The organism is Paenibacillus qinlingensis (assembly GCF_013204845.1).
GTDB lineage: Bacteria > Bacillota > Bacilli > Paenibacillales > NBRC-103111 > Paenibacillus_E > Paenibacillus_E qinlingensis.
Genome location: NZ_JABMKY010000025.1, coordinates 57,672 through 115,342 on the forward strand (window position 1 = coordinate 57,672; position 57,671 = coordinate 115,342).

53 protein-coding genes (2 of these 53 cut by a window edge) are annotated in these 57,671 nt (G+C 41.4%); 50 read left to right on the plus strand and 3 right to left on the minus strand.

The window, feature by feature from the left end:
* The 8 genes from rnz to HQN88_RS30470 form a co-directional block, all read left to right on the plus strand.
* A protein-coding gene (rnz, locus tag HQN88_RS30435) for a ribonuclease Z (RefSeq protein ID WP_173119349.1) crosses the window boundary here: on the plus strand, positions 1–591 show its 3' portion. 339 nt of this gene lie to the left of the window's left edge; only the last 591 of its 930 coding nucleotides appear in the window; its start codon lies beyond the left edge, outside the window; the stop codon is at positions 589–591.
* A gap of 306 nt (positions 592–897) precedes the next feature.
* On the plus strand, positions 898–4,146 hold the full coding sequence (locus HQN88_RS30440; protein WP_173119350.1) for a discoidin domain-containing protein: 3,249 nt from the start codon (positions 898–900) through the stop codon (positions 4,144–4,146).
* A gap of 146 nt (positions 4,147–4,292) precedes the next feature.
* Entirely contained in the window at positions 4,293–5,066 is a 774-nt protein-coding gene (locus tag HQN88_RS30445) for a GNAT family N-acetyltransferase (RefSeq protein WP_173119352.1), read from the plus strand.
* A 17-nt stretch (positions 5,067–5,083) separates the two neighbouring features.
* The gene (locus HQN88_RS30450) at positions 5,084–6,004 is read left to right on the plus strand and encodes a lysophospholipid acyltransferase family protein (protein WP_173119354.1); all 921 of its coding nucleotides are present in this window, start codon (positions 5,084–5,086) and stop codon (positions 6,002–6,004) included.
* Positions 6,005–6,021: 17 nt separating this feature from the next.
* Complete coding sequence (locus tag HQN88_RS30455) at positions 6,022–7,017, plus strand: metal-dependent hydrolase (RefSeq protein WP_173119356.1); 996 nt, start codon at positions 6,022–6,024, stop codon at positions 7,015–7,017.
* Positions 7,018–7,204: 187 nt separating this feature from the next.
* A complete protein-coding gene (locus tag HQN88_RS30460) occupies positions 7,205–7,765 on the plus strand; it encodes a type II secretion system protein (RefSeq protein WP_173119358.1) in 561 nt (186 codons plus the stop codon).
* Complete coding sequence (locus HQN88_RS30465) at positions 7,749–8,285, plus strand: PulJ/GspJ family protein (RefSeq protein ID WP_173119360.1); 537 nt, start codon at positions 7,749–7,751, stop codon at positions 8,283–8,285. The genes HQN88_RS30460 and HQN88_RS30465 overlap by 17 nt, the downstream gene beginning before the upstream one ends.
* Before the next feature lie 11 nt (positions 8,286–8,296).
* Positions 8,297–10,114: a hypothetical protein gene (locus HQN88_RS30470; RefSeq protein WP_173119362.1), complete on the plus strand. Its 1,818-nt coding sequence runs from the start codon at positions 8,297–8,299 to the stop codon at positions 10,112–10,114.
* A gap of 73 nt (positions 10,115–10,187) precedes the next feature.
* On the opposite strand, the gene HQN88_RS30475 is transcribed toward HQN88_RS30470, so the two are convergent.
* Positions 10,188–14,753: an Ig-like domain-containing protein gene (locus HQN88_RS30475; protein ID WP_173119364.1), complete on the minus strand. Its 4,566-nt coding sequence runs from the start codon at positions 14,751–14,753 to the stop codon at positions 10,188–10,190.
* A 303-nt stretch (positions 14,754–15,056) separates the two neighbouring features.
* Between HQN88_RS30475 and HQN88_RS30480 the strand changes: the two genes are divergently transcribed.
* The 7 genes from HQN88_RS30480 (at position 15,057) to HQN88_RS30510 (ending at position 22,515) form a co-directional block, all read left to right on the plus strand.
* A complete protein-coding gene (locus HQN88_RS30480; protein ID WP_173119366.1) occupies positions 15,057–16,721 on the plus strand; it encodes a GspE/PulE family protein in 1,665 nt (554 codons plus the stop codon).
* A gap of 20 nt (positions 16,722–16,741) precedes the next feature.
* Entirely contained in the window at positions 16,742–17,794 is a 1,053-nt protein-coding gene (locus HQN88_RS30485) for a type IV pilus twitching motility protein PilT (RefSeq protein ID WP_173119368.1), read from the plus strand.
* On the plus strand, positions 17,794–19,002 hold the full coding sequence (locus HQN88_RS30490; protein ID WP_173119370.1) for a type II secretion system F family protein: 1,209 nt from the start codon (positions 17,794–17,796) through the stop codon (positions 19,000–19,002). The genes HQN88_RS30485 and HQN88_RS30490 overlap by 1 nt, the downstream gene beginning before the upstream one ends.
* Positions 19,003–19,025: 23 nt before the next feature.
* Positions 19,026–19,478, plus strand: a complete 453-nt coding sequence (locus HQN88_RS30495) for a type II secretion system protein (RefSeq protein WP_173119372.1) — start codon at positions 19,026–19,028, stop codon at positions 19,476–19,478.
* A 69-nt stretch (positions 19,479–19,547) separates the two neighbouring features.
* Positions 19,548–20,306 carry a prepilin peptidase gene (locus tag HQN88_RS30500; protein ID WP_173119374.1) on the plus strand — a complete coding sequence of 253 codons (759 nt, stop codon included), beginning with the start codon at positions 19,548–19,550 and terminating at the stop codon, positions 20,304–20,306.
* Positions 20,307–20,321: 15 nt separating this feature from the next.
* Complete coding sequence (gene pilM, locus HQN88_RS30505) at positions 20,322–21,929, plus strand: pilus assembly protein PilM (protein ID WP_173119376.1); 1,608 nt, start codon at positions 20,322–20,324, stop codon at positions 21,927–21,929.
* Positions 21,913–22,515, plus strand: coding sequence for a type 4a pilus biogenesis protein PilO (locus HQN88_RS30510; protein ID WP_173119378.1), 603 nt, complete (start codon positions 21,913–21,915; stop codon positions 22,513–22,515). The genes pilM and HQN88_RS30510 overlap by 17 nt, the downstream gene beginning before the upstream one ends.
* 68 nt (positions 22,516–22,583) lie before the next feature.
* Here the strand turns inward: HQN88_RS30510 and HQN88_RS30515 are convergent, their stop codons facing one another.
* Positions 22,584–23,177 (minus strand): nitroreductase family protein, encoded by a 594-nt coding sequence (locus HQN88_RS30515; RefSeq protein ID WP_173119380.1) that lies wholly within the window; start codon positions 23,175–23,177, stop codon positions 22,584–22,586.
* A 121-nt stretch (positions 23,178–23,298) separates the two neighbouring features.
* On the opposite strand from HQN88_RS30515, the gene HQN88_RS30520 reads away from it, so the two are divergent.
* The 9 genes from HQN88_RS30520 (at position 23,299) to HQN88_RS30560 (ending at position 32,994) form a co-directional block, all read left to right on the plus strand.
* Positions 23,299–23,547: a hypothetical protein gene (locus HQN88_RS30520; RefSeq protein WP_173119382.1), complete on the plus strand. Its 249-nt coding sequence runs from the start codon at positions 23,299–23,301 to the stop codon at positions 23,545–23,547.
* A 59-nt stretch (positions 23,548–23,606) separates the two neighbouring features.
* Positions 23,607–25,895, plus strand: a complete 2,289-nt coding sequence (locus HQN88_RS30525) for a DEAD/DEAH box helicase (RefSeq protein WP_173119384.1) — start codon at positions 23,607–23,609, stop codon at positions 25,893–25,895.
* Positions 25,892–27,280 carry a ribonuclease H-like domain-containing protein gene (locus HQN88_RS30530; protein WP_173119385.1) on the plus strand — a complete coding sequence of 463 codons (1,389 nt, stop codon included), beginning with the start codon at positions 25,892–25,894 and terminating at the stop codon, positions 27,278–27,280. Before HQN88_RS30525 ends, HQN88_RS30530 begins: the two co-directional genes overlap by 4 nt.
* A gap of 87 nt (positions 27,281–27,367) precedes the next feature.
* Positions 27,368–28,171, plus strand: coding sequence for an Fpg/Nei family DNA glycosylase (locus HQN88_RS30535; protein WP_173119387.1), 804 nt, complete (start codon positions 27,368–27,370; stop codon positions 28,169–28,171).
* 15 nt (positions 28,172–28,186) lie between these two features.
* The gene (locus HQN88_RS30540; RefSeq protein ID WP_173119389.1) at positions 28,187–29,047 is read left to right on the plus strand and encodes a deoxyribonuclease IV; all 861 of its coding nucleotides are present in this window, start codon (positions 28,187–28,189) and stop codon (positions 29,045–29,047) included.
* Complete coding sequence (locus HQN88_RS30545; protein ID WP_337995165.1) at positions 29,022–29,378, plus strand: cyclic-phosphate processing receiver domain-containing protein; 357 nt, start codon at positions 29,022–29,024, stop codon at positions 29,376–29,378. The genes HQN88_RS30540 and HQN88_RS30545 overlap by 26 nt, the downstream gene beginning before the upstream one ends.
* Positions 29,379–29,397: 19 nt before the next feature.
* The gene (locus tag HQN88_RS30550; protein WP_173119391.1) at positions 29,398–30,171 is read left to right on the plus strand and encodes an ABC transporter ATP-binding protein; all 774 of its coding nucleotides are present in this window, start codon (positions 29,398–29,400) and stop codon (positions 30,169–30,171) included.
* 53 nt (positions 30,172–30,224) lie between these two features.
* A complete protein-coding gene (locus tag HQN88_RS30555) occupies positions 30,225–31,262 on the plus strand; it encodes an SAM-dependent methyltransferase (RefSeq protein WP_173119393.1) in 1,038 nt (345 codons plus the stop codon).
* A gap of 88 nt (positions 31,263–31,350) precedes the next feature.
* The gene (locus HQN88_RS30560) at positions 31,351–32,994 is read left to right on the plus strand and encodes a serine/threonine protein kinase (protein ID WP_173119395.1); all 1,644 of its coding nucleotides are present in this window, start codon (positions 31,351–31,353) and stop codon (positions 32,992–32,994) included.
* Here the strand turns inward: HQN88_RS30560 and HQN88_RS30565 are convergent.
* On the minus strand, positions 32,978–33,460 hold the full coding sequence (locus tag HQN88_RS30565; protein ID WP_173119397.1) for a TspO/MBR family protein: 483 nt from the start codon (positions 33,458–33,460) through the stop codon (positions 32,978–32,980). The two genes, HQN88_RS30560 and HQN88_RS30565, sit on opposite strands and share 17 nt — an antisense overlap.
* 133 nt (positions 33,461–33,593) lie before the next feature.
* Here HQN88_RS30565 and HQN88_RS30570 point away from each other — a divergent pair, with 133 nt between their 5' ends.
* The 26 genes from HQN88_RS30570 to HQN88_RS30695 all read left to right on the plus strand — a co-directional run.
* The gene (locus HQN88_RS30570; RefSeq protein ID WP_173119399.1) at positions 33,594–34,106 is read left to right on the plus strand and encodes an acyl-CoA thioesterase; all 513 of its coding nucleotides are present in this window, start codon (positions 33,594–33,596) and stop codon (positions 34,104–34,106) included.
* Positions 34,107–34,370: 264 nt separating this feature from the next.
* Entirely contained in the window at positions 34,371–35,501 is a 1,131-nt protein-coding gene (locus HQN88_RS30575) for a P-loop NTPase family protein (RefSeq protein WP_173119401.1), read from the plus strand.
* Positions 35,482–36,741, plus strand: coding sequence for a TadA family conjugal transfer-associated ATPase (locus HQN88_RS30580; RefSeq protein WP_173119403.1), 1,260 nt, complete (start codon positions 35,482–35,484; stop codon positions 36,739–36,741). The genes HQN88_RS30575 and HQN88_RS30580 overlap by 20 nt, the downstream gene beginning before the upstream one ends.
* Positions 36,738–37,616 carry a type II secretion system F family protein gene (locus HQN88_RS30585; protein ID WP_173119405.1) on the plus strand — a complete coding sequence of 293 codons (879 nt, stop codon included), beginning with the start codon at positions 36,738–36,740 and terminating at the stop codon, positions 37,614–37,616. The genes HQN88_RS30580 and HQN88_RS30585 overlap by 4 nt, the downstream gene beginning before the upstream one ends.
* 256 nt (positions 37,617–37,872) lie before the next feature.
* Entirely contained in the window at positions 37,873–38,487 is a 615-nt protein-coding gene (locus tag HQN88_RS30590) for a hypothetical protein (RefSeq protein WP_173119407.1), read from the plus strand.
* A 15-nt stretch (positions 38,488–38,502) separates the two neighbouring features.
* Positions 38,503–38,634, plus strand: a complete 132-nt coding sequence (locus tag HQN88_RS30595; RefSeq protein WP_173119409.1) for a Flp1 family type IVb pilin — start codon at positions 38,503–38,505, stop codon at positions 38,632–38,634.
* Positions 38,635–38,794: 160 nt separating this feature from the next.
* A complete protein-coding gene (locus HQN88_RS30600; RefSeq protein ID WP_173119411.1) occupies positions 38,795–40,507 on the plus strand; it encodes an AAA family ATPase in 1,713 nt (570 codons plus the stop codon).
* Between the two features lie 529 nt (positions 40,508–41,036).
* A complete protein-coding gene (locus HQN88_RS30605) occupies positions 41,037–42,335 on the plus strand; it encodes a hypothetical protein (RefSeq protein ID WP_173119413.1) in 1,299 nt (432 codons plus the stop codon).
* Between the two features lie 49 nt (positions 42,336–42,384).
* On the plus strand, positions 42,385–42,600 hold the full coding sequence (locus HQN88_RS30610) for a hypothetical protein (protein ID WP_173119415.1): 216 nt from the start codon (positions 42,385–42,387) through the stop codon (positions 42,598–42,600).
* 117 nt (positions 42,601–42,717) lie between these two features.
* Entirely contained in the window at positions 42,718–43,008 is a 291-nt protein-coding gene (locus tag HQN88_RS30615; protein ID WP_173119417.1) for a hypothetical protein, read from the plus strand.
* 117 nt (positions 43,009–43,125) lie between these two features.
* Entirely contained in the window at positions 43,126–43,404 is a 279-nt protein-coding gene (locus HQN88_RS30620; RefSeq protein ID WP_173119420.1) for an antitoxin Xre/MbcA/ParS toxin-binding domain-containing protein, read from the plus strand.
* Between the two features lie 38 nt (positions 43,405–43,442).
* The gene (locus HQN88_RS30625) at positions 43,443–43,715 is read left to right on the plus strand and encodes a hypothetical protein (protein WP_173119422.1); all 273 of its coding nucleotides are present in this window, start codon (positions 43,443–43,445) and stop codon (positions 43,713–43,715) included.
* A gap of 39 nt (positions 43,716–43,754) precedes the next feature.
* Positions 43,755–44,138: a hypothetical protein gene (locus tag HQN88_RS30630; RefSeq protein WP_173119424.1), complete on the plus strand. Its 384-nt coding sequence runs from the start codon at positions 43,755–43,757 to the stop codon at positions 44,136–44,138.
* A gap of 58 nt (positions 44,139–44,196) precedes the next feature.
* Positions 44,197–45,039 (plus strand): hypothetical protein, encoded by an 843-nt coding sequence (locus HQN88_RS30635; RefSeq protein ID WP_173119426.1) that lies wholly within the window; start codon positions 44,197–44,199, stop codon positions 45,037–45,039.
* 411 nt (positions 45,040–45,450) lie between these two features.
* Positions 45,451–46,140: a hypothetical protein gene (locus HQN88_RS30640; RefSeq protein ID WP_173119428.1), complete on the plus strand. Its 690-nt coding sequence runs from the start codon at positions 45,451–45,453 to the stop codon at positions 46,138–46,140.
* A 35-nt stretch (positions 46,141–46,175) separates the two neighbouring features.
* A complete protein-coding gene (locus HQN88_RS30645) occupies positions 46,176–46,565 on the plus strand; it encodes a hypothetical protein (protein WP_173119430.1) in 390 nt (129 codons plus the stop codon).
* 55 nt (positions 46,566–46,620) lie between these two features.
* Positions 46,621–47,214 (plus strand): hypothetical protein, encoded by a 594-nt coding sequence (locus HQN88_RS30650; protein ID WP_173119432.1) that lies wholly within the window; start codon positions 46,621–46,623, stop codon positions 47,212–47,214.
* Positions 47,215–47,490: 276 nt separating this feature from the next.
* Complete coding sequence (locus HQN88_RS30655) at positions 47,491–48,519, plus strand: TadE/TadG family type IV pilus assembly protein (protein WP_173119434.1); 1,029 nt, start codon at positions 47,491–47,493, stop codon at positions 48,517–48,519.
* A 14-nt stretch (positions 48,520–48,533) separates the two neighbouring features.
* Positions 48,534–50,792 (plus strand): hypothetical protein, encoded by a 2,259-nt coding sequence (locus HQN88_RS30660; RefSeq protein ID WP_173119436.1) that lies wholly within the window; start codon positions 48,534–48,536, stop codon positions 50,790–50,792.
* Positions 50,793–50,808: 16 nt separating this feature from the next.
* Positions 50,809–51,474, plus strand: a complete 666-nt coding sequence (locus HQN88_RS30665) for a TadE family protein (protein ID WP_173119438.1) — start codon at positions 50,809–50,811, stop codon at positions 51,472–51,474.
* Positions 51,475–51,522: 48 nt separating this feature from the next.
* Positions 51,523–52,011, plus strand: coding sequence for an A24 family peptidase (locus HQN88_RS30670; RefSeq protein WP_337995166.1), 489 nt, complete (start codon positions 51,523–51,525; stop codon positions 52,009–52,011).
* A gap of 13 nt (positions 52,012–52,024) precedes the next feature.
* Entirely contained in the window at positions 52,025–53,527 is a 1,503-nt protein-coding gene (locus HQN88_RS30675) for a DUF6382 domain-containing protein (protein WP_173119442.1), read from the plus strand.
* Between the two features lie 104 nt (positions 53,528–53,631).
* The gene (locus tag HQN88_RS30680) at positions 53,632–55,188 is read left to right on the plus strand and encodes an ABC-F family ATP-binding cassette domain-containing protein (protein ID WP_056621022.1); all 1,557 of its coding nucleotides are present in this window, start codon (positions 53,632–53,634) and stop codon (positions 55,186–55,188) included.
* 25 nt (positions 55,189–55,213) lie between these two features.
* The gene (locus tag HQN88_RS30685; RefSeq protein ID WP_056621024.1) at positions 55,214–55,504 is read left to right on the plus strand and encodes a Dabb family protein; all 291 of its coding nucleotides are present in this window, start codon (positions 55,214–55,216) and stop codon (positions 55,502–55,504) included.
* 153 nt (positions 55,505–55,657) lie between these two features.
* Entirely contained in the window at positions 55,658–56,707 is a 1,050-nt protein-coding gene (locus HQN88_RS30690; RefSeq protein WP_274318766.1) for a M42 family metallopeptidase, read from the plus strand.
* Positions 56,704–57,671, plus strand: the 5' portion of a protein-coding gene (locus HQN88_RS30695) for an ABC-F family ATP-binding cassette domain-containing protein (RefSeq protein ID WP_173119444.1). 988 nt of this gene lie beyond the right edge of the window; only the first 968 of its 1,956 coding nucleotides appear in the window; the start codon lies at positions 56,704–56,706; its stop codon lies beyond the right edge, outside the window. The genes HQN88_RS30690 and HQN88_RS30695 overlap by 4 nt, the downstream gene beginning before the upstream one ends.

The following is a 57,671-nucleotide window of genomic DNA, read 5'->3' on the forward strand; positions in this document are numbered from 1 at the left end:
ACGCTACATCTTGTAGAGCTTGAGGAAGAGGGCATTATTTTCGAAGACGAAAGCTTTCTTGTAGAAACGGCTCGATTAGAGCATCGTATTGAATGTTTTGGATTCCGCATTGTGGAGAAGGATCAACCCGGCAAGCTTCTAAATGAAAAGCTGAAGGAACTCGGAGTTCCTCCAGGTCCGATCTACGGTCAGCTGAAGCTAGGGCATACCGTACAGCTTGAAGATGGCCGGACTATACACGGGCAAGATTTCTTAGGTGCTCCAGTCGCTGGGCGAGTGGTAGTTATTTTAGGAGATACGCGATATTGTGAGGGAGCGAAAAGGTTGGCAAGAGGTGCCGATGTTCTCGTTCATGAAGCGACCTTTGCTATGGATAAGCAAGAGCTGGCCTATGCCTTCGATCATGCGACCTCCACGGACGCGGCACGGACCGCGCAAGAGGCTGGAGCGAATGCGCTCATCATGACGCATCTTAGCTCGCGATATCAAGGAGAAAGTGTAACTGAACTGCTTCACCAAGCACAGCAAATTCACGCGAACAGTCACTTGGCAAGGGATTTCTGGAGCTTTGAGATACCGCGCAAAGTATAAAATAAGTAAGCTTCTCCTGTTAAGTACGACTGGGAGAAGCTTATTTTTGTATCCCTACGTCAATTTCCTGCGTTCACCTCATACACTAAATCAAACCAACGGAAATCGAGGTGAAGGTATGGAAATTACACTCGGTGAAGTGCTGCTTTCTATCTTTATATCCTCGATCTTTTTCATAATGATTAAGGAAATTAGAAAGTCGTACAAAGATTCAGAATAGTTAGAAGATTAGATCGTAAGCCCTATACGGAATGATAGGGCTTCTGATAAAATAGTTGTAAACGCTTCATAAATGGGGGGGTGGACATGACGTATCCGGTTTACAGAACGACTGTATACCATTTTGCCGTACTCATTATTATTTTTTTTATTATTGGAATTTTATGTATGTCAAGAGATGCCTATGCCTCTGAAATACCAGTTTCTCAGGGGAAATCTGCTGTAGCATCCTCTGTTACTGGAGCTACATATAGTGCAAGTCAAGCGGTGGACGGTTTCATTCATACGAAATGGGTGGCAAGTAATTCGCAACTGCCACAATCGCTAACAGTAGATCTTACGCAAAATGTACATGTTTCACGTGTTGAAACTGTGTTTGAGCATGTGAATAGTTCATATGCCTATAAGATTGAATCCTCGATGGATGGTATCAATTGGAGCCTTTTTGCAGATCGTTCTACGAATACAGTCATAAATTTCCCCTATTATTCCGATAGCGGTGATGTTCTGGCGAGATTCGTCAGATTGCAAGTTGTAGGCGTTGGCTCGCCTGGTGATCAAGCTAGCGTGTTTGATTTTCGTGTATATTCAACGAGTGAGGCTCTGACGCTTCTGTCACAAAATAAGACGACGGCTTCGTTATCTAGTTTTTCTGGTTCTTGGGGCTCTGATAAGGCTGTAGATGGTCAATTGTTATCAAGTTGGGCACCTAGTAGTACATCTTTACCTCAATGGCTGGTAGTGGATCTAGGGCAGTTGCGTAATGTACAACGATTTGAGACCACGTATTCAACTATACAAGATATCTATGGTTACAAAATTGATTTTTCCATAGATGGTATTACCTGGTATACCTTTACTGATCGAACAGGGAATATGCAGGCAGGAGATCCGCGTTATGTGGATGAAGGGAATGTCACGGCACGATATTTTCGATTAACGACAACGCGTGTTGCCTCAGGTGGGTATGCGAGCGTTGCAGAATTTCAAATATATGGGCCAGATGGAGGATTGAATAATAATCCCAATGGGCAAACGCTAACACGTCTGTATTTGGATGACGAAGGTTATAGCTTGCAACCAAGTGAAACGATAGCCAGTTACTTAACAGGGGTTTATGCGAATGGCCATACATTTACGATCCAAACTGGAGCCACTTATAGAATTGCTAATACTGCTGTGGCAACTGTTAATGCGAATGGCGTTATCACGGGAGTTGCTGCTGGCTCAACAACCATAACCGTAACGTATAACGGCCAATCAACATCAGCCAACATTACGGTTTCCTCAAATTTGGCAAATTTGAATCGCATAGCCTTCGATGCTTATTCGTATTCACTCCAATCTGGCACAACACGATCTCCTTATGTCATTGGCTATAAAAATGACAGCAGCACACAATCATTGACAACGGGTCTGACTTTTACAAGCTCAAATCCAGCGGTGGCTAGTGTCAATTCAAATGGAATGGTAACCGGTATTACGCCTGGCGTAACGACGATTACAGCATATTATGGCGGCTTCACAGCATCAGCGAGTGTGAGTGTGACAACCAGTGTTAGTCGAATAGAGGCAGATGAGAGTACCATCTACTTGGAAGTAAGTGGAACGCAGTATCTTTCCATACATGCCTATGATTCGCAATATCATGAAACTGAAGTAACCTCGAATACGAGTTTCACAAGTTCGAATTCATCTGTCGTTACTGTAAGTAGTTACGGTTATATCACGGGAGTAAGTGCAGGGAGTGCCATTATTACGGCAACATACAGCGGAATCTCGACAACGATTTATGTCACGGTAGGATTCAAAGACATACTAGCCCCTACATGGAATTATGGTGCGAATGTAACGGTAACGCCAAGTTCGGGTTCATCTGTCACTTTAACCTGGTCGGCAGCAACAGACAATGTTGGCGTCACTTCCTATCGGATATACAAAGATTCGGAGATGCTAACTACGGTGAGCGGAAGCGAGCTTACTACGCAATTATCAGGCTTAACGGCAGGTGCAAACATGAGTTTTAAAGTGGAAGCGGGGGATGTAGTGGATAACTGGTCCTCGACTGGACCCAGCGTTAGTTACATGTTAACAGGAGTTGTGAAGTCAACAGGTTCTCAGGCACTTCTCATTTCGTCTCAGCGTGTCCGTGAAGCAGCACCTGATGGTAGAATGCAATCCAGATTCTATGCCGATGAAGGTGAGTTACGGGAAGCATTCATCGCATTAAACGAGGGTAAGGCTTCATCTTTGCTGTTACAAATTCAAGATGATCACGATACGACAGTCGTCGAATTTGCATCCAGCGTGTGGAATGATTTGCAGAATACGAATGGAAGTATTCAACTAGATATGAATGCCATTCAGTTTACAATTCCATTGTTACTTTTCAAAAATCATGTAAGTGAAGCAGAAAGTTCGAATGGACGATTTGCAGTGATTGTTCGACATGAAGTAGGTCAACTTGCTGAAAAACTAAATGAAAAAGCTACAACGGAACAATCGTCTTTGCTTCTGACCAATCCAATTGAGTTCGAAATTCAAGCTGGCGGCGTTGCGATTCATCATTATGAGAACATGCACGTGGAGAGATCCATCGCTCTTCCTGGCACTTCTTACACTACCAACGTAACTGCGGTACGCTTGAATGTCGAATCAGGAGAGATTGCCTTCGTTCCGTCTATCTTAACCGGTAGCGATGGTGCTTGGAAGATGGTTATTAAAGACCAATACGGCGGATTATACACCATCATTCAGAAGGATAAGCATTTTGAAGATATGAGGGCGCACTGGGCTCGCGAGGACGTGGAAAAACTTGCATCCAAAAGGATCATTACTGGGGTCGATGAACAAAACTTCGCACCGGAGGAGGAAATCTCTCGTGCTGAATTTGCTACATTACTTATTCGAGCCCTTGGTATGGAAGTAAGCGTATCAGATCCTGGAGCTACTGGTTTTCGGGATATCAAGGAAAGAGATTGGTATTCACAAATGGTCAACATAGCGGCTAAAGCAGGTCTTATTGAGGGTTTTGAAGATGGCACTTTTCGTCCACTTCTTCAAGTGACTCGTGAGCAGATGGCAGCCATGATCAACCGAACCATTCAAATCACAGGAAGCCAGCAAGAAAGCTACGAACAAGATACAGTTCTTAATCCATTTGTAGATCAACATGCAATCGACAACTGGGCAAGGCAAGCAATGGCCTTCACCCTGCAAACAGGGTTAATACAAGGCGTCACTAAGACCCAGCTTAACCCTAATGCCTTCGCGACCCGAGCACAAGCGGCCGTCATGTTGAAACGGTTATTAATTTATTTGCAGTATATGAATTGATGAGCTCTACGAAAACAATTCGCCTTTGGCGGATTGTTTTTTTTATATGCTAAATCTTACAAATTCTTCACAACACGCAAATAAATCGAAAATAATGCTCTGTTAATCTAGAGTTATAAAACTCTAGTGAAGGGCGTGAGGACGGAATGAGTGGAGTATCTCTACAAACGGCGCCACAACCTGCGAAACTGATGTTAAAGCTGGCAAGTAACTCACAAGAAATCGAACAAGCAATGCGATTGCGTTATCAGATTTTCGTGGAGGAAGAAAAAAATTTGCGTCTACGGAATGAGAGTAAGTTGGAAATGGATGCCTACGATGAGTATTGTGATCACCTCATTGTCAAAGAACTAGAGTCAGAACAGGTGATAGGTACGTATCGTCTTCTTCCAGGTGATCGAGCATTGGATGCGATCGGCTTTTATTCAGAAACCGAGTTTGATTTGAATAGTTACAGTAATTTGAAAAGGCAGTCCTTAGAACTAGGGCGCAGCTGTATTGCGCCGGAGCATCGCGGCGGTAGAGCGATTGGTATGCTGTGGGAAGGGATTGCAAGTTATATAAACGATAGCCAATTTACGCATTTAATCGGTTGTGCAAGTGTGCACATCCCAACAATAGAGGAACTAAATGAGATTTACACACTGCTTCATCGCAAGCAAGTTTTGACGGACCGCTATGGGATCAAGCCTCTCGAGACGCATCGGATATCTGGGCTAGCTCAGATTGAGCTTGCTGGCAAGGAAAAGGAGATGTTTCGAAAGCTGCCTCCTTTAATGAAAGGCTATCAATGGCTTGGAGCAGAAATCGGTGGGGATCCCGCCTACGATGCGTTATTTGGAACAGTTGACTTTTTCATTGTTTTTCAAAAAGATAAAATAACAAGTCGGTACAAACGACACTTTCTGCCTGCAGACTAATACGAGGAGGACTTACCTTGTACGAATGGATTGCTAAACTTACTTTGGCTAATGGTCGACAAAGCCGTTTGGTGCACGTGTTGGCCATTTTCCCATTGTGGTTAATGTCATGTCTATGTGCTATGTTAGCGGCATTATTATGTGTAGCTTCGCGCAACGGGTTTCTAAAGCGTGTGGAACATAATCTAGCTGATCTCTTATCCCCGATTTCCAAACGGAAGTTAAGGTCTCTTAGAAGGCGCTATGTACGAAATGTTGTTTACTCGCTGTGTGAAATTTTGTTTTTGTCGAATCGCATGCAGGAGAAGGATTTTAAATTACAGGGTGAAGAACATTTGCATGAAGCGCAGCGAATGGCTAATGGAAAAGGTTTTATCATTTATGCGCCGCATGTAGGTAATTTCTTCAGTTATTATTGGTATTTTACGAAGAGATATAATTGTCTTACTGTTGCTTCTGCTGGAAGTCCTGAATTGTTGCCTTTGTACATGAAATTCGCTGAATTAGGATGTAAAGGGTTGGATTACGATCGTGTTCCTCCTCTGGAGTTGTATCGGACCCTGAAGAATCATGTGCAATCTGGTGGCGTCGTTTTCCTATTAGGCGATTTCTGGAGATCATCATTTCCCTTATCGAAATTATTCGGCAGAGTTACTCGAACACCTGAAGGTGCGGCGATGTTAGCACTTGAACAGAAAGTGCCAATTGTTCCTTTTTACGGATACAGAAAGCGAAATTTTAAGCATCAACTTATCGTAGGCCCTCCTTTAAACCTGCATGCCCAAACAGCTCGAGCTTCGCGGTCTGCTAGAGCAGATACGAATCTTATTCTAAATAACTTTATCGAACGGGTTATTCGTGAACAGCCGGCTTCTTGGTTTTATTGGTTTAATGCCCATGAGAGATGGGAGAATGTACATCAGCAAGTAAGAGCATAAGGACGGAGGGGTTCAGAATGGATTCAGGAAGCCACTTATTATTTGGCATTAGCCTTGCAGGACTTGCGTGTTTGGCACCTGGCGTTGTTCAAGAGCCAACGCTAGTTCAGGCAATTCTAGCAGGGACTTTAGTGGGGTCGTATGCACCAGATTTTGATACAGTAGCCCGCTTGCGAGGATATGGCAGCTATGTTCGCATTCATCGAGGTGTGACACATTCATTGCCAGCATTATTCATATGGCCGCTATTGATTAGCTTGCCGCTCGCCGCGGTGTTTGGTGTATGGGAGCATTATTTTAGCTTATTTCTGTGGACGTTTCTAGCAGTGGTCTGCCATGTTGGGTTAGACGCGTTGAATGTCTATGGAGTCCAGTGCTTGCGGCCTTTTACGAAAAAGTGGATTCATCTGGATACACTCTGTCTCTATGATCCTTTCCTGTTTGTCCTACACGCGGTAGGTGCCATTTTATGGTTTGTCGTTTGGCGAGGCGAGGCAGGCAGTCACATTGGTGAGATGTATGCGCTGATATTTGCGGCTACGATTTTGTATATTGCCACGCAAGCCTCTCAGCGGAAAGCCTTGGTGAAGCTTGTACAGAACGAGTTAAAGTTAACTACAGGCGTTTGTCGTCTTGTACCCAGTTTAAGTTGGTTTTACTGGCAGTTTATTTATGAAAGTGAGACTAGTTTTTTTCTAGGTGAACTTCGCTCAGGCAAGGTTATCGTCCTCGAGCAGTACAGCCGGAAGAATTACAATTCGCAGGGCTCTCATCCAATCGTGAAAGCAACCATGGGCACAGAAGGTGTACGATCATTTCTGCATTATGCTCAAAATATTTACGTGAGTTGGAAAGTAAAGAATGGCGGTTATGAGGTTCAGTGGCGAGACATTCGTTTCTGGCACAAACGGAAGTTTTCCTTCGGGGTGGACGTACACCTAGATGGTAATATGAATGTGGTGAGTGATCGGATCGGAATGGACAAAAAGGCATGGGACCCACCGTACGTGTAAAATTAGTTTTTACTGTCTCATTCCTCTGTGGAGTGGGGCTTTTTGCTGTAGGTAGTTCATACGAAATATGCCCAAGTTGTCAATTTATAAGAAGGGGAATGGCTGTTGCGATTGAAAATATGGTACAATAGTCCTAGGTATATAGTTGTGGTACATTAATTTTATGAGAAATGGGAGTCCGATAGAGATGAATAAACGAAAAGCGAACGATGAGGGTTTCACGCTTATTGAAGTGTTAGCTGCAACTGTCATTCTGTCGGTGGCTTCACTTGCTATGATGTCCTTTTTCATCAACGCCATGTCGTTTAACAAAGGTAATCAGAATAAGACTGTGATGGTTAATTTGGCGCGTAACGCTTTATTTTATATGGAAAAGCAGCGCTTTACGGATGTGAGGGATTATTTTGCTAATGTAGACGAAGTGGAAGACGAGAATCCAGTTATTACGTTTGCAGGATGCTCATATGACAGTGCTTTACATTGTTCGCAAAGTAAAAAAAGAGACTATCTAATTAACTTCTCTGGTATACAGAACATTTTGTCGCCGAATATTAATGGACGGGATTATGAAATTACCATTACTTATCAAAAAAATATTGATCAGGAAAATTCACAAAAAAGTGAACTAAAGGGGAAAGGGAATCAATATTTGATTCCAATTCGCGTAAATGTTAAATCAGCGTCAGATCCCAATCGGAGAAATGAAGCATTCGTAGAGGGGTATGTCATCAATGAGCAAATTCGCTAATTTTATTAAAAATGATCAGGGAATGACCTTGATAGAGCTTATTGCCACTTTAACGATACTATCTCTTGTTATGGGGTCGATATATGGTGTTATCACCTTTGGGTTTACGGCTTACAACAAAGTGACAGTTGAGAATTCCTTGCGTGATGAAGCAGACATCCTCATGTCGACTATTATGTCCGAGTTATATACTTATGGTCCAACTTCTGTTCAAAGCAATGTGGATGATAATGGTTTAACGTTAGAACGTAAGGGGACATTCGTTACAGAAACAGTACCTAATAAACAAATTCTAATAAAAAATGGGACCCTCTTTATCAAGAATGATACCGATGCAGAGGGGATAGGAGCTATTTCAGATCTGAAGTCACACTTGTTGGCGGGTTCCAAAATCGAATTGGATTGTGGTAGGGCCACCTCGTGTACGGATGGATTAATCAGTATTGTTCTTGTACTTCAACAGAGTGACCAGAAGCAGCAACTACATCAGATAACGACAGAGAGTCGATTTGGATTCTAGGAGGGGAACTCATGAATCGCTGGAAAGATGAACAAGGTGCAGCACTGTTAATCGTTCTTTTTATGATTATTGTATTTACTATGCTGGGTATGGCTGTTCTTAGCGCAAGTTTAGGCGGGGCGATAAGAACGGAAACAAAGCAAAGGGATGTGCAAAGTTTACATCTTGCTGAGAAAGCATTGAATGAAGCAGTAGCAATTCTTAAAGCTAATTTAGATGGTGAGGATATTAGTCCAGATGCGATATCTTATCAAATTAGAGATGATATTCTGCCCAAAATTAATGGGAATATTATGAAGACGGGATATCAAGAGAAACCTGTGATTAATGCAAGTGTCAGCGGTAACCCACCTGTCGTCCTCGTAGAAGCTACAGCTACCGTAAACGGCGTGAAAAGGACACTTGAACAGCAAATAAAGATTAATACGTATCCGGATATGCTGAATTATGCTGCGGGTTCGGAAGGTAATCTCATTCTAAATGGTTCACCTTATTTTCTGAATGGTGATTTGTACGCGGGTGATAAACTGAAAATTAAAAATGAAGCTAACTATCTCTATAACGACCCGAATGAAAAAAGTGAGTCAACAAAGTTTCCGGTTTTAAATGGAAGAGCCTTTGTACAATCCTTTGATAAATTCACCTATTGTGATGGGAAGAATGGAACAATAGATTGCACTAACAATTATGTGTCTATAAGTCATACGTCGGACTCAGGTGTAACAACAATCCCTGTTGTACTGAACACGGAGAAAGATAATGTGCAATTTAAGTCAAAGGAAAGCTTTGTTCAGCTAAATATGGATGAATCATTTATTGATAAGGTAACGGAGGCTCTAAACGGGGATAGTGCTTTACGAACACTTGTCCAAACAAAGTATTATGAAAGTATCCCTAATTTAATAACTTATATCGATGATAGTTTACCTGAACCGCAGAAGTTACCAAGTTTGCCACTCAATCCAGAAGTTGACGATGTCAAAAACTATAATACTAAGCTCCAAACGTTTATCGATACGATAAACACATTTGAGCTAGGCGGAATTACTGTGCTCTATAAAGGTAATTTTAATATGGGCATAGGGGGAACATTTTCGCAACTTATATATACCCCTGATGCGAAGGGGAGCCGAACAGGACATTTATCCAATGCTGCTCCTTGTTTAGAAACCTATTGTAATAGCAATTGGTTCATTATTGATGGTGACTTAAACATCGAGCCTACAGCAGACAATTCGCCAATAAAAATCAGAGGGAATATTCTAGTTACAGGGAATGTGAATATTCAAGGGAACGTCGATATTGATGCTACGATCTTTTCGCTTAGTAATTATCAAGCGACTTCTTCGGATAGTAAAGCGGGTGTTGTTCCATTGAAAATTACCACTGGTGTGGAAATCAGTGATGCGAGTATTAAAGGTCTTAACAATAAAGAGTTGTTGCTCATGTCAAAGGGTAAAATATTAATTACTCGTGTGAATTCGTTTAAACCTCTTCCATCTTCTGGATATCCTAGTACAAGTAATGATATTACTAGACTAGATGCTTTCTTTTATACAGAGGATGATGCTGAGTTGTATGGAGTAGGCTCAGTGTTCTGGATAAAAGGCGGATTCTTTGCGAGGGGAGATCTAACGATTAATGCTTTAAGAGGAAATACCGAGCCGGATATAAACTCTAAAATTGTTGCTTTAGGGCAAACCAATGATCAAAAATTTTCACGTTTTATCATTGATTACAAACAGGACATTTTCACTAACCAGAATGTTGGCCTTCCACGTGTAAGAGGGATTAACCTGAAAACAAGTAAGAAAGTTCAAACGCATTAGAACTAATCGATGTAAAGAAAAGGCTATACCGAGTTTTCCTCGGTATAGCCTTTTCTGTGTGGCATAATCGGAATTAATACCGATTATCAAATTGCTTTTGTACAATGACACGAACCGTACCTAATATCTGTTGGTCATCAAGGTATCTAAGAGTTACATCCGTAGTGCCTGCTTTCGTCCCTGTTACAACACCGTTGCTTAGGGAGACGATAGTAGGGTCAGCGATGATCCACTCTAATCGGTCTTTGAGCTCATCGCGCCATTTCGTTGGCGTAATAACAGTCTGAGACCAGATGTCTGATGTATTTTTATCCGTGTTTAGGACTAAACGAATGGGCCCATCAGGTAATTTAATATTGGTTAACGTTTGTATAATAGCTACGTTTCTAATATCTTCTTTACCGCCAACGAGAACTCTTACTTTAATGGTTCCTTTCGTATCTCCCGTAAGAGTAACGTTCTGGGTGCTGTCTGTATTTAATGTCGCGGAGCCAGTTGAGCCAGCTTCTTTGATGATGAACCATTTAAATCCAGTGTGAACAGCATCTGGACGCTGAATGAGAGCTGTAAGATTGACAGATGAACCTTTATCAACGGAAATCGTACTCTGTGCGTTATCCCTCTCATCAGGTTCGCCATTAACTTGACGTTTAATGGAAACGGAATTAACTGGATTCTCCACAGTTACTCGAAAGTTCGCTGAGTATTGCTTACCTTCATTAGTATCAATCGTAACTGTCCCTGTTACCGTACCTACTTTGGCACCTGTTATGGATCTTGTAAGAATGGCATCACCTTTAAATACAACAATAGACTGATTAACATCATCTAATTTCCAAGTGCTCTTAATGGGAACCTGGTGAATGAATTCAGTGGATACCTGTAACGTTACTGGGGTATCCTCTACTTTTATTTGTACAGGAGTATTAATGGAAATCGCAGGATCAATGACACGGATCTCTATTTGATCGGACAGATTACTTCCATCACGAGCGCTTACGGTAATTGTTGCATTTCCAGCCGACTTAGCTTTGATCGTTGCAAGACCTTCATTAGAGCTTGTATTAGAGCTTGTTTGCAAGATTTCAATTACATTAGAATCCGATGAATGCCAGTCAAATGATGGATTAGTTGCATAACCCGGTTGATAGTAGGCATGTAAGATGGATGAGTCACCGACTTCGTATCTTGTCTCGCCTTCAAGGTCCAAAGAAGTGACGGGAGCCAAGACAGTTACGCCATACGTTTGTTTATAAGTCTTTCCTTTGTCTGTTGTTATTGTAAGGGTAACGACTACTTGTCCAGGTGATTTCCCCCAAAGGACACCATTATTCTGGGTATTTGTAATCTCGCTGAACATAGCGATGGTGTCATTGGATGATTGCCAGTAAATGGTCTTGATATTTTCATTTGCGGTTACAAGCACAGATCTTAATTCAATGGGTTGATTAACATTCACCACAGATGGACCTGTGATATTTAGGCCAGGTATGATGACAGTCACTGTGGCTGTGGCTTGCAATCCACTTCCATCTTTCGAAACAGCCGTGATGTTGGCAGTACCGGCTTGGTTACCAGTTACGATGCCAGTGTCATCGACGCTTACGATAGATGGTGCATTCGATGACCATGTGTAATCCGTATCTCTTATAAATGTGGCATCATCTGGTTGATATTTTGGGATTAACTTTGTTTTGTCGTCCTTCGCGATGGTTAATCCATCTAAGGCTAAACTTGTTAATTTCGTGAAAGCCGTCAGTAAACGGTTTGTAAAAAGAATAGTTTGCTCAGTTGCAGTACTGTAATCCTTAAAGCTCAAAGTCGCATTGGTTAAAGAGTAATTACCGTTGTCTAGCGGTTGTATTTGAATTGAAAATAAACTATTATCCCCTATGAATTTGGTTCCGACTTGCCTATAAGGAATGTCTGGTAAGTTACCTTCAATTGTATACCCTGTAGCTACAGTACCGGATTTAGAGAATCCTGCTGGCATGTTAATGATTTCTAATTTTGCAGGCAACTTTTCTTTAAAATGGATTCTTTTAATGGTAAGATCGCCCACATTAATGGCCGTATTGTAATCCATTGCAATTGGTGTTACAGCGTATTGAATCGTAACTGGCGTGTTTTTCTCAACACGATCATTTGATAGGGTCCGCGTCGGATTCAATCCCGTAGAAGTAATAACCTTGACTAACACACTTTTGGTTTCTTTTGCACCACTTGGATCTACGGTAGAAACAGTAATTGTCAGGTCTCCACCTCGATTAGCCAATGGATTTGAATAAGTTCGTGTGACGGTTTCTCCTTTGGGTTTTTCTAAATTGGACAGAACTGTATCTACTTGCGTTGAACCATTCGCTTTTTGGTAAGTAAACGTTACTGTAGATGTGACCGTCTTATCATCTAAATCCAAATCATCAGGCTTGAAGCTGACGGAAATATCGCTATTTGCTGAGATATAGTTTTTGGAGTTATCGCTGAAAGCGGCTGGTGACAAAATGTCTAATGTAGGTTTATGGTTGGAACCAATAAAGGCCCGATACATCGTGTTTACGAACAGCTTCTGTTCCCAATCTGGGAAGGAGCTATTTGTTGTTGTATTTACGAAATTATGTCCTGTTCCTGAATATGTTACGTTCCCCTTGGAGTAGGTATAGTAATGGTTCCAGCTGTCTTCGATATCGCGGGGGTCCCCTTTAATGTTGTACCACGGAATGACAGTTGGATCGTCCAAGTTGAGTCGGAAATATTGATCATGTGTGGTCGCAACCGCAGTTGTCATATCGCTAATAAAGAAAGGGAATTGCGTAAGTAGACCCTCATTTACTTTGACAGTAGACGTAGACGTATGAGGTGCATTGAGCCCCATGTTCGTCATTGGACCAATTTGCCCAGTAGCTGATTGGAAATAGTTAATCCATGTCTGATTCCCTTGATATACCGTATCATGCGTGAACATGACTCCTTGCTTCGTAGCAATGAAGGATTTGACAGCCTCGGCAGCGGTGTTAGAAATATCGCCCGTTCCATTATAGGAATCATTGAAACCGAATATGACCATATCGTATTTACTATTTAGTGTACTGTAGATCGTCGAATTAAAGGAGCTGAAATCAGTGACGGAAAGATTAATATCATAATCACTTGAGTGCAAGTATGTTTGGTTCATGTTCGTACTTTTGAGTAAGCTGCTTGTTAAAGCTGTAGATTGTGAGTTCGGTAACACTTGCAGTACATTAATCGTCGGTTTTTGGTCCTTGTAGCGGAATACGCCAGATGCTGTATCCTTCAGCTTTCCTGTGCTGGTCTGGTCTACAAGCTCTAGCCGCCAGTAGTATAAGCCAGAATAACCTTTGGGTAGTGTGAAACTAATTGTGTTGTTCGTTAATGCAGTTACAGGTACAGTTTGAACGATGTTCGATGCGCTGAATCTCAAGACACTGTCAGTGCCCAAATAAAGATTCGCTACTAGGTTGCGTTGCGCGAGATTGCGTACATTGGAGACGTTGAATGTATAAGTTAAAGTATCGCCAGCGGTATATGTTGCGTTTCTATTTATACTGTTGGTGTAGTCCGTAGGTGCGGATATTAAATTGAGTTGAGGTCTTACATTGGCGTTCATAAGCAGATTTGTTTTGGTCAGAAAAGCAGTAGTTGATGCTAAATCAGTTTGATTTACGAAAATAACATTGCTCTTTGGAGTAGTTGTATTATACGGATTAAATAAGTTGAATAGCTTTCCGCGATTGCTAATGGGATTCAAGTAGCTTTGATATAGAGCTCCGCGTTTCTGTGTGGAATCACTGTAAACGATAACGGGCAGTCCTTTATTAATGTATTTCTCGGTGATTTCGGTCGCCTTTAAGTTTGTAATGTCATTTTCTTCATATCGCGTATTATGATTATTTCCTGTTTCAGAAGTGGGATTGAACAAGCTATTACCGAAATAAATAGCATCATATTTCCCATCCAATTCATCACGAAGTGCGACGAACTTTTTGATACTCATCGTTTCAAGCTGAAGGCTTGTGTTCGTTCCCAAAATGGAAGATAAATCGGAAATAACTGAGTTTGCTTCTCCGCTCGATGGTTTCTCCAAATCTTTGATTTCAAGAACCTTTAAGGGTTTAGTGAGATCGAAATAAGTTACTTTGAATTTGGCAGCATTTGCAGTTGAAGTGTTTGGAGTTATGGGATTATTATTACTCGGTGAATTGAGAAAATTAAAGGATAAAGATTTGAAAGAAATTGTTCCATCAGTATTAGTGAACTGTTGAAATTTCTCCGCCGTTCCAACGGTATTTGCAGATGCTTGTATGGAGTTATTTTCACTAGAACCAACACTAATATAACGATTGTTTGTACGCGATTTTAAAGCTACATTACCATCGCCCTGATCGATGACGTCAAATAATTCACTAAACCAAGGATTAGTTTTGTTGGCCTTTAATTTAGAGTTATCGTTTGTATCGACCGAAACAAACTTGTTATTAGAAGTCTGCAAACTAACTGTAACCGAATCTCCCGTTGCTGCAACTGCTGTCTGGGTAAACGATGATCCTTGAAACCAACTAAACATCGATGCGAGTAAAGTGGCAATTAATACAAAACTTATTCTTTTATATAAGGTCCTCAATCGATCATCTCCTCTATTATTAAATACTCATGAAATATATAGGACTATTTTACTACTTATAGATACAGTTTGTGTACATAATATCGAAAAAAATTGTGAATAATTTATATTTTAATTTTAAATACCTATTTACTTGTCGATTTTAGGGGATTATCTTCAAATAAACACGAGAATGTGTATTCACTATATGACTTTGATGATGTATAATAGGTCAATAGAATTATATTATAGGTAATAAGGCCTATATCGTTTGGGTAAATGACAACTCTATTTACCTCGTAACCAGGGATGGAGCTGATGGGTATGGCACTGCTTAGAAAAAGATTAGGTGATTTGCTAGTCGATAGTGGAATTATTTCGGAGGCTCAACTTCAAGAAGCGCTTCAAGAACAACGGAAAACGAAACAAAAACTAGGTGACTTGCTAATCACGCAAGGCTATATCACCGAACAACAATTAATTGAAGTTCTTGAATTTCAACTCGGCATCCCACATGTGAGCTTGTTCAAATATCAGATTGACCCTGAGATTACAAAAATCATTCCAGAAAGTATGGCAAGGCGTTACCAAGCCATTCCCCTCACTAAAGATGGCGGAAAGCTAATGGTCGCGATGGCGGACCCGCTTGATTATTTTGCTATCGAAGAAATGCGCATGAGTACGGGCTATCGTATTGAACCGGCAATCACGAGTAGAGATGAGTTGCAGCGTGCAATTGCGAGGCATTACGGTCTCCAAGATTCAATGAGTCAAATGTTGACGGATATGCCTACGACGGAAGATATCAAAGAAACAGAAATCACTGACGAGGATTCTCCGATCGTTAGACTCGTAAATCAGATGATCCAGCAAGCTGTGCAGTTGAAAGTATCTGATATTCACGTGGATCCAGGTGAAACCAGTCTTGTGATCCGTTATCGGGTGGATGGCCACCTTCGAACGGAACGTGTCATTCCAAAGCAGATGCAAGGCTTTATTACGGCAAGGTTGAAAATTATGGCCAAGCTGAACATTGCTGAACGAAGACTGCCTCAGGATGGTCGAATCAAAATGCAAGTTGATTTTAAACATGTTGATATTCGTGTGTCCTCTTTACCAACGATTCACGGCGAGAAAATTGTACTTCGATTACTTGATCTATCCACAGGTGTTAAACCGATAGACCAGCTTGGCTTTGGTGAACGGAACATGGGTGTATTTAGAGAAATGATTGAGCAGCCTTATGGAATCTTGCTGATTACGGGTCCCACTGGAAGTGGAAAGACAACGACCCTCTACTCTGCACTTAGTCACTTGAATCGAGAGAATGCGAACATTATTACGATTGAAGACCCTGTCGAATATCAATTGCAAGGTATTAACCAAGTTCATGTAAATCCTACGATTGGTTTAAGCTTCGCTGCAGGGCTGCGCTCGATTCTGAGGCAAGATCCGAATATCGTGATGGTCGGCGAGATTCGTGATTCAGAAACTGCTGAGATCGCCATTCGAGCGTCGTTGACAGGTCATTTGGTACTATCCACCCTACATACGAACGATTCCGTGAGTACAATTACGCGTTTCAGAGATATGGGAGTTGAACCGTATTTAATTGCTTCGTCTTTGATTGGTGTAGTCGCGCAGCGACTAGTTCGAAGAATTTGTCCAGAATGTAAAGTTGCCTATGTACCAACGGAACAAGAATCAATTTTTATGAAAAACAAAGGTATTAGTACGGATCAATTACATAAAGGCGCTGGTTGCGGCAACTGTAATCGAACGGGATATCGAGGTCGATTCGCCATTCACGAAATTCTCGTGGTAAACGAAGAACTACGTCAATTAATCAGTAATAAAGCAACTGTTCAAGAAATGAGAGCAGTAGCGCAAGAGCATGGCTTGATTCAATTGATGGATGATGGCATAGAGAAAGTGAAAATGGGTATCACAACCTTGCAAGAAGTTATTCGTGAGACTGTTGCTTACTAAAATGAAGGGAGGTGGACTTCATGTCTAATTCGTTAGTACAAATATTGGATTTGCTGAAGCAAGCTCACGAGACGAAAGCTTCGGACTTACATTTATCTGTTGGGTCTCCTCCCGTATTACGTGTACATGGAACACTGCAATTGGTCGGACAAGTAGCTTTAACGGCGGATGAAACGCGGTCGATGGCGGAAGTTTTATTAAGTGCCGCACAAATCGAGCGATTCCAAGAAGCGGGTGAGATTGACTTTTCCTACGAGCTAGAAGGGCATTCGAGATTTCGGATTAATGCCTATCGTCAAAGAGGACGAGTTAGTGTGGCGATTCGTACAATTCCTACTGCGATACCATCACTTGAACAGTTGCAGCTGCCATCCATTATTTCTACGTTGGCGTTAAAACCGCAGGGCCTAGTGCTCGTAACAGGACCGACAGGAAGCGGGAAATCTTCAACCTTAGCGGCCATGATCAATTACATCAATCGCAAAGAGAAAAAGCATATTGTCACGCTCGAAGATCCAATCGAGTTTCTCCATACACATGCCTCATCGATTATTGATCAACGGGAAGTCGGGAGTGATACCAAATCATTTTCGAATGGTTTGCGAGCTGCGCTGCGTCAAGATCCTGATGTTATTTTGGTAGGGGAGATGCGAGATCTTGAAACCATTGCTGCAGCAGTTACTGCTGCCGAGACAGGACATCTGGTTTTTGCAACGTTACATACATCGGATGCCCCACAAACCATTGACCGGATTATCGACGCGTTTCCTGCCCATCAGCAAGGACAAATTCGCGTTCAGTTAGCTGCTGTTCTTGTTGCCGTCATTTCGCAAAGGCTATTCCCAAGACCAGGTGGCCAAGGACGCTCTTGCGCAACGGAAATTATGATTAATACACCTGCTGTGGGCAATTTGATTCGTTCGGAGAAAATACATCAGATCAAGAGCGTCATGCAAACAGGTAAGAATCAAGGCATGCATACGTTAGAGATGGCGATCAAAGAACAAATCCAGCAGGGGCTCATAGATCCGATAGCAGCAAGAGCGTATCTTGCTGAAGGTGGTGTCATGTAATGTCTGAGTACGTGTATGAAGTACGAGGTCTCAGTGGCAAGCAGCATAAAGGTAAAATAACGGCTTCTGATAAGCCGACTGCCGTGGATGAGCTTCGTAAAAAAGGGTATATCGTTCTCTCTGTGAAAGAGGAGCAATTCAAAGCGTTAAAGACGGAGATTTACATCGGAAATCCCGTCAAAACGATTCATTTTATCGTCTATTGCCGCCAATTTGCTACATTGATCCGAGCGGGTGTAAATATCGTAGAGGCTACTAGTATTTTGGCGGCTCAAACCGAAAGTAAAGCACTCAAAAAAGCGTTAATCGAAGTAGCTTCGAGTATCTCTAAGGGGGTTTCATTCTCCCAATCGATATCGGAGCACAAAAGGATTTTCCCTGCAATGTTTATCAACATGGTTCGAGCAGGTGAGGAGACCGGAGATTTGGAAGGGACATTAGATCGTTTAGCCAAATTCTTCGAGAAAGAGCACGTGACGCGAGAGAAGATTAAGTCGGCGATGACGTATCCAGCAACTGTTGGCGGATTATCGATTGTTGCTGTTATCTATCTCTTGAAGTCAGTTGTGCCACAGTTTGTAAGTACATTTGAATCCCTGCATGCAGAGTTGCCTCTGATCACACGAATAGTGTTGTCTCTGAGTAACAGCATTCAGAATAAGTGGCTGATGTGGTTAGTCGCAATATTGGCTATAGTGCTCGTCTATCAGGTTGCCAAACGCAACGTTAGAGGCGCTTATGCGATTGATTATTTGAAGCTTAAAGTTCCGGTATTCGGTAAGTTGAAGCAGAAAGGGTCAGTAGCATTGATGACTAGAACGCTAGCATCGCTATATGCGAGTGCTGTTCCTGTGTTACAGTCGTTGGCCATCGTAGAAGAGGTGGTAGACAACAAGGTGATCGGTGGTTTTATTCGTAAATCAGCGGAGTCGTTGCGTCAAGGGAACCCACTTTCGGAACCACTCAAACAAGCATGGGTTTTTCCACCGCTTGTTACTCAGATGATAGCCATTGGCGAAGAAACGGGTTCTTTGGATCAAATGTTAGAAAAGATTGCGGATTTCTACGAAATGGATGTTGAGAATACGGTAGATCGTTTGAAATCGTTGTTAGAGCCGCTATTACTCGTTGTGTTATCAGGACTTGTTGGTGGGATTGTTGCAGCGATTATGCTGCCGATGTTCAGTATGTATTCGAATTTAAGTTAAATAAAAATGTGGAGGTAGAGATTATGTTAATTAAAATGATGAATCGTTTGAAAAAGGAAGAGAAAGGCTTTACGTTGATTGAGTTATTGGCGGTTATCGTTATTTTGGCGGTTATTGCGGCGATTGCGGTGCCTTATATTTTGGGGGTAATTGATAAGTCCAAAGCTAGTGCAGATGCAGCTACCTATCATCAGATTTACGAGGCTTCGAGATTGTACATAACAGCTGAGAAAGGTGATATAACGGCTGACATTACAGTAGGTCTTAGTACACTTGTCGATGGCGGGTACTTACCAGATGGACTTGTAATTCCGAGTACAAAAGCTAAAATAACAGCTGGTGAACTCAAATTTAGTTCTGTAGGAAAGCTGACTAATTTTGAATTAACTACAAAAGTAGGTTCTGCAACTCCTGTAATACTCAAGACTCCTGATGATATTGCATTAGATACTGTTATTTCTGGAACGAAAAACTAAAATCATTCAAAAAAGGAATCGGTCCATTCCGATTCCTTTTTTAAAATCAAACGAAAGCGACCCAAACACATGACGATTTTAATCGCGATTTATGTTTTCATCCTTGGTCTTGTTCTAGGTTCGTTCTTTAACGTAGTTGCGTTACGCGTGCCAGCGAAGCAATCCATCGTCAAGCCGCCATCCGCATGCCCATCCTGTGGAACGCAATTGAAAAAGAAGGATCTGATCCCGGTGATCAGCTATCTTTTTAGCCGTGGAAAATGTCAGTATTGCCAGGCGAGGGTTTCCATTTTATATCCAATTGGAGAGCTTGCAACGGGTTTATTATTCCTTTGGGTGTACGTGCATGTGGGTCTGTCAGCAGAAGTGTTAGTAGGTTTTGTACTGGTAAGTTTATTAGTTATTATTACGATTTCGGATGTAACTGTAATGCGAATACCGAATCAAGTTTTACTTTTTTTCTTTCCTATTTGTGTAGTCGTGAGAGTTCTTGTGCCAGATGGACAGGCGTGGTGGAGTTATGTGCTTGGATCTGTAATTGGATGCGGGATTGTTGTCATGATCTCCCTTATAACGCGCGGTGGAATGGGAATGGGGGATGCCAAGCTCCTGTTGGTTTGCGGCTTTGTCGTAGGTTTGCCCCATATCCTTGTGGCTTTTGTTTTAGCATGTCTGATCGGTAGTCTCATTGGTGGATTACTGCTGCTGTTAAACATCATTAAGAGAAAACAACCGGTACCATTTGGCCCCTATTTGGCAGTGGGCATTCTTATTTCATATGGATATGGATCGGATCTTATACAAGCGTACCTTAATTTAATCGGATAGCAGGATGTGATGGACATGTTCGGTCTAGGTAATAAACGAATCGGGATCACAATTGATCAAACAGGTGTCCGATATGTAACGATCAAGAAGAAAAAGTCGTGGGAGATAGGGACTAGCGGCTATTTGCCAATCCCACCAGGCATTATTGTTGAAGATCATATTATGAATTCAGAGTCATTAAGTTTGCAAGTAAAACATTGGGTCAAAACGGAGAAAATTCGTGGGGCTTCGGCCACTCTTGCAATCCCAACGTCTCAAATTATTATTCGTAAAATGCGTATTCCGAGCATTAAGGCTGCTGAACTTAGCCAGCTTGTAGAGCTAGAGGTAGAAACGGCACTCCGATTACCTTTTGAAGATCCCGTTTATGACTTCATTAAGGTCGGACATGATGATGAGAGTACACAAGTACTGGTGTTCGCTGCACCTAAGAAATTAATCCAGAGCTATGTGGACGTCTTTGAAGATGCAGGCATTCATGTCAGAGCCGTTGAAATATCAGCGACAGCCCTTGCCAGAGCGATTTCTGCGCATCAGCAAGATTTTATCCATGAATCAATGCTAATCTCATTGGATAGAAATTCACTTGAAGTGTATATGCTGCAATATGGTAATCCCATCTTCATGCGTACGATATCGTTAATGGATCATGCTGCCATGGATACAGATGAACTTACTTCCGATCAGGTTGGCGAAATAATTGCCGAGATATCAAGAATGTTGAGCTTTTATCAATACAGCATTCAAGAAGGGGCAAGCCGAATTTCGCATATCATCGTAACGGGGGCAAATGAGACTAGAATTCAACTGCATAGAGAACTTCAGTTGGGGCTTTCTGAACTTCATGTAGATACTGTTGATTTTGATACTTTGACCAAAAGCCGATTCAAAGATTTCAATGCCAATGCATTTCGTGTAGCTGCGGGTGTAGCTATGTTCTCAAAGCGAAATGCTTACATTAATCTGCAGCCGCATCGGAAAACAGAGACTCGAATTAAGCTGTTCGTTCTGTGGATTTTTGTCGTTGCATGGATCGCTTGCATGGGTATTAGTGGTTACACCTACTGGGAAAATAGTAAAGAAATGAAGGCAAACACTTCCAAGCTTGTTCAGTTGAATCAGAATAAAGCGATCCTAGAGGCAAAATTATTGGTGAAACCGGAGCTTTCCTCCGATCCAGCCAATTTCATTGCTACAATGAAAGCTTCTCGTAAAGATGTGGTCGTGATAACAAATGATCTGATGAAGCCCTTGCCGGTAGACGGTCGCATCACTACGATGGCCTACTCGGCAGATTCACAGATATCGTTAACCGTTCTTTTTACTAAAATGGAAGATTCAGCGCGTTATTTGTATGATCTTCGCAAACTTACCTTTGGGGAGAATGCGTTGCTGCAATCCATCACAGAGTCCGTGAATGGGAAAACAACATTGAATGGCGCTGCGGACAGTAGTTCGTCAACTGAGGATAGAACTGACTTAAACGTGAATTTATCAGGAGATAAGCAATATGTCGTGAATTATTCCATTTCTTTGAAAAAGGAAGCGGCAAAGGATTCTGCGAATAAGGCTGCAACGACGGATGTGAAAGGGGCTGCAGCAACGAATGTCCAACAAAAATAATCAACAAACATTGCTAATTTTTGTCGCCGTTTTGCTTTTTTTAGGGCTATTCGCCTTTTATTACTTTGTACAAATTCCTTCCTCAACAAAAGTGAAGAATCAAGCGAATGAAGTCAGCAATCTAGATAAACAAATTCAACTCCTTACGCAAAAAGTGAGTGAAAAGCAAAAATCAAACCCAGGTCCATCAATGAAAGATGTGCAGGCCGCGCTTCCGCTGTGGGATAATACAGAACAATTAACACTCGATTTAAATAAAATTAAAAATGATCAGAACGTTACTTTTAGCAGTATTGCATACAGTATGAATGAAAAATCGGCTCAGCCAGCAGAAGCGACGAAAAAGAATGCCTTTCCGAATATTCGTGAGATTAAAGTAACAACGACTTTAAATGGAACGTTTAAAGAAATTTCAGCTGCGCTCACACAGTTGCAATCCCTGCCGCGTTTGATCAATGTGGATGCTGTCAACTATGGTAATTTACCGAAAGAGGCAAACAAGAAAATTACGGTAAATCTAAGTTTTACTACTTATTTCGATCCTTCTTATAAATCGAAGGTAGATAAAATTGAATCACCGTATTAAGGGTGGAAACAAAACAGGGCACCACTTGTCATAAAGTGATGTCCTGTTTGTCGTTAACAGATTAGGTATTACTCGAATTGTCCTGCGTAAACAAACTCGCTTACTTCACGTCTTCCAGATGGAATTTCACGTTCTTGCAATTTTTCAGGAAGGGCATCCGCAGGACCGCGATAACCGATAGCAATAACAGCGTGAAGTTGATAATCCGCTGGGATTTGCAGAGTTTCTCGTGCTTGGTCAGCCTCGAACCCGCCCATTGCGTGTGTGATAAGTCCTTGATTATTCGCTTCAAGTGCTAGGTAACCCCATGCTGTACCCGCATCGAAAGCGTGGCTAGGGTTGTCCGTTCCTTTAGGTGTTTTGGTATGGGAGATCACGAGTGCAAGGACAGGGGCCTTCTCACACCATACAAGATTGAAAGGGTTAATGAATGTATGGAATTTAGCCAGTTGTTCAGGTGTACGGGCAACAATGAAACGCCAAGGCTGATTATTACTTCCCGATGGTGCCCAACGTGCAGCTTCAAATAGACTTAACAGTACTTCTTCCGAGACTTCTTGGTTCGAGAAGGAACGCGGGGACCAACGCTCAAGAAACTGAGGATTAATTTCATGGTCAGGTTGTCGATGAGTTTCAATTTCATTAGGTAATGATGTGGACATTAGTTATTCCTCCTTATTGTGTATCTCATCCTAATTTTACCTTATTATAAGTTTGATTACGAATTTCTCAATTTTTCGTTGACTTGTATGCCATTGGCGCAATTTGGCAAAGATAGTTGTTGTGAACATGATGGACCAAGAAGAGGTGCGAGAAGCCGTGAATTTCACGAGTCATGATGTCATTATTATTGAAAGAGCTTTAAGAACTGCCATGAAACATGATCGAGAAGAGCACCGTTCGAGAGACTATCAAGAAGTTTTGTTCAAAATGCAAGAAAGTGCCAACCAAGCGCTGTCAGTCACAGCTCAGATCACAAGTGAACATGATGGCCTACGATACGATTATGATGATTCAGCTGATTTGATGTAGACATGCGAACGTATATTCTGTAAAATGGAAGAAACGAAATGGGTAAGGAGATTCGGTTTATGAATCCTTTCACAGGTAAGGTTTCTTCAATGATAGAGATGATTGACGGGTTGCGTAAATCGCCTGAAATCATGCAACAAGTTACATATTGGCATACGATACCCCCAAGAGATCCGAAACTGGCTGATTTTCCAGAAGGATTGCATGAGGGTATTTGTGTTGCGCTTCGACATAAAAACATCGGGCAATTATATACGCATCAGGCGGAATCATTTCGCCAAGTGACGGCAGGCAATCATGTTGTTACTGTAACTCCGACAGCGTCTGGGAAGACGCTTTGCTACAACTTGCCCGTTCTTCAGAAGATTTTGGAGAACGACGCTTCGCGAGCGCTCTATTTATTTCCTACTAAAGCGCTGGCGCAAGATCAGGTAGCAGAGTTGCAGGAAATGATCGAATTTATGGACGTGGATATTAAGACGCATACGTATGACGGTGACACACCACCAACAGTTCGGCAAGCGATACGAAATGCAGGACATATTGTCGTCACGAATCCAGATATGCTGCACTCCGCCATCCTCCCGCATCATACCAAATGGGTGAAGCTGTTCGAGAATTTAAATTACATTGTGATAGATGAAGTTCATTCCTATCGGGGTGTATTTGGTAGTCATGTCGCGAATGTAATTCGCAGGCTGAAACGGATTTGCCGCTTCTATGGTTCAAATCCGCAATTTATTTGTGCTTCGGCAACGATAGACAATCCGAAAGAGCACGCTGAGCGTCTGATCGGTGAAACCGTTGCATTAATTGATAATAATGGTGCGCCGGCAGGTGAGAAGCATTTTGTATTCTATAACCCGCCTGTTGTGAATCAACAGCTGGGAATTCGTAAAAGTTCCGTCTTGGAAACACGCACGCTAGCAGGCAATTTGCTGCGAAGTGGGATCCAGACGATTGTATTTGCTCGCAGCCGCGTGCGTGTGGAGATCTTGCTGACCTATTTGCAAGAGCTCGTAAGTCACGAGCTTGGAAGCAAGTCAATCCGCGGCTATCGCGGCGGATATCTCCCGAAGCTGCGCAGGGAGATCGAAAGAGGCTTACGCAGCGGGGAAATCCGCGGCGTTGTGAGCACAAACGCGCTGGAGCTGGGCATTGACATTGGTCAGCTGCAAGCGTGCGTGCTTAATGGCTATCCTGGCACGATAGCCAGCACTTGGCAGCAGTCCGGGCGCGCCGGACGGCGGCAGGAAACCTCGCTGACGATTCTCGTCGCGAGCAGTAATCCTCTGGATCAGTATTTGATCCAGAATCCGCGCTATTTCTTTGAGCGTCCGCCAGAGCAAGCGCGCATCCATCCCGATAACCTGATCATTCTCGTGGATCATGTGAAGTGTGCGGCCTATGAGCTTCCTTTCGAAGCGAATGAGAAGTTCGGGGAGGAGTCGCTCACCGATGTTCTGGAGTACTTGACTGAGGAGCAGGTGCTGCACCAAGTCAATAATCGTTGGTATTGGATGGAACAGTCGTTTCCTGCGCATAACATTTCATTACGCTCTGCGGCGCAAGAAAATTTTGTCATTATAGATATGACTAATGGCCATCGCGTGATTGGGGAATGTGATCGTTTCAGTGCGCCAACCTTGATTCATGAAGAGGCTATTTATATACATGAAGGCATACAATTCCAAGTAGAAAAGTTGGATTACGAAGAGAAGAAAGCGTTCGTGAGGCAAGTGAATGTGGACTATTTCACGGATGCGAGTATGGCTGTACAGCTAAAGGTGCTTCACGTGAATCGGGAGGGTCGTGTTGGTGGTCTACTTCGTCAACTCGGCGAGGTGACTGTGAATGCGCAGCCAACGATTTTCAAGAAAATCCGTCTGCGCACGCACGAGAATATCGGCTCGGGGCCGATTCGATTGCCAGAAGAGGAGCTTCATACGAGCTCCTATTGGTTCACTTTCGACGAGGCGATGGCGGCAGGACGATCGGCCAATGACATGCAGCATGCGCTGCTTGGCATTGCTAATGTCCTGGCGCATCTAGCGCCACTCTATTTGATGTGCGACCCGATGGATATTCGGGTCGTTCCGCAAGTGAAGGCAGTGCACAGCAAGCTGCCGACGGTGTTCTTCTACGATCGCTACCCAGGCGGCGTGGGGCTTAGTGATCGGCTGTACGAGGTCCACGGACAGCTGATGGATCAGGCGCGCAGCCTGATCAAGAGTTGCGGTTGCATCAGCGGCTGCCCGGCCTGTGTTGGGCCGATCGAAGAGGTCGGCCTGCTGGGCAAGAAGCTCGCGCTGGAGCTGCTCGCAGAGCTCGATGGCGGTGCCCGATGAGCGGGCTCCGCGAAAGGCTCGGCCGCCTGCGGGGACCCGCAGCGGCTGGTGTAACACCGCCGCCCCCGCCGGAGGCAGGGGGCGAATGGGCGCAGCTCGGCGCCCATATTGCGACGAGCCCAGCGGGCTCGTTCGTCATGCGGCGCCGCCAGTACGGCGCGGACAGCGTGCACGGCAACTATCGGCTGCGTGAGCTCGCCGATGTTGCTGCGCAGCTGTCCTGCTTTCACGAGCGAGACGCCGTCGTCCGGCTCGAAGAACTGCTCTTCTTCGACACCGAGACTACCGGACTCGGCGTCGGTGCTGGCAACGTGCCGTTCATGGTCGGCATCGGGTACTATACGGGCGAGCTGTTCACGGTAGAACAGCTCATGATACGTAATCCAGCTGAGGAGCATGCAATGCTGGTGTACTTACAAGAACTGTTAGGACGATACACGCATATCGTCTCCTATAACGGTCGTACGTTCGATTGGCCGATTCTCAAGAATCGATTCGTTCTTAATCGTCTGAAGCTAGATGACTCGGAGCTGCTTCAGCTTGATCTTCTTTATGCTTCACGAAGTCTGTGGCGTAATACGCTACCCTCTTGTCGGTTGAGTAAGGTGGAAGAGAGCAGATTAGGTTTTGAACGCGTAGATGATGTACCAGGGTCGATGGCTCCAGCGTTATATTTTCAATATTTAGCTGAGAAGGATCCAGCTGTTCTTCAAGGTGTATTTATTCATAACGAACACGATATTGTAACATTGGCTGCGTTGACGGTCCATTTTGGCAATTTGCTGCGCCCAGATGAGAATGAGTCCGATCTTTTTTCCAATCTTGACGTGGAAGAACTCTTTCGAACAGGACTTTGGCTCGACAAAATGGCAAGGCCTGCCAAGGCAGAGCAATATTTTAATGTGTTATACGAGAAATTACTAAATAACGAGGCTTCCGTGCAGTCAGCTGAACAAGAAACTGCCTTGCTTCAATTGGCCCACTACTATAAAAAAATTGGTCAATATAACCGTGCGCTCGAGCTGTGGAAACAGGCTATTTTACTTAAACCTGCAAGTATTTCGTTACAGCTAGAGCCGTATTTAGAGCTTGCTATGTACTATGAGCACCGCGAGAAGGATTTGAGCCAAGCTGTCTTTTATGCAGAAGAAGCGTGGGCACGGCTTTGGCGGCGACGTGCGCTTCATCGAGGTGATCAGAAAATCAATGAGATTGAAGAGGCTTGGGAGAAGCGGCTTGCACGTTTGCAACAGAAAATGCGAAAGAAAGAGATGAGTTTACGAGCGCAAGCAGATTCATTTTCATCATCTTCGGACACTAGGAAAATAACGAGAAGAAGCAAAAAGGCACCAAAACCCACTTACGTCAGCGAGGGCTTAATTTAAGAACTGTAGCCATATTTCCATAGAACGCGTTTACGCAAACCGCCAATTGGTTATACAAGTTATAAAAATGGCAAGGAGTGTTCTCTCGTGCCTGAGCTTCCGGAAATGGAAACGTATCGTCAGCAGTTGACACGATTAATCATTGGTGTACCGATTACGGGAGTCGATGTGACACGCCCGAAATCCTTGAATGTAGCTCCTGAAGAATTCGCAGAGAAGCTTATCGGCAATCGGATTGTACGGATTGAGCGCAGAGCCAAACACCTACTATTTCATTTGGCTACAGGTGAAGTTTTACTGTTACATCTGATGCTTGGCGGATGGATGTTCTTTGGTACCCAAGAAGAGAAACCAGATCGCACAATTCAAGTGGAGATTCATTTAGGAATAAAGAGTTTATGTTTTATTGGTTTGCGCTTAGGTTACTTGCATCTTCACACGCCAGAGGTAATCCAAACGCTCTTACAAAAGCTTGGACCAGAGCCATTCGAACTTAACTTCATTCAATTTCGAAATGTATTGAGGCCTAAGCGGGGAAATCTGAAAGTGACTTTTGTGGATCAAACTGTACTTTCAGGAATAGGGAATTGTTATTCCGATGAGATTTGCTTTGAAGCGGGGCTGCTCCCTTTGCGAAAGGTACACGCTCTTACCGAAAATGAACTACATCAGCTCTACCAAGCTATGCAGGCTTTACTTCGTGAAGCGATTGCCGTCGGTGGCTATATGGAAGAACCTTTATTCATGGGAGATCGTTTAACAGGACAATATAATCCGAAATGTCGTGTCTATGATCGAAAAGATGAGCCCTGTTTCCGATGTGGGAGGCCTATCATTCAAACCGAAGTCACAAGCCGCAAATGTTTTTATTGTGCCCATTGTCAGAAGTGAAAGGTCGGATTGAACATGTTTATCGGAGCACACGTAAGAACGCGAGGTGGATATTTGAATGCAGCCAAAACTGCCCTTTTAATGGGTGCAAAGGCCTTTCAATATTTTCCGATGAATCCGCGTAGTTTGGCTACGAAAGTTATCGATCATAAAGATGCGAACGCGTGTGCTCAATTGTGTTTGGAAAATGGCATTATCTCTATCGGGCATGCTCCTTATGCATTAAATCCCGCTGCAGATGAGACTGAACGCGAGATCATGGTTAACTTACTTAGAAATGGCCTAGACATTACAAATGCCTGCGGTTCTGTTGGACTTGTGGTACATTTTGGTAAATATGCAGGAAAAGACCCGTTACAAGGCTACAAAAATATAATACAATGTTTGAATAGTGCTACTGAGGGTTACACGGGAGCTTCTTTCATATTGCTTGAAAATCAAGCAGGTGAAGGTTCCCAACTGGGGCTGACCTTTGAAGAAATGGTGCAAGTTCGTAAGCTATGCGATAAACCTGAGAAAATTGGCTTTTGCTTAGATACGTGTCATGCTTACGCTAGTAGGCTTTGGCAAGGAACGGATTGGGCTGAGCTTGAGTTCAAGGGAGATCAGCTAGATTATCTACCTCATCTGAAAGCAATTCATTTGAATGATTCGGTGCATCCATGGGGATCGCGCCGTGATCGACACGCCAACATTGGGTCGGGACATATTGGCATTTCGAATTTTCAAAGCCTCTTACACTCTCCTTACGTACGAGAAATTCCTATTGTACTTGAGACAAGTACTGGGAGTGATGGCACGCATCGTGAAGAGATTGCGTTCATAAATTCGTTGTTGGAAAGGAAATGTGATGATGATTCATGTATACTTAGATGATTCGCGTCCTTGTCCCCAAGGATTTGTATTAGCCAAAGATGTGAAAGAATGCATTACATTGCTTCAGGAATATGAAGTAGACATCTTATCTCTGGATCATGATTTGGGTTGGATGTCGAAGCAAACGGGCATGGATGTTGTCATTTGGTTGATTCAGCAAAGTAAATTCCCAAGAACAATTTATATTCATACCTCTAGTCCTTCCGCTTGCACACAGATGTATCAGATGCTTTATGCTGTCAAGCCAGATGAAATGGGGCTATATGCACATCGTATGCCTGATGAAGTATTGATGGGGGTTGCACAAGGAAGCTATCCAAGTAAACCGTAATATGAAAGGAAAAGAACTTATGATCCATTTATCCGATATTCATTTTATACGTGGAGAACGCCATATTTTAAACGATGTGAATGTACATATCGAATCCGGTGAACACTGGGTATTGCTGGGCCGAAATGGCTCTGGCAAAACAACGCTTCTTGAAATGATGAATGGCTATGAATTTCCAAGCCGTGGCACAGTCGATGTACTCGGAAACCGCTACGGTCAATGTGATGTACGGGAAGTTCGTAAGAAAATTGGCTATATTTCGCAATCTCTTTTCGAAAAATTAAGCTTAATTGATCCAGTGCTTGAGGTCGTTGCAACAGGTGAATATGCTTATTTGCGATTCTATCAAGAAATTCCACAGGAAGTGAAAGACCGGGCGCTGGAAATGCTGACTCGTGTACGTATTCCACATTTGGCAGACCAACCATTGGGAAGCCTTTCACAAGGGGAACGTAAAAAAGTTATGCTTGCAAGATCCTTAATGAGTAAGCCAGCGATTCTCGTTATGGATGAGCCTGCTGCGGGATTGGATTTGTTTGAGCGTGAGCGGTTTTTATCTGACGTCAATGAACTTAGTAAACAAGATGTAACAGTTGTCTATGTCACTCATCACATCGAAGAAATCATGCCTTTATTTACGCATGTTGCGATAATCGAGCAAGGTGAATTAATTGCCTCTGGACGCAAGGAAGATGTTCTGACACCTGAGAATATTCATAAAGCTTTCGGAATCCATGTTGCCTTGGAATGGTTCCAAGATCGTCCATGGATCAAGGTTATTGAGGACAAATAGGTTTATGTAGTAAGTTAGTGAAAACGAATGTAGATTACTCAAAGGATGCGGCTATGACACAATTAACGACCTATATTGGAACCTCGAATCATGGGTTCGCACAATATGCGCAAGATGAACTGCGTAAGTTATTTCCACTTACCAAATTTACGTTACTGGTACCGACAGAAGTGTTTTATTTCCAAGTACCTGAAGATACGACAGATGCCATTTCTACCCTGCAAGAGAATGAACCCATCTTTCTAAGACATGTTCAACCTGTTCATCAAGAATGGGAGCTTACCCGCACGGATGCTGACATTGCACATTTGACAGCTTGGCTTCGTGAATCCTATGCCGCTGGTTTATTCGGTTACGGCGAGAAAATTGCCACGCAAATTCGAAAAGAGGAGCGGGCTGATGTTCCTTATGCACCTTTTGCTATTAAGGCAGCCATAGATGAGATCCTCACTTCGGAATGTGGCGGAGAACCGGTTGTCCGTTATGCAGACCATATTATTTCCGTGTACATAAGTGCCAAAAAGGTCTACGTCGGTATTTCAAAACCAAGTGAAAACTTATCAGATTGGTCTGGTGGAGCGATCCGTTTCATGAAAGAAGAGGATCAAATTTCACGTGCCAAATTTAAGCTTTTGGAAGCGGAGCAACGGTTCGGAATCGATTTCAGTGTCGCTCGTAAAGCGATTGATATTGGAGCTGCGCCTGGTGGATGGACGTCTTTACTGCTAGAGCGTGGGCTGAAAGTTACAGCGATTGACCCGGCTGCGATGAACCCACGGCTACTTGGCAATCCATTGCTGACCTTCCTGAAGAAAAATGCTAATGATGTAAAGCTGCGAGAAAATGAGTTTGATTTACTTGTCTGCGACATGAGCTGGGATCCGCGGCAAATGGGGCGTCTTGTGTCGGATTTGCTTTTTTCTTTGCAAAGTGGCGGAACAGCGATCGTTACCGTAAAGCTTATGCATAAAAAACCGTTCCAAACGGTTCGCGATATTCTGCACATTTTCGAAGATTCGCTTTTCCTCTTGAAGGCGAAGCAGTTGTTTCATAATCGGGAAGAGTTGACACTTTATTTGCAGAAAATATAAAAAACGGAAAATAGCTAGATTTTCCAATAGCCCTCCCTTATAATCAAGAGCATTATGACTTGGATATAAGAGGGGGTTTTTACTAATTGTGAAGTCTAAACCACAATGGCAAGGGTCAATTGTAGGAGGGAGATACGAACTCCTGTCCATGCTCGGACAAGGTGGCATGAGTCAGGTGTATCTCGCGAGGGATAAGAAGTTAAAGGGTAAGCGCTGGGCAGTAAAAGAGGTTGTGTGCGTGGGTTCCGATGAGACTGCTTTCTTGGAAGAAGCAGAAATGCTGGCCAAGCTAGGGCATGCGCAACTCCCACAGTTAGTGGATTATTTTATTACCGAGGGTGGAAATGGATACCTTGTCATGGACTATATTGAGGGTCCAACACTACAAGATTTGTTCGAAAAGAATCACCGTGAATTGCCGATTAAGCTAATCGTTCAAATTGCTTTTCAGTTACTTGATATCTTCCACTACTTACACACATTTCAGCCCCGGCCCATCATTTACCGCGATCTTAAGCCATCCAACGTCATGATTAACCAACATAATCAAGTCCGATTAATTGACTTTGGAGTAGCTAGACAATTTAAACAAGGACAAACCTCCGATACCATGCAAATGGGAACGATAGGGTTTGCTGCACCGGAACAATATCTAGGGCTGCAAACAGATGCTCGAACGGATCTTTATACGCTTGGCTCTATGTTATATTACTTGTTGTCTGGCGGTCATTATGTATATAGCAAGGCAAAGCCTCTGGAACTACAGAGAGAAGATATCCCTGAAACCTTGCGCACAACGATTCATTTTCTCCTGCAAGATCAACCTCAGAACCGCTGTCAAACCGCAATGGAAGTGAAGCTAAGACTTCGTTCCTTATCCCCCGAAGCTGATCTGCATGTTACCGAATCTGGGCTCCAAGCCAACTCACACCGAGCGAATACGTCCGATAAATTAATTATCATAGGCGGGTTATTCGCAGGTGTAGGCGCGACATTCACTGCAATTACGCTGGCCAGAATATTGCATGCCCTCCAAATCCCCAATGCGCTAGTTGAACAGCCGACGATAGAACCTGATCTATATATGTTGTTGTATGGTGATCGCCATGCACCAAGCCCCTATATGTTTCCCTCTGATCATATATGTGACCCATCTTCTACATTTACAACGCCATGGATCAACGGGTTTACAACTTGGGCACCTATTAATCCTGATGGTTTTCAAGGTGCATGGCAGGCTTCTCATGCATTTAAGCTTCTGCACATGCTCAAAAAGCCGATCATCCTTTGGGATGTTTCGACTCAGTGGGAGCATCCATCTGTACAGGAACTTTGTTATAGTGCAGATGAAATTATCGTCATCGTGGATAGCTTGCCTGGTAAATGTGATCGACCCCGTTCGCGCAAGCGAATAGAGCAATTCGCATCCTATCAACAGCGTGGGAAGAAAGTGCATTTCATCGCAACTGGTGAGTTACCACCGCGTTTTCGATCGGAGTGGCAAGACTCATTTCCGTCTAAACCGTTGTGTACAATACCCCTAATTGCAAGATCTGAAGTCATGCAAGCTGTGTGGAAAGGGGATTGCATACAAGATCAGCCGCAATACTTGAACGTTTTTTACGAAGCATTAAAACCATTCCTCAGCGAGATTCTCCCGGAAGAAAGCCTCAATCAATTCTCACTACAAACCAAGAAATCGATATTCTCCCGTTTCAGTAAGCGCGATTAGTGTTTTTATTTAACTGATAAATTGTCCATGCTAGTAGGGTAGCAAAACAAGACCATAATAAATAAGGTACGAGTAGCCATGCTGCAAGCTTGGAATAAGGAATCGTTGCGTAAATTAACAAAAACGTCGTTATCGCCACTATAGCCGTATCAAGAAAAGCTAATCGCAAGTTCTTTAATTTAAATTCGAAAAAGGTGAAGGCCTGGTTAGCCACGTAATTGATCAATAATATCAATACATATGAGTTCGCCACTTCTTGAAATCCATCGGTTTTCGTGTAGACAATAGCGACAGATGCAGAAATTAATGCATATAAGATCGCCCAAGCGATACCGAATAACTTGGCTGGCGGATTCCAACTTGGTTTTTTCAGAGTGGCGTAGTAGGCCAGATCTGTTGGGAACAATACGCCTGAAATCGAAAATAGCGCATATGTAATCAAGAACACGATGATAAACGTAAACATATGCAAACACCTCCTATTTATGAATGAGCTTGTATTACTATATTACACACGTGGGATAAGTTATAACCAAATCCAGCCAAAAGTGTGATATGATGAGTCATATTTTGCATGAGATAAAGAGGGGGAAACACACATGGAGAAGCGATTTTCCAGAGAATCTAGATGCTTCAAAACATCACGTATTTTTCCAACGGATGTAAATAATCATAATACGCTTTTTGGCGGAAAACTAATGTCTTATATTGATGACATCGCTTCTATAGCGGCTCATAAGCATTGTCGGAGATCCGTTGTGACGGCATCTACGGACTCTGTTGACTTTTTGTCACCAATTCACACTTCGGATTCTGTCTGTTTAGAGTCTTTCGTGACTTGGACAGGAAAAAGCTCGATGGAGGTATTTGTTAAGGTTGTAACCGAGGATTTGAAATCAGGCGCTAGAAAAATTGCAGCGACTTCTTTCCTAACTTTTGTTGCATTAGATGAAAATAAGGTACCCGTGGAAGTGCCGGATGTTATCCCTGAAACGGAAGAAGAGAAGAAGCTACACGAGTCTGCTCCGAATCGCGCTGAGATGAGACGTATCCGCCGTGTGGAAAGTAAGAAGCTCGCTAGTTTTTTCACGATGAAATATCCTTGGGAATAAAGGGATTGATTTATTAGGGATTTGTGGTACAATTTGGATAATTGAAAATCAGACAAGCGGAAGCACCGCTGATTGTAGAGAAATAATCTCTATCGTCAGCGCGTGCTTTTTTGCTTTTCCAAAGGGGACAGGAGGGGAAGGATGAGGCTGGAAACGAAAACACAAATAGCAATCGTACTCGCGATTATGAGCTGTGTGCTCATTGGCAATGGTTTTTATGCGAAGTTCGCTGGATAGTGATAATTGGTAAGGGGAGGTGCTGAAATGAAGAAGCTTCAACTATTTGTCTTAGATGACGACATGGTTTATGCCGAAAGATTAGCCATATTCATTCGGGCGACGGAGTTCGCTGAACGTGTGCAAGTAAAGTTGTTCTCGCAAGTTGAGCTTCTCTTGCAGGTAGTAGAGGAACCGAACCTCAAGGGTGTGCTATTAATATCTGATGCATTTTATCCGTTATTGCAGCATCAACGTACGTCATTGAGTAAAATATTTTTGAGTCAACATATCAGAAATTCCGATTCGGCAGAAACTGTTCATCCTTTCTTATTCCGTTTTCAGCCGCTGCACGAGTTGATCTCACATATTCAAGCCCTATACACGGAGAGATCATCAACTGTCTCTGGTCGAACACAATCCAATCGTACACGTGTGATGTCGGTGTATAGCAGCAGTGGAAATTCCGGTAAATCGATCACGGCTGTGCATATGGCGAAACAACTGGCATTTCGTGGTGAACGTGTCTTGTATCTGAGTTTGGAGTCAACGAGCCCGGCTTCTCAGTGGTTGCAGGGCGAATCAGGGCGATTATCACAGCTTCTCTATTATTTGAAAGATTCAGCGGAGTCCATAGGACCGAAGTTGGCGCATTTAAAATCACATGATGCCACGCGAAGGTTCGATTATTTGACACCACTTGAGCAAGTGCGGGAGATGCAAGAAATGAGTGGTGAGCAAGTGAGAAAACTCATTGCATCCATAATAGATCTGTCAGTATACGATACCCTAATCGTGGATCTCGAGACGTCCGTTCATCCGAGAATCGTCAAAAGCTTAGAGCTTAGCGACGCGATCATTTGGCTTATTCGAGATGATTGGAATGATGCTTTTCGAACCCAAACACTATTCAAACAAATGAGTGCATTTCCTCAAGTCCATTTTGTCATGACAAGCTTTAGGGGGACTCAAATCAATTCTTTCGATTTTCTCGGAAAAGAATTAACGTTCAAACTTCCCTATATTCCTGATTGGAAGGTAATGAGTTCGGCAGAACAAATCTGGCAATCGGATATATTTTCCGAACAGGTATATGTCATGCTGCAAGCTGTAAGTAATGAGACTGAGGGGATTTCCAAGGAAGGAGCTCAATCTTATCTTGAATCAAGGGCTGTTTAACGAGTTAAAACAGGAGATTAAAGAAAATCTTGATCTTACACATGAAGTTAGTGATGCGCAGTTGCTGGTGCATATCGAAGAAACGATATTCCGTGCAGCGAGCGTGCATAGCTGGACTTCGAGTGATATGCATGTCGGTGTTAAGCGTTTATTCGATAGCTTTCGGGGCTTAGATATTCTCCAGCCTTTAATTGACGATCCAACGGTAACGGAGATAATGGTGAATGGTCACTGCTGTATTTTCTTCGAACGCATGGGTGCTGTTGAACGTTACCCCTATGAACTAGAAAGTGTAGAGAAGCTTGAAGATTTAATTCAAATGATTGTGTCCAAAGTGAATCGAATAGTTAACCAGGCCACACCTATTGTGGATGCAAGGTTGAAAGACGGTTCGCGTGTCAATATCGTGCTTCCACCTGCTTCTCTAAGTGGTCCAACTTTAACGATTCGTAAATTTCCTGAAAATCCACTGGATATGTCGGATTTGATTCGTATGGAAAGTATTTCTAGTGAGGCTGCGGAGATGCTTCGGATGATGGTTGAAGCGGGATTCAATATATTCGTTGGCGGCGGAACGGGTTCAGGTAAAACGACGTTTCTTAATGCCCTGAGCGCATGGATTCCTGAACATGAACGTGTGATTACAATCGAAGATTCAGCAGAGCTTCAAATCCAAACTGTACCCAATTTAGTCCGACTAGAAACGAGAAATGCGAACACGGAAGGAAAGGGAGCGATCACGATGCGAGAATTAATTCGGTCTTCCCTACGGATGCGCCCTAATCGAATTATTGTTGGCGAGGTGCGTGGAGCTGAAGCTCTAGATATGCTGGCTGCAATGAACACGGGGCATGATGGTTCCTTAAGTACCGGCCACGCGAACACCTCCCAGGATATGCTCAGTAGATTGGAGACGATGGTACTTAGTGCCGCTCCGCTCCCCATTGAAGTCATACGAAAGCAGATTGCCTCAGCACTTGATGTCATTGTACATATTTCACGGATGCGAGATCGTTCACGCAAAGTGACAGAGATCCACCAAGTTGTTGGAATCAAGGATGGCGAAGTCCAGCTGCAACCACTTTTTCTCTTCGAAGAGAGCGGAGAGTCGCCAGAAGGTAAGCTCCTTGGAACACTCCGATATACAGGTCAAACACTTGCGAATATGTACAAGCTTCAAATGGCAGGCAAGCAGCTGCCTCGTTGGTTTGTTCACAGTGTAGGAGGTGATGAAGGATGAGCGTGTGGTTGCTGCTTGTCTTCATGGGAGGCGCAAGTTGGCTCTTTCTGCACTATCTTGACAGACGAAAATACCCTCGAAAACGAAGTGAAGGTTCCTCAAAACACAAGCCACCGACTATCCCCACGGTAGTATTCATCGATTATAACCAGTATCACTTGTCCTCCAAAGAGAGAATAGCAGCCATACTCATGCTAGCTTTACCGGCATTCATGATAGGTTATATTTTCTATCAAAATGTTATCCTCGCTGCCGCTTTATCATCAACAGGCTTACTGTTTCCTCGCTATCGTCGGCAGCAATTAATCCAAAAACGCAAAAATATGCTTTATGTGCAATTTAAGCAGGCGCTCAGCTGTCTTTCTTCCTCTATGACGGTGGGGAAATCCATTGAATCGGCATTTCGAGAAGCATGGGAGGATTTGAAGCTGCTCTATCCTGACCCCGCTTGTTTAATTGTTGTTGAGTTTGGCTTGATTTGCCGGAAGGTCGAAAATGGCGAACCGATCGAAGCAGCACTTAAACATTTTGCAGATCGCAGTCACTTGGAAGATGTTCTGAGTTTCACCGATGTTTTTCTGACCTGTAAGCGCACGGGAGGCAATTTAGTTGAGGTGATGAAACGTACAGCAACCGTCATTGCGGAGAAGTTAGAAATAACCCAGGAAATTTCGGTCATGGTTGCTCAAAAGCGTTTTGAGTCGAGAGTTCTTGTTGTTGCTCCAATCCTCATTGTTGCTGTATTGGCTTTTTCCTCGCCTGATTATATGGTTCCACTTTATCGTGGGAGCGGAATTCTCATCATGACGGTTTGCTTGTTACTACTTGGCGCTTGTTATGTACTTACTCAAAAAATAATGAATATCAAGGTGTAGGATGTGGATATGGCTATTTGGCTTGGCGCAGATTGTGATTTGTCTGTTATTACAAGTGACCGCACGGAGGAAATACGGAGGACAGCTCCACATACAAACGTTCCCCATACGAATGAAAATACTCTTTCCATCAAGCTACTATGTGATCGATAAGCTCCAATTGTTAGAGAGGTTCCCGGAGTTTACTTCAAAAATCCATCATAAATGTATGACCTTGTATGGGAGAAACTTGTCTTCGCAAGGCAGTAAATGGTTTATGGCAGAACTTATATCGGCTTCTATGGTGTGTCTATTCGTCGTTACCGTACTTGCCATTCTAGCAGGTGATGATAGTTCGTTATTAGCTTTTGGCGTGGTTGCAGCCATAGGTACACCAATGATGATGGTACGTGATTTGGATACAAAAATACGCAAAAAACAGCAAAGGATGATCCTTGAACTACCAGAATTTTTGAGCACAATCGTGCTCTTAGTAAATGCTGGCGAAACCGTCAACCGGGCTTGGATACGTTGTGTTCATGCAAAACCGAATATGTCGGATTCCCCGCTTTTCAAAGAGCTGCTTGTCGCTGTACATGAATTGGAGATGAATATCTCCTTCACCAAAGTACTAGAGGATTTCAGTAAGCGTTGCGCCTTACACGAAGTGTCTATATTTGCATCTACGCTGGGTCTAAACGCTAGAAGAGGTGGCAATGACTTTGTCGTTTCACTGCATTCACTTTCGCTGGAGCTATGGCAGCGGAGAAAGAGTGTATCGCGAACGCTAGGAGAGGAAGCATCTTCTAAACTTGTATTCCCGATGGTGTTAATTTTTGTTGTGGTGATGGTGATCGTGGCAGCACCTGCGTTACTCATGATGAACGAATAGGAGATGAATGTTGAAATGAAAATAGGATTGGATATTTTTAAGCGTGTGTGGAAAGAGGAAGACGGATTAGGTACGTTAGAAATCTTATTGATTGTAGCAGTGCTAGTAGCGATAGCAATCATATTCAGAAAATGGATAATAGACTAAATAGGTTTCAAATAGGTTTTAGGTTTAAGTTGCTTTTTGTGTTTTTTGGAGGTATTTGATGCATTTTGTTGAATAATAAAGTTACATTTAACAGAAATTTTTTTGATATTCAAAATTATATTTTCATGAACTGTGGTTTTAAATTATAGGGGGATATTAAATGGGGATTGATGGTTTCGCATTATCAAATTTCAGAAGCTTTGGGGAAGAAAAACAGTATATTAAGGATTTGGGCAAGGTTAATTCAATAATTGGAAAGAATAATTCTGGTAAGTCTAACTTATCAAGATTTACTAATAAATTAAGTCAGATATGTCAACTAAAAAAACAACACGAGAAAAAGACATTATTCAATAAATTTATTGACTCACACATGGGAAATGAAAATAAACCTTTAGAATTTTCATTTCAAATAAAAAAAAATTCAAGTCACACAGGACATATATACGAACATATTTCAAAGTTCTTTCCAAGGTTGGAAGAGAAAATACCTGAGTGGGCAGAAGAGATATGGATTTCTTTTGAAATTAATGACCTGAACAATCCAACCCCAGTTCTCTCAAATATTAATTACTATAAAGATATGATTTCAAATGGGTATAAACAAAATTATGATCAAATTCTTAATAAGATGCATCTTACTGGCGGCACCAGAGAATCCCAATTAACAGCAATTTGTGGACATTTTGATATTTTACATCTAATCTCATTTGTTGTTGAGAGTATTGAAAGTTATAGGTCGATTTCAGTCAGTAATGATGATAATTGGGATATTAATGGAGTTGGTTTAATAAAAAAATTAAATCAATTAAAGGAACCAACTTTGGGAAATGAAAAAGACAGAGAAAGATTTGACGAAATATGCAATTTCGTTAGAGAGTTACTCAATCGAGAAGATGCGAAAATAGAAATTCCTTATACTGCTGATCAAATATATATTGTTATGGATAATAGAAGATTACCACTGGATTCATTAGGTACTGGTATCCATCAGGTCATTATTCTTGCTGCCGCTGCAACATTAATAGAAAATTCTATAGTATGCATTGAAGAACCTGAGGTATATCTTCATCCAGAATTACAAAGGAAATTCATTGATTATATTGTGAATTACACCAATAATCAGTATCTTTTAACAACTCACTCAAATGCAGTATTTGATAATGATGACATTAACATATATCATTGCCAAATGAATGCGGGGAAATCTAATGTTACGTTAGTATCAACTATCCTTGAGAAAAATCATATATTAAACGATTTAGGATATAAAGCAAGTGACATCTTACAATCAAATTGTGTTATTTGGGTAGAGGGGCCTTCTGATAGGGTATACGTAAAAAAATGGATAAAGGATAAAGACAAGTCATTAAAAGAGGGTATACACTTTAGCATTATGTTCTATGGTGGTAGATTACTTAATCATTTAACTGTTGAAGATGATGAAATAGATGAGTTCATTAAACTAGGAAGAATTAATCGCTTTGCTGCAATTATCATGGACAGTGACAAGAAATCCCCGCAATCTCATATTAATGCAACTAAGAAGAGAATAATCGACGAGTTTAACAAGAATGGTTATTGTGTATGGATAACAAAAGGTAAAGAAATAGAAAACTATGTTGATGAAAGTACTCTTATGAACTCAATTTCCGAAGTGCATGGTGATAATATTCTTCATCCACAATATGGTGTTTTTAATGTTGTAAGTACAATTCAGAAAAATGGTAAATTAATTTCTATTGATAAAATAAGTGTAGCGAAAAGAGTAACAACTAAAAATACAGATTATTCAGTATTAGATTTAAATCAGAAGATGGATGACTTAATCAGATTCATTCATCAAGCAAACTTAAGAATCAATGAAAAATAATGTTTGCAATTGAAATTCCTTCGCCTGAGAAGTTGAGGGAGAATCTGAAATCTCCCTAACAAAACTCAAGTATGTTTTTCATTTATATTCCGCGGTGACAGCCGATTTAACTACCGTGGAACAATTAGAAAAAACAGTTCTGTTCGTATCAATTTGAAAAAGGAATTACTTCTATTTTCGCAGCATTACTTCAAATTGCTATATGATACATATTAAAAGTGCCAACAACATGTGCACAAAATATAATGTTTTATACAGATGTCTATTAAAAACTGGATTACTAAAGTTATCGTTGATATAAATTGTCATATTATGTTATTATTTGTATAATCAAATTAACAAAAAGTAGAAGCACTACTTACTCCTTTCGGATTAAGTGCGTGCTTTTTTGTTTGGAAAGGAGAAAACAAATCATATGATTCTAAATTCTGGTTAGAAATTTTATTGTGAGTAAAATAAACATTTGATGGCTCGCTAAATGTACCATCAGATCATTTAAAGGGTCAGTTATTCAGAGGGGGAACTTCTTATGCGAATATTTAGAAACAGAGAAAAAATAGTGAAGAAGAATAAATTTCTAGACATTTTAAAATTAATACTTGAAAATAAATGGTTTATATCAGGTTCAGTATTTTATATAGGTTTTATATTTACTCTTGGAATGTTACTACCGTTTGATGCATCGTTTAATGTCACAAACGTACCATTTGGTGTAATTCCACTGTCAATCCAATTGTACTTAGTAAATGGGTTGTATTTCCTCGTGTTCTCGCTGATTACAATTATTGTATCTTTTTATATATTCAGTTTATTTTTATTATTATTGAACTTGCTATATGCTAAATGGCTAAAAAACACAAAGATTTTGGTAATTTATAAAAAGTATTATTTTATTATTATTTTACTTCTTTGTTTAGTACCATTTGCTTCTTTGCTTTGCGAATTACTTTATCTAAGGAAATTAGTAGATTTTTCTTCTAATCAACTACAAAACCAGAATGTATATTTTAATGGAATATTAACATTTTCTATTACATTAACTACCTTTCTTATAAAATATGGTAAGAACTATTCAGAAAGGAAATCGGGAGGTTTATTGTCAGTTAATGTTATCAAGTTTATCTTTAAAATCCTCTTATATATCGCTATTATTGGATCGTTTACTTGTGCTACTATTCATATTTTTTACCAAGGTTATCTTACTCAAGTTGCGAAGTTTAATGATATTAAAAATAATGAAGGTAAATATAAAGGTGTTAATATTTATACAGATTCTGGTGTGGATTTTTATTTGAAAGTTGATATATCAAAAGATTTCTTTGTAGGTTTGAATCCAAAGACTAATTCATTAGATCTAATCCCTAATGTTAAAATTAAAAAGATCGAGACATTCAGTGTTGCTGTAAATCCAATTTATGGGAAGTATGAATCTCAACCTGTTTTGCCAGAACAAAAAAGTGCGTTAGATACGATAAATAACTATTATTCACTTAGAACAGACCCTAATAAGTCGAATGTTACAGAATACTTGGAGTTAATTACTAAAGAATTCTATAAAACACAATTAAAATATAAATCAAAAAATATATTAGAAAAAGAATGGGAAATGAAAAAAGAATTTAACGGAAATAAGTTAATTGATTTCATTGGGATTGATATATCATATCCAGAGGCAAAGTTAGAAGAAAAGGATAATAAGATAATTATTCACGTAGTGGAATATTGGAAAGATAACGCCAATTATTATACCTATTATTTAATACCAGTAGATGGAAATTATAAAATTAATAGAGTAATTGAGGAAAAGCAAGCATTTAAACTAGAGTAAAATTTTTGTGAGTTTATAATAACTACTAATAAAGCTAGAAGGAGATAAGATGCAAAAGAAACCGATTATAATAACAACCGATAGCCAACTCAATTGCTGCATTCTAAATGAGATAAATATTGAAGTGTGGATCAAAGATTTTTGCGATTATAAAGGGAAAATCATAAGTTATTCTGAAGATGAAATAAAAGTTGAAGATGGATTTTTCTTGAGAGAATTTTGCGTTGTCAAAACGAAAGAAAATATTTTTAAAAGAGTAGTGTGAATCTAATGTATTCATTTCCAATTTTATAAAAAATAAAAATGTTGGAATGGAAGGATATTCCACATATTAAACAGAACTAAATCGTAATAACTTTAATTTTATGGAGGTAGCTCATTTATGCCAAATTATGAACGCATTGAGACTTCGGAATCAATTACTATCTTGAACGATGAAGATGAAAAGTTTAAGTTAGCGTTAAGTTTACCTTTTATTGAAGTATATAGGCGATTTAAGAAAAATCCTGAAAATACAATTTTTCATTTAAGAATTACTAATGAGATTAAAGAAAATGAAGAAGTAGAAGAAAATGGTGTTTCAATGGGATTCACCTTTGAAGACGCAGAGTTTTTGCACTCAGCTCTCACAAAGATTCTAAGAAGATTTAAAAACGAAGAAATAATCGATTAATGTTAGCGTTGAGCCAGCCAATAGCTGGCTTTTTTGTTGTATAATTACTTGAAGGAAATGGAAATTAGTAATACTGCGGTATTTTGATGAAAGAATGATTTTATTGGAGGGTTCCAATTGAGTATAGAAATCTTTGCTAAATCATTTAACGAAAGAACATGGAGAAACTTTGTGGATTTTAGTAAGAAGAGTAGGAATGCAAATCTAAATAATCTTGATGACCAAATTATCCCCGAAGATATTAAGGAGGTTTTGTACTTCAGGGAAAGGGAGTATGCTTCGGTTTGGCTATATAAAAATGTTCCTATTTTAGATAATAATAAACCAATTGAATTACTCAAAGATGAAAAAGGACTAAAGGCAGTAAAAGAGACGTTATTAAGAATGCCAGATTAGATCTCATGAAAGCACGATTTTATAGTAGGGGGCATTAAATGTACACTTGTTTAATTTGTGGTTACGATGATTTAAACATGCCTCAATATACACCTAATGGTGAACCAATGTTTAATATTTGCCCGTGCTGTGGTTTTCAATCTGGTTTTGATGATGCTGCAATAGCTGAGCCTTTAACAATAGTGGAATATAGAATTCAATGGGTAAAATTAGGCGCACCTTGGTTTTCATCAAGAACCAAGAAACCAGATGTTTATAATTTACAACAACAGCTAAAGAGAATAAATGTAAAGCTGGAGGATATCTACTAAAAGAGCAATTTGATAGAAATTGAAAGGGGGAATATGCTAATGAGTTCTGACGATTTTGAATTTGATTTTGAGCGTTTCGCATGGGTAGGAATTGATCGTTATTATACTACGCCTACATTTGAACATACAAAAGGAACTATATTCGAGATAGAATTAGTTGTGAACAAACCGTTTGAGGAGGTAGATATTCAAATGCTTCCTTCTTTTATGGAATACTGGACTTATGGAGAGGACAAGTACATAAAGCCATTTAAGCTTATAGAAGTTGAAATGAAGGACAATTCTATTAAAGTAAGATTTGAAACTGTAAGAAAGAGCAAGAAGTTTGATGAGATTAAGATTTTGCTAATTGATGTTGTTTCTATATTGGACATTTCAGGGTATGAGATTTATTCACTAAAGGTAAACGCTATATCACAATAAAACATGGATTTCATTTATTAAACTAACAAGTGTATAAATAATATTAGAGGTGAATTTATTGGATATTAAGGCTCGATTGGATAAATTTAAAGCGGATGATCTTGTTATTCCAGAAATAGAAAGGGAAGGGGATTACGATGCATACACAGATGATTTTAAAATTCTTAATTATAAATTAATAGTTAGACACCACTTCAAAGATTTATGGGATCTTCACAATAAAAAGATTAGTCAATGGTATCAGGATATTCACACGCAATTTGTTGATTACAGGTTTCGTAATTCTAAGGAATATGTAAAGAACTTTTGCCCTATCTATTTAATAACCTTGAATAGTCCACCAGACCCATCCGCCGAACCACCCGAAACAAAAGTGGAAGTTGAACATGAGATTTTATTTTATGTTGGGCAAACAAATCAGAAAAAAAATCGTTTTCATGATGGACATAGGGCTACTCAGAAATTACTGAATCCTGATTATCATCAATTTGATAAAAATATTTACTTTGCACAGGTGTTAGTAAATTTTCATTATTTAGGATACGATTATGAAGACATACCACTAGAATGGCTGAAGCCATTGGGGATAGTCGATGCAATACTTACATTTCTAGAATATTTCTTTATTTTTCAGGAGTCGACTGAACTTGGTAATGACGACGGATTAAAAAACAGAAAAAGAAATATTGCTTATCGGAAATGGGAAGATTTATGGCCTTCACCTGATAATGATGAGTCAGGAATTTCAATTGAAATAGACTCAAGCTCTGGGATTCATTCACCTTTATTATATGAGATCGGTCAGACAATATGGTCTTTATCATTAGCAGATATGTATAAGGAGCAAGTTTTCGCTGAATTGGAATCAGATATGAATGAAGATGATGATGAAGAGGAATAGAGAGCAAACATAAAAACTTGCAAAAGGATTAACACAATTATATTGAACTAATCAATAACGTTAGATCAATAAAAGAGAAGTTTTATAAGAAGTACCATCTTTGGATGGTGCTTTTTACGTTGAAATTTAAAGGCTCAGCATATATAGCACACTTAGTTTTACAGGAAATATTTGTATTGCCTTCTATCCTTTGGCGCATGTAATATAGTCTATAATACCCAAATAATTTTGAAGGGCAGGATGTAAGTATTGAAAATCATTGGTAAAGTCTTATTGTGGTTCTTCGCGGCGATCGGCTTTTTTCTTGTCTTTGCGGGATTAATCCACTTCATCTCGACACAAAAATGATAACTATTTAGTAAGAATTTTTTGAATTTAGATTTTATTTGGAAATGAGTTGAATTTTTATTCATGACAGTTGTAATTAACTACTTATCTAACAATTACTCAATCGTTGCTACCGACACACGATTAACCTTTAACACTAATGAATATCGAGACGATATTATTAAACTAAGATCGTTACCTATTCCACTTGGTTTTGTGGCTGGTGTAGGTTTCTCTACTTTTCTAGAACGCTATAAAGATTTTATGGCATTTCCTATTTCTGGAGCAATTGATATAAAGGCAAGGTTACTTGAGGCGGCTAGACAAATTATAATAGAAACTCCAGAACATAAATTTGGGGTAGAGAATAGTGAAGTTTATGTTTCATGGATAACTAATGACGGGAAGAATAATTACTGCAAAATTGGTGTGATGGCAACTCAACCAGCTCAAAAAGAAGATGAAATATTTTATATCAAAGAAAATACAATGCACATTGCCTATCCTTCAAAATTCCCTAAAGAAAAAATAGCGGAAATTGAAGAGAAGCATCTAATTTTAAATGGAAATTATCTAGACCTTTGGGCTGCTATTAACTTGGTAATCACTATATTTCGTGATATTTCTTTCGAATCTGATGGGGTCAGTTATTTATGCCACATAGGAATACAAGTATTAGACGGTGCAAACATACGAAAATATATAGCAATTGAAAATGTTATTAGATTAATTGAAAATCCACAAAAACATTTTTTAGAGTTAAAATTAACTTAACCTAATAAAAAACTAACTTCATGGAGGAATAATATATGCTAACACTAATTAAAGGTAAGGCGAGAAAATCTGAGTACATGCAAGTTCTACATAAAGGGACTAACAACAGCATTATGGTTCTTTACGGACATGATTTCCCAGTACTAATGCCAGAAGGTAAAGATGTAATAACATATGTGCGTTCTGAAAAGTCAAAAACCGATATGCTTGAGCTTGAATCTGATCTGATTCAATTGATGGCACAGATTATAGGTCACACTTCACACAAAATTGTATATTTATACGGCAATTTCGAGCCAATTGAAATCGACATTTTACTTAAAATATCAGAAAATCAAAATGTTAAACCTGCTCTTTCAATTGTTGCTACAATTCAAGATGATTCCGTTCCAAATGGTCAAATTGTTATTGAAGAAATTAGATGAAAGACTGGATTTATTGTAACTGATGTGCAAATTAACAAAACAAAGGGTGTTCACCTTGAATGAATCAATACTCAGGGAAATGAAATTAGTTAATGTATTTGATTCACTTGGAAGAGATATGTCAATTAAACTATGCTATTTATTATACATAAATTACAATATGAGAATCCCTATATTCATAGGTACCTTAAGTGCAAATAAGATTTATGTGTTTACTGAGGATGGTCACATGTCAGGTGCTAATGATTATTTAGCAACGATAGAGAACGATGAGATACAAGTTGAAGTTAACATTGATAAAAAAATATCAAAGAAAATGCAATATGAAGCAATATACCCAAAGCAATTTTTAGTATCTGAAACCAATAACCTAGAGCCAGTTTCGTTTACATTTTCAAGAAAACAAATATGGGATAGCGAAATTAACAGAAGATATGAAATATGGAGAGGAGATAACTTTAACAAACCAGTTAAAATGCAGGAGCAGATAAAAGAAACTGCAAATGGATTAGTATACTTATTGTCATTCATTGTTATAGCAGCAATTTTCGTGTTCGTAGCTTCCTTCTTCTCTTCTTCGGATGACTGTTATGATAATGACAGGTTTGGTGTTAACCAAGTATGTGGCGATGAAGTTTATCAGAAATAAAAACATAATAAAATACTAGTTTTATTGAAGTAGCATCTTTGAGAAGATGCTACTTTTTTTATTGTGTTAGTTTAATAAAATAATTTCAATTAAAAAAAGCTTTATATTATAACATAAATAATTGATATATAAACAAAAATGTCCCGTAGTGGTCAATAAATGCAATAAAAAACTCGAAGAAACCAGATAGACGATCGAAATGGATCGTCTCATGGTTCCAGAAGCTGATCGGTGATGCCAACTCTGACTTGAAGGATAACAGTGCGGTTGCACCTTGTGCGCCGAGCCCAACCACAAGTTGTGCGCCGTAGTCGACTTCGTCAGTTCATCCACAATGACACGGGTAGCTTCACGTTAGAAGCATCCCTTGTATTTCCGGTGATATTAATTTGCACAGTGACAATGTTGTTTGTAGGCATGTTTGCCTATCAGCATGTTTATGTAGGGCAATTAGCTCGCTCAGCCGCAGAAAAGTTAGCTTTTACTTGGACAAACAGCCATAAAGATATAAGTACTGGAAGTTATAATCCGCAGGAAACGGACGGTTTGTATTGGCGTCTGACGCAAGACAATGTAAGCGACTTATTTGGCTTATTACTAGGCAGATCAGGTGGGAGTGTCGCACTTCCCACGAATCAAGCCAATGGTTTGGTCGAGAAGAAACTAGCTAAAGCCGCGGTATTACTTCCAACTGGCGTTACTGGAACAGCATCCTACACGAATTATTTATTAGATCATCGAGTTGAAGTGACTGTGGACAAATCTTTTATAATGCCTTCCATACTTAGTCGGTGGATGCATGCAACGAAAACGGAAAGTAAAGCAGTCGTACATGTTATTGATTCGATAGAACTGATTAGAACAACAGATCTGACTCGTACTTATCTGCCAACTTTAGTAGGTAGAATCTCTTCCGGGAAAGCGAAAGCAGCATTGGTAGATCCGGTCAAAAGCGATTTGTCAGGTCCAAGCGTCACTATTCAATCGGAACGTCAGGCATCATCCTACTTGAGATCACTTGTAGGAGGGACAGAGGTTGTTCGGACGACGATATCTGGTAAAAGTAGAAAAATTGATGCTCTTGACGCAAGAGGCATTGGTCATCAAGCGTTTTATAGTTTGACGGAAGTGCAGCTTCGCACCGAACAGCTCCCGAAGGATATTGAATTACTTGAGCATGATCCGACTGTGAAAGGCATCGTTTGGCATTTTTTTAAGAAGGATGCCAGCGGCAAAGGGATGCCCACGGCCTCTTTTCGCAAAGAACTCGAACGCAAAGGGATTGTAGTTGTTATTCATAATTAGAAAGAGGGGGGCCATTGAAACGATTCTTACGAACAGAAAACGGTACAGTTTCCGTCTATTTGATCCTCATTATTGTGCCGATTTTCCTATTTCAAGCTGTGCTCATCGATTTTGCAAGAATAAAAGTAGCGGAGAAAGAAACGGAATCTGCCCTACATGCAGCAGCAAGATCAGTGATGTCCTCTTTTGATCCTGAACTGCATAAGAGAGGACTTTATGGTATGGGTCTATCTCAGGAGGCATCAGAAAAATTACTTAACGATGTTTTTGTCCAAAACCTATCTGGTGGCGTCTCCGAATCTGTCGTTCACTTTATTAATACCAAAGCTGTCGATGAAACGCTGCGCGTTACCCCAGTTTATACGCTTGCTAGTCATGTCATATTTGAGGGGCAACTCTTAGAGGATATGAAAATAAAAGCACCGATTGAATATACGCTCGAAATTGTTGATAAATTTCAAAAGAGCGGTGTCCGCGAGCCTTTTCAGACGGGTTCTCAATTTGCTAAAGAAGCGGCAGAGATCGAGAAGTTGATTGAACAACGGGAGGGCTCGCTAGATGAAGCATGGCGGAGTTCGGAAACTCTCTATGACAAAACTATTGATTTTCATAGCTATTATAGAAATAGAGTGGCTGAATTAGACAAATTAGCTGCTGAAATCGGCCTTCATACGGTAGACGAAGTTCGTGCTGAAATCAGCCAAGTTCAAGAGAATTTGCGTTCACTTTCGGCGTCCATAAGGAATATGGACCTTTCTTTATCATCACTCGTACAAGCAGGTCCTGAGGCAGCAGCAAGTATCAGATCACTTGTCGAAGCCAAAAGTAGGCTTGAGGAGCAGGCCGGCATGCTTTCACAAAAGCTAAATGAGCTTGAGGCTTTAGTTCAGAAAATACTGACATACACAGCTCTAGTCATCGCTACGAAACTTCAGGTGGCTGCAGATGAAAGAGTTATTCAGCAACTACAGCAGGAGATTGAGCCAACGTTGCGACAGGCCAAGCAAAAAAATGATGAGATACGCTCTAAACTGACAGGAGTTACGGGTTCATCTACGCAAGGGAATTCTGCTGCTTATGCTGTTTTTCAACACGTGTCTTTAATTGGGGATGATTATTTTTACCAGTATCAAACGTCGATCGCAGGTATCGCCGCGTTATTCTCGTCATTCCGATCCGCCATAGAGAGTGTCATTTTATATACATCAGCGAATACAAGCAAGGTCAATCAAGTAAATGACAGCTACCTAGCAGTCGCAACTGATTTTCATGCCAAACAAAGTCCGATAGAAAAATCCAGAATGGACACGAATGAAGCTACAATGACGAATAAGCAGACACAAAAGAATAAAATCCAAGCGATTATGGATCAGGCAAAGAAAGCGATAGGCGGTTGCAACATAACGGGGACGCAATCCGGTGATTCTGTGGCGTATAGTAAAATCCAGGGTAATTTAGGCTACTATCAGAAATATCGACAAGCGAATGCGCAAGATACGATAATCGGGAATGATGTTGCCTATGACATTGAAAAAGCAGAGCCTGCTAGCATGAGGGCAATGGATATGCTTGGCGTAATAAACAGCGCGGCGGAAGTTCTCCGAGATGAACTATACGTGAATGAATATGCCTTAACGAAGTTTAACTTTCGAACCTATGGATTAGAGAAAGATCCAAGTGGGAACCCCAAATTATCGAATGAATTGGCAGATCCAGGTACACACGCTTTAGTAAATCAAGAGGTTGAGTATCTGTTGTACGGCTTCTCCACATGTGCGGCTAATATGTCCTCGGCCTATGCAGAAATGTTTTCATTACGGTTAGCGATTCGTACCGTCGAAGCGCTATTAGATCCTAAAAAAGAACTGCTACAAATAGGCTCCCCTTTACTCGTTTTTCTGGCAGCAGCTGCCCAAGGTGCGGCAGAGGCACTTGTTGATATGAACGCTTTGGTGAAAGGGGAAGCTGTTGAATTATCCTCAAAACTCTCCACATCGGCACTCAAGTTGACCTATAAAGACTATCTTCGTTTATTCCTAATGCTGCATAGCAACAATACCAAGTTGATGTCCCGCATGCAGGCTCTACACGAATTAGAAACAGGTATAGATCTCAGTCAAATGAGCGCTTATATCCAAGCGAATGCTACGAGCGAAATAAGGTTATGGTTTATTCCTCAAATCATGAAACTGCTGGATGGGACTGGACTTTTAGGATGTAAAGTTGTTGGAACACACTGTCAAATGAATCGAGCTGCCGTCGTTTCGTACTGAGGAAGGGGACCTGGATTTGCTTCTCAAATTTCATAAAGAGCAAGAAGGCGGCATCGTCTTGGAGGCTTCACTCATTCTCCCTTTGTTTCTTGCTTTCGTAGTAGGTCTTGTCCTTTTCATTCGAATTGCTTTGGTTGAAATGGCGTTGCAGTCTGGCGTATCCGAGGCAACGAAGTCCATTGCGGGTCAATTGTATCCCGTCAGGATACTAGTTCAAGAAGCTCAATCAAAATATGATCAAAGCCGTGCGGCAGAGATGTTTAATTCTGTCGTGGATGGGGTCCAATCGGCAAGGAATCATGTAACGAGTACAGAGGAAATCGCAAATGAATATGCGGCTTATATACCCGATTCGCTGTTAGAACTCGTACGCTGGGAAAAAGAGAAGCGGGAGCTTGGCGAAGGCATGGCACAAGATGAGTTGAATGAATTTTATCATACGCAGGTTAAGCCGCGTATGCTTGCTGTCTTTACACCAATTGTTTTTGCATTTTGTGATGAAAAAATCGTTGATAAGAGGAACTTTAAAGTCATCTCCGTAACGTTGCCGAGTTTGAATCAAGATGGTGAGGCGTTTTTTGGAATGGAGGCTCAACTGATCTATAAATTGCCCATCCCTTTTATGAGCCAAACGATTGTTTTGAAAAAAAGGGCTTATGAGCGGGCCTGGGTAGGAGCTTAAATAGAAGGGAGGAGTAATATTATTTTTGTATGTCATGGTCTTTTTATTATTTTTATAACGGTGGCCTTAGTCATTGATGTTCGTCATTCCAAGCTGCCGAACAAGTTGACCATGTGTGGAACGATATTTGGACTATTGTTCCACACATGGTCAGATGGTTGGGATGGGTTGCTATTTTCCCTCATTGGCGCCAGTACAGGGTTCCTAATCGTACTTGTGTTGTATGTAATTGGGGCTTTGGGGGCAGGTGATGTCAAACTTTTTGGGGCTATCGGCGCAATAATGGGCGTTATGTTTGTTATACAAACCCTTGTTTATGCAATTTTATGGGCAGGCTTAATCGGACTTTTCCTTCTACTTATTCAAAGAAAAATGAGAGCTACGGGTCGTAAGCTTGTAGGTTGGCTGTTCACTATATTAGCGTTCAATAAATTTGAAACTATTTTTGAACTTAAACAGCAAAAAAACATTAAATTCCCCTTTATGTACGCGGTTTTTCCAGCTGTAGCTGTAACGATTTACTATTCTTTGCTTTGAATGAGGTGATGGTATGACACAAGAGGTATTCGGGCTTCGTTATGAATTTGTTTATCGACATGGACATCTCATGGAGTTGTTTAAAGAAGGAGGTCTAGCAGCATGTGAGCTGTCCACTTTACAGGTGCGCATGTTAGAAGCCAATCAAGTTCCGAGGTTGCTGCCGCTTGACATTCATGAAGTGGATTCGAACATTCGACTACTATACAGATTGTCTTCCAAACGAATGCTGTCACATGTCTTGAAAGTAGAGACTTTCTCGATCCGTTTACTTGCCAAGTTGATGTACGCAATTGTGTGTACGCTGGATGACAGCAAGAATTATATGTTGTGTGAAATGAATTACGTGTTAAAAGATAATTTTATTTTCATAGGACAAGATTGGTCGGATGTTTACCTGACATATGCGCCTATACATATAGTTCATGATGTCGATGAGAGCTATCCTGCGATAGATGCACTCTTCCATAAACTTATCTCACATCTTGGAGCAGAGGAGCAGGACCAACTACATACTTGGATTACCACTCACCTAGTTAGAAAAAGTTTTCAAGCCTATAAGGAAGCTTTGTTACAGTTAATGGACGAGCCGATCCAAACACATATAACTAAGACTGATGCACAATCGGAACCAATTGTGTCTTCATTACCAGAAACAGGAACTGGATTACCCAAAGCACATTGGAAACGTGATGAAGCGAAACAAATACTGCCGAAATTTGAAGCTCCCATTATGTCGCAACCTGATCCCATGCATAAGATTAAACAAGAAATCAATAAGTCATCAACATCTAATTTACGTATATTCCACCTCGCATTCATTCCGCTACATCAACGAGGTCGATGGATGGCAATAGCTATTATCCTCATTCTAGTTGCTTTATTGTGGCAGCAATATGTGGTAACCCCCTCCACGAGTCTGCTGCAAATTATTGCAGGAACTACGCTGTTGTTGGGGGATGTAGGCTTCGTTCTACTTTTCTTAGGTCGCCCTGATTGGTTTAATCGAATGAATTCCAATCGTGAAATTTCCTCCAACGCGCACAATATCTATGATACCGATAAGGAAGTCAAGAGTGATGATGCTGCTCGTGCGTCGGATCCACTGGACATCCAGCGGTACTATCAAAATCTATCCTTACATACAACATTGCTCAATCCATCGCATTCAAATGCCACAGTGTTACTTGGGAAACTTCCCAAGCGAGATCACCTTGGCCCTCGATTGGAGAGGCAAGTTGAAGGAGTCAACCAAATCGTTCCTATTAAGGGTGAAGTGTTTACCATTGGTAGAGGGGATTCAAGCAGTAAGGTCGATTATGTGGTGGAAGACGCAGGTGTTTCCAGGATTCATGCGGAAATTGTTCAAACTAGCAATGGTTTTCAGCTGCGAGATGCAGGCTCTACAAACGGAACGTTTTTGAATGAGTTTCCACTCGTCACCTATCAAGGATATACCTTAAAAGATGGGGACATTGTGCGAATTATTCGACAAGAACTGACTTTTCGGCTCTAATACAAATAGTTCTACTTCCTGTCTGCGATGAGCAGTGGTATAATAAGAAGTCGCGAGTAAAATACGTGATTATCTCAGAACTAGACAGGGGTTTGGTTTTACAAATGAGTCTTTTAACAATTGAAGATTTAAGCCACAGCTTTGGTGATCGTACATTGTTCAAAAATGTTTCGTTCCGCTTGCTCGCTGGTGAACGCGTTGGCATCGTAGGAGCTAATGGCGTGGGGAAATCCACGTTGATGAATATATTAACAGGTAAGCTTTTGAAGGATACAGGCAAAGTAGAATGGACCCCGAGAGTCCATTATGGATATTTAGACCAACATTCCGTGTTGGCCGCGGGTCGAACAATTCGTGATATTTTGCGTGATGCTTTCCTGCCTTTGTATGAAGAAGAAAAAAGAATGATGGCCATTACCGACAAAATGGGAGATGCCACGCCTGAGGAGCTTGAAGTGCTTCTTGAGGAAATGGGTGAAATTCAAGAACGTTTGGAGATCGGTGATTTCTATCTGCTTGATGTGAAAATCGAAGAGATGGGTAATGGTCTTGGTTTAAATGCGATTGGATTAGATCGTGATGTTACGTCTCTTAGTGGTGGACAGAGAACGAAAGTTCTCCTAGCTAAGCTTTTGCTTGAAAAACCAACCGTGCTCTTGCTCGATGAGCCTACCAACTATTTGGATGTGGAACACATTGAGTGGTTGAAAATGTACTTGAAGGATTACCCGTATGCGTTCATGCTGATTTCACATGACACGGAATTTATGAACGAAGTTGTCAATGTTGTGTATCATTTGGAATTCTCCAAATTAACGCGATATACGGCGAATTATGAAAAATTCCTTGATATGGCTGAAATGAATAAGGCACAGCATATCGACGCTTATGAGAAGCAGCAGGAATATATCAAAAAGCAGGAAGATTTCATTGCGCGCAACAAAGCGCGGGCGTCAACTTCAACTCGTGCGAAGAGCCGTGAGAAGCAGTTGGATCGCATTGACCGCATTGAGCGCCCCGAAACGGCAATGAAGCCTACATTCGTATTCAAAGAATCGCGTTCAAGTGGTAGAATTGTATTTGAAGCGGAGAATTTGGAGATTGGCTATGATCGTGCCTTGCTTCCAAGAATGAATGTGACGATTGAACGCGGTGAGAAAATTGCGATCGTCGGCTGCAACGGGGTTGGTAAATCTACCTTGTTAAAGACGATTCTTGGCAAAATAGAACCGTTCAGCGGTAAGACGTATCGCGGTGATTATTTGAGTCCTGCGTATTTTGAACAAGAGGTCAAAGCACCAAGCATGACGCCAATTGATGATGTATGGAATTCCTTCTCTTCCATGACTCAGAACGAAGTTCGAGGAGCGCTTGCGCGAGTTGGGCTTAAGAATGAGCATATCACGCGAGCGATGAGCATGTTAAGTGGTGGCGAACAAGCGAAAGTTCGTTTGTGCAAATTGCTTATGCAAGAAAGCAACTGGTTGTTATTCGATGAGCCGACGAACCATTTGGACGTCGTAGCCAAAGAAGAGCTTCAGCGTGCTCTGAAAGAATACAAGGGTACTGTTCTCCTTGTTTGCCACGAGCCAGAATTCTATGAAGGCTGGGTAACGCGCGTGTGGGATGTTGAAGAATGGTCTGCCAAAGTAACCAATTAATGTAATCAAATCGGAGGAGATAACAATGTTAACGCATGTAGTGTTTTTTAAACTCAAAGATCGCAGTCCAGAAGCCATTGAAGTAACCAAAGCCGTTCTTACGAACATGGAGGGTAAAATTCCGGTTTTAAGACACATTGAGGTTGGAACAGACATTTTACACCTAGAGCGTTCTTACGATATCGCACTCATAACGAAATTTGATTCGCTAGATGATTTAAAGGTTTACGATACGCACCCTGTGCATGAACAAGTTAAAGCTCATATGAAAACAGTTCTTGATGGAACGTCCATCTGTGTTGATTTTGTAAGCTAACTCATGTTTGAAAAACATAGGAGAACAGTGTAGTATCCTTAGAAGAGGCTCGTTCTTGACGTTGTCAGGGACTAGCAAAAATTCTTAGGCTGCACTGTTTTTTGTGTGTTTAGCGCAGGTGCGAAATTTCATAGACATGGGAGAGGAATCCAAGTGAAGTCCAATTTAAATAGAGCTTACATGACAGAAGTTCTAGAAATGCTGCTGCGGACTCCTAGTCCAACAGGGTATACCCATCACATTATGCAAAAAGTAGAGCTAGAAGTGAGTAAGCTTGGCTTCGATCTTTCTTATACGAATAAAGGTTGCGGCATCGTGACTATTCCAGGCACGAGTGCTGATCGTGTAATTGGCATTTCTGCACATGTGGATACACTTGGTGCTATGGTTCGCTCAATCAAAGAGAATGGCACATTGAAAATTACGTCACTTGGCGGGTTTATGATGGGCGCAATCGAGAATGAGTACGTGCAAATTCATACCCGTGATGAGCGAGTTTATGATGGAACGGTTCTTACGTCAAGACCATCCGTGCACGTATACGAAGATGCAAGAGAGTACAAGCGCGATGAGGCGAATATGGAAGTTCGGATTGATGAGCTTGTGAACGCCAAAAAAGATGTGCAAGCACTAGGCATCCGTGTCGGTGATTTTATCTCTTTCGATCCACGAGTACAGGTGAAGGAAAATGGGTATGTGAAATCTCGCCATTTGGATGATAAAGCAAGCGTTGCATCCTTGTTTGGTCTTCTAAAATGGATAAAAGAACAAGGCATCCAACCTTTCTACACAATTAAGTTATTCTTCTCCAACTATGAAGAGGTGGGTCATGGCTCATCTTTCATTCCAGAAGACATTACAGACTTTATTGCAGTTGATATGGGTGCGCTTGGCGATGATTTGAGTGGAAGCGAACGCGATGTTTCCATTTGTGCGAAAGATTCCTCTGGTCCTTACGATTATGCGATGACGTCGAAAATGATTGAGCATGCCGAGAAGCTGGAAATCGGCTATGCTGTTGATATTTATCCGCGCTATGGATCGGATGCATCCGCAGCGCTTAGAGGTGGCCGCGACATTCGGGCGGCGCTAATCGGGCCAGGAGTTCATGCGTCACATAGCATGGAGCGTACGCATATGGATGCTGTAGTGAACACAGCAGCCCTTCTTGCGGCGTACATCCAGGAGCCGGTGCAAGGATGAATATTCTAAGTGCAGTCGATATTACCAAAACCTACGGAGACAAAGTGCTCTTCGATGATATCTCGTTCACACTGAACGAGAAGCAGCGCATTGGCCTCATCGGCGTGAACGGCACAGGCAAGTCCACGCTGCTGAAGATGCTGGCGGGTCTGGAATCCCCGGATCGCGGCAAGCTTGTGCACGCGAACCATTTCCGCGTGGAATACTTGCCGCAAAACCCGGAGTTCGATCCGAACTCCACGGTGCTTGAGCAAGTATTCCACGGCGATTCTCCGCTCATGAGTACGCTGCGCGACTATGAGCTGGCACTTGCGGAGCTGGAGCTGGACTCCGGAAGCGAGAAGAAACAAGCGCGCCTGTTCTCCGCTCAGGCGCGCATGGATGAGCAAGGTGCTTGGGAAGCCAGCACCTTGGCCAAAACCGTGCTGATGAAGCTCGGCATCAGCGAGTTCGACAAGCCCGTCGGCCAGCTGTCCGGCGGTCAGCGTAAACGCGTCGCCATGGCGCGCGTACTCATTCAGCCCGCCGATCTGCTCATCCTGGATGAGCCGACGAACCATATTGATAACGAGACGGCCATCTGGCTCGAGGAATTTCTCAGCAAATGGCGGGGCGCTTTGCTGCTCGTTACCCATGACCGGTACTTCCTAGAGCGGGTTACCACCCGCATTCTGGAACTGGACCGGGGCAAGATCTACAGCTATGAGGGGAACTACGAGTGGTTCCTCGAGAAGAAGGCGGAGCGGATGGATTCCGAAGCCGCTAGTGAAGATAAGCGGCAGAATCTCCTCCGCCGCGAGCTGGCCTGGCTCCGTCGCGGCGCGAAGGCGCGCACGACGAAACAGAAGGCGCGTATTAACCGCGCCGAGGATTTAAGGGACCGCAAGGTTGACGGTCCCGGTGAGAAACTCGACATGGCGCTGGCTGGCAGCCGCCTTGGCAAAAAGGTGATGGAGCTGGACGA

Bases quoted from the DNA above. Each gene is read 5' to 3' on its own strand.
- HQN88_RS30550 (WP_173119391.1), top strand. From the start codon at position 29,398: ATGATCCATTTATCCGATATTCATTTTATACGTGGAGAACGCCATATT.
- HQN88_RS30485 (WP_173119368.1), top strand. From the start codon at position 16,742: ATGTCTAATTCGTTAGTACAAATATTGGATTTGCTGAAGCAAGCTCAC.
- HQN88_RS30640 (WP_173119428.1), top strand. From the start codon at position 45,451: ATGACAGTTGTAATTAACTACTTATCTAACAATTACTCAATCGTTGCT.
- HQN88_RS30630 (WP_173119424.1), top strand. From the start codon at position 43,755: ATGAGTTCTGACGATTTTGAATTTGATTTTGAGCGTTTCGCATGGGTA.
- HQN88_RS30625 (WP_173119422.1), top strand. From the start codon at position 43,443: ATGTACACTTGTTTAATTTGTGGTTACGATGATTTAAACATGCCTCAA.
- HQN88_RS30675 (WP_173119442.1), top strand. From the start codon at position 52,025: ATGACACAAGAGGTATTCGGGCTTCGTTATGAATTTGTTTATCGACAT.
- HQN88_RS30600 (WP_173119411.1), top strand. From the start codon at position 38,795: ATGGGGATTGATGGTTTCGCATTATCAAATTTCAGAAGCTTTGGGGAA.
- HQN88_RS30470 (WP_173119362.1), top strand. From the start codon at position 8,297: ATGAATCGCTGGAAAGATGAACAAGGTGCAGCACTGTTAATCGTTCTT.
- HQN88_RS30590 (WP_173119407.1), top strand. From the start codon at position 37,873: ATGGCAGAACTTATATCGGCTTCTATGGTGTGTCTATTCGTCGTTACC.
- HQN88_RS30610 (WP_173119415.1), top strand. From the start codon at position 42,385: ATGCAAAAGAAACCGATTATAATAACAACCGATAGCCAACTCAATTGC.
- HQN88_RS30525 (WP_173119384.1), top strand. From the start codon at position 23,607: ATGAATCCTTTCACAGGTAAGGTTTCTTCAATGATAGAGATGATTGAC.
- HQN88_RS30455 (WP_173119356.1), top strand. From the start codon at position 6,022: ATGGATTCAGGAAGCCACTTATTATTTGGCATTAGCCTTGCAGGACTT.
- HQN88_RS30445 (WP_173119352.1), top strand. From the start codon at position 4,293: ATGAGTGGAGTATCTCTACAAACGGCGCCACAACCTGCGAAACTGATG.
- HQN88_RS30615 (WP_173119417.1), top strand. From the start codon at position 42,718: ATGCCAAATTATGAACGCATTGAGACTTCGGAATCAATTACTATCTTG.
- HQN88_RS30530 (WP_173119385.1), top strand. From the start codon at position 25,892: ATGAGCGGGCTCCGCGAAAGGCTCGGCCGCCTGCGGGGACCCGCAGCG.
- HQN88_RS30545 (WP_337995165.1), top strand. From the start codon at position 29,022: ATGATGATTCATGTATACTTAGATGATTCGCGTCCTTGTCCCCAAGGA.
- HQN88_RS30515 (WP_173119380.1), bottom strand. From the start codon at position 23,177: ATGTCCACATCATTACCTAATGAAATTGAAACTCATCGACAACCTGAC.
- HQN88_RS30595 (WP_173119409.1), top strand. From the start codon at position 38,503: ATGAAAATAGGATTGGATATTTTTAAGCGTGTGTGGAAAGAGGAAGAC.
- HQN88_RS30605 (WP_173119413.1), top strand. From the start codon at position 41,037: ATGCGAATATTTAGAAACAGAGAAAAAATAGTGAAGAAGAATAAATTT.
- HQN88_RS30645 (WP_173119430.1), top strand. From the start codon at position 46,176: ATGCTAACACTAATTAAAGGTAAGGCGAGAAAATCTGAGTACATGCAA.
- HQN88_RS30540 (WP_173119389.1), top strand. From the start codon at position 28,187: ATGTTTATCGGAGCACACGTAAGAACGCGAGGTGGATATTTGAATGCA.
- HQN88_RS30685 (WP_056621024.1), top strand. From the start codon at position 55,214: ATGTTAACGCATGTAGTGTTTTTTAAACTCAAAGATCGCAGTCCAGAA.
- HQN88_RS30495 (WP_173119372.1), top strand. From the start codon at position 19,026: ATGTTAATTAAAATGATGAATCGTTTGAAAAAGGAAGAGAAAGGCTTT.
- HQN88_RS30510 (WP_173119378.1), top strand. From the start codon at position 21,913: ATGTCCAACAAAAATAATCAACAAACATTGCTAATTTTTGTCGCCGTT.
- HQN88_RS30480 (WP_173119366.1), top strand. From the start codon at position 15,057: ATGGCACTGCTTAGAAAAAGATTAGGTGATTTGCTAGTCGATAGTGGA.
- HQN88_RS30500 (WP_173119374.1), top strand. From the start codon at position 19,548: ATGACGATTTTAATCGCGATTTATGTTTTCATCCTTGGTCTTGTTCTA.
- HQN88_RS30570 (WP_173119399.1), top strand. From the start codon at position 33,594: ATGGAGAAGCGATTTTCCAGAGAATCTAGATGCTTCAAAACATCACGT.
- pilM (WP_173119376.1), top strand. From the start codon at position 20,322: ATGTTCGGTCTAGGTAATAAACGAATCGGGATCACAATTGATCAAACA.
- HQN88_RS30490 (WP_173119370.1), top strand. From the start codon at position 17,794: ATGTCTGAGTACGTGTATGAAGTACGAGGTCTCAGTGGCAAGCAGCAT.
- HQN88_RS30585 (WP_173119405.1), top strand. From the start codon at position 36,738: ATGAGCGTGTGGTTGCTGCTTGTCTTCATGGGAGGCGCAAGTTGGCTC.
- HQN88_RS30680 (WP_056621022.1), top strand. From the start codon at position 53,632: ATGAGTCTTTTAACAATTGAAGATTTAAGCCACAGCTTTGGTGATCGT.
- HQN88_RS30575 (WP_173119401.1), top strand. From the start codon at position 34,371: ATGAAGAAGCTTCAACTATTTGTCTTAGATGACGACATGGTTTATGCC.
- HQN88_RS30565 (WP_173119397.1), bottom strand. From the start codon at position 33,460: ATGTTTACGTTTATCATCGTGTTCTTGATTACATATGCGCTATTTTCG.
- HQN88_RS30440 (WP_173119350.1), top strand. From the start codon at position 898: ATGACGTATCCGGTTTACAGAACGACTGTATACCATTTTGCCGTACTC.
- HQN88_RS30555 (WP_173119393.1), top strand. From the start codon at position 30,225: ATGACACAATTAACGACCTATATTGGAACCTCGAATCATGGGTTCGCA.
- HQN88_RS30460 (WP_173119358.1), top strand. From the start codon at position 7,205: ATGAATAAACGAAAAGCGAACGATGAGGGTTTCACGCTTATTGAAGTG.
- HQN88_RS30465 (WP_173119360.1), top strand. From the start codon at position 7,749: ATGAGCAAATTCGCTAATTTTATTAAAAATGATCAGGGAATGACCTTG.